This is a genomic window from Ruegeria sp. CK1, from assembly GCF_056536545.1.
On the sequence record NZ_JBQFPX010000002.1, the window covers coordinates 509,278 to 565,276 of the forward strand.

At 57.2% G+C, this 55,999-nt stretch carries 58 protein-coding genes (2 of these 58 running past the window's edge); 39 read left to right on the forward strand and 19 right to left on the reverse strand.

Annotation, left to right across the window (positions count from 1 at the left end):
* The 5 genes in view from cobN to cobJ are tightly spaced (each overlapping or abutting the next) and all read left to right on the forward strand, a layout consistent with a single transcriptional unit that may run on beyond the window.
* A protein-coding gene (cobN, locus tag ACR0L3_RS09080; protein ID WP_480745380.1) for a cobaltochelatase subunit CobN crosses the window boundary here: on the forward strand, window positions 1–626 show its 3' end. 2,668 nt of this gene lie to the left of the window's left edge; 626 of the gene's 3,294 nt are visible here — the last part of the coding sequence; the start codon falls outside the window, past its left edge; its stop codon occupies window positions 624–626.
* Window positions 623–1,750, forward strand: coding sequence for a cobalamin biosynthesis protein CobG (locus ACR0L3_RS09085; protein WP_480745381.1), 1,128 nt, complete (start codon window positions 623–625; stop codon window positions 1,748–1,750). Before cobN ends, ACR0L3_RS09085 begins: the two co-directional genes overlap by 4 nt.
* Window positions 1,750–2,379 carry a precorrin-8X methylmutase gene (locus tag ACR0L3_RS09090; protein ID WP_480745382.1) on the forward strand — a complete coding sequence of 210 codons (630 nt, stop codon included), beginning with the start codon at window positions 1,750–1,752 and terminating at the stop codon, window positions 2,377–2,379. Before ACR0L3_RS09085 ends, ACR0L3_RS09090 begins: the two co-directional genes overlap by 1 nt.
* Window positions 2,376–3,104: a precorrin-2 C(20)-methyltransferase gene (locus ACR0L3_RS09095; RefSeq protein ID WP_480745383.1), complete on the forward strand. Its 729-nt coding sequence runs from the start codon at window positions 2,376–2,378 to the stop codon at window positions 3,102–3,104. The genes ACR0L3_RS09090 and ACR0L3_RS09095 overlap by 4 nt, the downstream gene beginning before the upstream one ends.
* Window positions 3,101–3,853, forward strand: coding sequence for a precorrin-3B C(17)-methyltransferase (gene cobJ, locus ACR0L3_RS09100; protein WP_480745384.1), 753 nt, complete (start codon window positions 3,101–3,103; stop codon window positions 3,851–3,853). The genes ACR0L3_RS09095 and cobJ overlap by 4 nt, the downstream gene beginning before the upstream one ends.
* Here the strand turns inward: cobJ and ACR0L3_RS09105 are convergent.
* Entirely contained in the window at window positions 3,826–4,575 is a 750-nt protein-coding gene (locus ACR0L3_RS09105; RefSeq protein ID WP_480745385.1) for a cobalt-precorrin-6A reductase, read from the reverse strand. The two genes, cobJ and ACR0L3_RS09105, sit on opposite strands and share 28 nt — an antisense overlap.
* On the opposite strand from ACR0L3_RS09105, the gene cbiE reads away from it, so the two are divergent.
* From cbiE to mdoH, 13 genes are all read left to right on the forward strand, one after another.
* On the forward strand, window positions 4,574–5,773 hold the full coding sequence (gene cbiE / locus ACR0L3_RS09110) for a precorrin-6y C5,15-methyltransferase (decarboxylating) subunit CbiE (protein ID WP_480745386.1): 1,200 nt from the start codon (window positions 4,574–4,576) through the stop codon (window positions 5,771–5,773). The two genes, ACR0L3_RS09105 and cbiE, sit on opposite strands and share 2 nt — an antisense overlap.
* Window positions 5,770–6,138, forward strand: coding sequence for a cobalamin biosynthesis protein (locus ACR0L3_RS09115; protein ID WP_480745387.1), 369 nt, complete (start codon window positions 5,770–5,772; stop codon window positions 6,136–6,138). Before cbiE ends, ACR0L3_RS09115 begins: the two co-directional genes overlap by 4 nt.
* Complete coding sequence (gene cobM / locus ACR0L3_RS09120; protein ID WP_480745388.1) at window positions 6,135–6,929, forward strand: precorrin-4 C(11)-methyltransferase; 795 nt, start codon at window positions 6,135–6,137, stop codon at window positions 6,927–6,929. The genes ACR0L3_RS09115 and cobM overlap by 4 nt, the downstream gene beginning before the upstream one ends.
* Complete coding sequence (locus ACR0L3_RS09125) at window positions 6,922–8,238, forward strand: cobyrinic acid a,c-diamide synthase CobB (protein WP_480745389.1); 1,317 nt, start codon at window positions 6,922–6,924, stop codon at window positions 8,236–8,238. The genes cobM and ACR0L3_RS09125 overlap by 8 nt, the downstream gene beginning before the upstream one ends.
* On the forward strand, window positions 8,235–8,963 hold the full coding sequence (gene cobA / locus ACR0L3_RS09130) for a uroporphyrinogen-III C-methyltransferase (RefSeq protein ID WP_480745390.1): 729 nt from the start codon (window positions 8,235–8,237) through the stop codon (window positions 8,961–8,963). Before ACR0L3_RS09125 ends, cobA begins: the two co-directional genes overlap by 4 nt.
* Window positions 8,956–9,699 (forward strand): precorrin-6A synthase (deacetylating), encoded by a 744-nt coding sequence (cobF, locus tag ACR0L3_RS09135; protein ID WP_480745391.1) that lies wholly within the window; start codon window positions 8,956–8,958, stop codon window positions 9,697–9,699. Before cobA ends, cobF begins: the two co-directional genes overlap by 8 nt.
* 170 nt (window positions 9,700–9,869) lie before the next feature.
* Window positions 9,870–10,328, forward strand: a complete 459-nt coding sequence (locus tag ACR0L3_RS09140) for a DUF302 domain-containing protein (protein WP_480745392.1) — start codon at window positions 9,870–9,872, stop codon at window positions 10,326–10,328.
* A gap of 78 nt (window positions 10,329–10,406) precedes the next feature.
* Window positions 10,407–12,026 carry a thiamine pyrophosphate-binding protein gene (locus ACR0L3_RS09145; RefSeq protein WP_480745393.1) on the forward strand — a complete coding sequence of 540 codons (1,620 nt, stop codon included), beginning with the start codon at window positions 10,407–10,409 and terminating at the stop codon, window positions 12,024–12,026.
* Entirely contained in the window at window positions 12,013–13,197 is a 1,185-nt protein-coding gene (locus tag ACR0L3_RS09150) for a CaiB/BaiF CoA transferase family protein (RefSeq protein ID WP_480745394.1), read from the forward strand. Before ACR0L3_RS09145 ends, ACR0L3_RS09150 begins: the two co-directional genes overlap by 14 nt.
* 181 nt (window positions 13,198–13,378) lie before the next feature.
* Entirely contained in the window at window positions 13,379–14,749 is a 1,371-nt protein-coding gene (locus ACR0L3_RS09155) for a tetratricopeptide repeat protein (RefSeq protein ID WP_480745395.1), read from the forward strand.
* Window positions 14,750–14,785: 36 nt separating this feature from the next.
* Window positions 14,786–16,003 carry an OpgC family protein gene (locus ACR0L3_RS09160; protein WP_480745396.1) on the forward strand — a complete coding sequence of 406 codons (1,218 nt, stop codon included), beginning with the start codon at window positions 14,786–14,788 and terminating at the stop codon, window positions 16,001–16,003.
* On the forward strand, window positions 16,000–17,499 hold the full coding sequence (locus ACR0L3_RS09165; protein WP_480745397.1) for an OpgD/OpgG family glucan biosynthesis protein: 1,500 nt from the start codon (window positions 16,000–16,002) through the stop codon (window positions 17,497–17,499). The genes ACR0L3_RS09160 and ACR0L3_RS09165 overlap by 4 nt, the downstream gene beginning before the upstream one ends.
* On the forward strand, window positions 17,496–19,364 hold the full coding sequence (gene mdoH / locus ACR0L3_RS09170) for a glucans biosynthesis glucosyltransferase MdoH (protein WP_480745398.1): 1,869 nt from the start codon (window positions 17,496–17,498) through the stop codon (window positions 19,362–19,364). Before ACR0L3_RS09165 ends, mdoH begins: the two co-directional genes overlap by 4 nt.
* Here mdoH and ACR0L3_RS09175 read toward each other — a convergent pair whose 3' ends face one another.
* Both ACR0L3_RS09175 and ACR0L3_RS09180 read right to left on the reverse strand, forming a co-directional pair.
* A complete protein-coding gene (locus ACR0L3_RS09175; protein ID WP_480745399.1) occupies window positions 19,365–20,189 on the reverse strand; it encodes a CE1 family esterase in 825 nt (274 codons plus the stop codon).
* The gene (locus ACR0L3_RS09180; RefSeq protein ID WP_480745400.1) at window positions 20,186–20,659 is read right to left on the reverse strand and encodes a rhodanese-like domain-containing protein; all 474 of its coding nucleotides are present in this window, start codon (window positions 20,657–20,659) and stop codon (window positions 20,186–20,188) included. Before ACR0L3_RS09180 ends, ACR0L3_RS09175 begins: the two co-directional genes overlap by 4 nt.
* Before the next feature lie 224 nt (window positions 20,660–20,883).
* On the opposite strand from ACR0L3_RS09180, the gene ACR0L3_RS09185 reads away from it, so the two are divergent.
* From ACR0L3_RS09185 to selD, 7 genes are read left to right on the forward strand one after another with little or no spacing between them, the layout of a single operon-like run.
* A complete protein-coding gene (locus ACR0L3_RS09185; protein WP_480745401.1) occupies window positions 20,884–23,754 on the forward strand; it encodes a monovalent cation/H+ antiporter subunit A in 2,871 nt (956 codons plus the stop codon).
* Entirely contained in the window at window positions 23,754–24,113 is a 360-nt protein-coding gene (locus ACR0L3_RS09190) for a Na+/H+ antiporter subunit C (RefSeq protein WP_480745402.1), read from the forward strand. Before ACR0L3_RS09185 ends, ACR0L3_RS09190 begins: the two co-directional genes overlap by 1 nt.
* Window positions 24,110–25,651 (forward strand): monovalent cation/H+ antiporter subunit D, encoded by a 1,542-nt coding sequence (locus tag ACR0L3_RS09195; RefSeq protein ID WP_480745403.1) that lies wholly within the window; start codon window positions 24,110–24,112, stop codon window positions 25,649–25,651. The genes ACR0L3_RS09190 and ACR0L3_RS09195 overlap by 4 nt, the downstream gene beginning before the upstream one ends.
* Window positions 25,651–26,148 (forward strand): Na+/H+ antiporter subunit E, encoded by a 498-nt coding sequence (locus ACR0L3_RS09200; RefSeq protein ID WP_480745453.1) that lies wholly within the window; start codon window positions 25,651–25,653, stop codon window positions 26,146–26,148. The genes ACR0L3_RS09195 and ACR0L3_RS09200 overlap by 1 nt, the downstream gene beginning before the upstream one ends.
* On the forward strand, window positions 26,145–26,414 hold the full coding sequence (locus ACR0L3_RS09205) for a K+/H+ antiporter subunit F (protein WP_480745404.1): 270 nt from the start codon (window positions 26,145–26,147) through the stop codon (window positions 26,412–26,414). The genes ACR0L3_RS09200 and ACR0L3_RS09205 overlap by 4 nt, the downstream gene beginning before the upstream one ends.
* 7 nt (window positions 26,415–26,421) lie before the next feature.
* Window positions 26,422–26,808, forward strand: coding sequence for a Na+/H+ antiporter subunit G (locus tag ACR0L3_RS09210; protein ID WP_480745405.1), 387 nt, complete (start codon window positions 26,422–26,424; stop codon window positions 26,806–26,808).
* Window positions 26,809–26,813: 5 nt separating this feature from the next.
* Entirely contained in the window at window positions 26,814–28,970 is a 2,157-nt protein-coding gene (selD, locus tag ACR0L3_RS09215) for a selenide, water dikinase SelD (RefSeq protein WP_480745406.1), read from the forward strand.
* On the opposite strand, the gene mnmH is transcribed toward selD, so the two are convergent.
* Window positions 28,961–30,013: a tRNA 2-selenouridine(34) synthase MnmH gene (gene mnmH / locus ACR0L3_RS09220; protein ID WP_480745407.1), complete on the reverse strand. Its 1,053-nt coding sequence runs from the start codon at window positions 30,011–30,013 to the stop codon at window positions 28,961–28,963. The genes selD and mnmH overlap by 10 nt on opposite strands.
* A gap of 43 nt (window positions 30,014–30,056) precedes the next feature.
* Entirely contained in the window at window positions 30,057–30,722 is a 666-nt protein-coding gene (locus ACR0L3_RS09225; RefSeq protein ID WP_480745408.1) for an SOS response-associated peptidase, read from the reverse strand.
* 55 nt (window positions 30,723–30,777) lie between these two features.
* Between ACR0L3_RS09225 and ACR0L3_RS09230 the strand changes: the two genes are divergently transcribed.
* Entirely contained in the window at window positions 30,778–32,430 is a 1,653-nt protein-coding gene (locus ACR0L3_RS09230; RefSeq protein ID WP_480745409.1) for a tetratricopeptide repeat-containing sulfotransferase family protein, read from the forward strand.
* Window positions 32,431–32,489: 59 nt separating this feature from the next.
* On the opposite strand, the gene ACR0L3_RS09235 is transcribed toward ACR0L3_RS09230, so the two are convergent.
* Entirely contained in the window at window positions 32,490–34,073 is a 1,584-nt protein-coding gene (locus ACR0L3_RS09235) for a bifunctional metallophosphatase/5'-nucleotidase (protein WP_480745410.1), read from the reverse strand.
* Between the two features lie 108 nt (window positions 34,074–34,181).
* Between ACR0L3_RS09235 and ACR0L3_RS09240 the strand changes: the two genes are divergently transcribed.
* Genes ACR0L3_RS09240 through arsC form a run of 4 tightly spaced genes read left to right on the forward strand, consistent with a single transcriptional unit; the run spans window position 34,182 to window position 36,341 of the window.
* Window positions 34,182–34,520, forward strand: a complete 339-nt coding sequence (locus tag ACR0L3_RS09240; protein WP_480745411.1) for a DUF952 domain-containing protein — start codon at window positions 34,182–34,184, stop codon at window positions 34,518–34,520.
* Complete coding sequence (locus tag ACR0L3_RS09245; RefSeq protein WP_480745412.1) at window positions 34,517–34,948, forward strand: DUF1330 domain-containing protein; 432 nt, start codon at window positions 34,517–34,519, stop codon at window positions 34,946–34,948. The genes ACR0L3_RS09240 and ACR0L3_RS09245 overlap by 4 nt, the downstream gene beginning before the upstream one ends.
* A complete protein-coding gene (locus ACR0L3_RS09250) occupies window positions 34,945–36,003 on the forward strand; it encodes a quinone-dependent dihydroorotate dehydrogenase (RefSeq protein ID WP_480745413.1) in 1,059 nt (352 codons plus the stop codon). The genes ACR0L3_RS09245 and ACR0L3_RS09250 overlap by 4 nt, the downstream gene beginning before the upstream one ends.
* The gene (arsC, locus tag ACR0L3_RS09255) at window positions 36,000–36,341 is read left to right on the forward strand and encodes an arsenate reductase (glutaredoxin) (protein ID WP_480745414.1); all 342 of its coding nucleotides are present in this window, start codon (window positions 36,000–36,002) and stop codon (window positions 36,339–36,341) included. The genes ACR0L3_RS09250 and arsC overlap by 4 nt, the downstream gene beginning before the upstream one ends.
* On the opposite strand, the gene ACR0L3_RS09260 is transcribed toward arsC, so the two are convergent.
* Genes ACR0L3_RS09260 through ACR0L3_RS09270 form a run of 3 tightly spaced genes read right to left on the reverse strand, consistent with a single transcriptional unit; the run spans window position 36,338 to window position 38,598 of the window.
* Window positions 36,338–37,654, reverse strand: coding sequence for an MATE family efflux transporter (locus ACR0L3_RS09260; protein ID WP_480745415.1), 1,317 nt, complete (start codon window positions 37,652–37,654; stop codon window positions 36,338–36,340). The genes arsC and ACR0L3_RS09260 overlap by 4 nt on opposite strands.
* 6 nt (window positions 37,655–37,660) lie before the next feature.
* Window positions 37,661–38,179: a PaaI family thioesterase gene (locus tag ACR0L3_RS09265; RefSeq protein WP_480745416.1), complete on the reverse strand. Its 519-nt coding sequence runs from the start codon at window positions 38,177–38,179 to the stop codon at window positions 37,661–37,663.
* Window positions 38,179–38,598 carry a PaaI family thioesterase gene (locus ACR0L3_RS09270; RefSeq protein WP_480745417.1) on the reverse strand — a complete coding sequence of 140 codons (420 nt, stop codon included), beginning with the start codon at window positions 38,596–38,598 and terminating at the stop codon, window positions 38,179–38,181. The genes ACR0L3_RS09265 and ACR0L3_RS09270 overlap by 1 nt, the downstream gene beginning before the upstream one ends.
* Before the next feature lie 112 nt (window positions 38,599–38,710).
* Between ACR0L3_RS09270 and ACR0L3_RS09275 the strand changes: the two genes are divergently transcribed.
* From ACR0L3_RS09275 to ACR0L3_RS09310, 8 genes are all read left to right on the forward strand, one after another.
* Window positions 38,711–39,079 (forward strand): MerR family transcriptional regulator, encoded by a 369-nt coding sequence (locus ACR0L3_RS09275; RefSeq protein ID WP_480745418.1) that lies wholly within the window; start codon window positions 38,711–38,713, stop codon window positions 39,077–39,079.
* Window positions 39,080–39,366: 287 nt separating this feature from the next.
* Window positions 39,367–39,768 (forward strand): MerR family transcriptional regulator, encoded by a 402-nt coding sequence (locus tag ACR0L3_RS09280; RefSeq protein WP_068332361.1) that lies wholly within the window; start codon window positions 39,367–39,369, stop codon window positions 39,766–39,768.
* A 45-nt stretch (window positions 39,769–39,813) separates the two neighbouring features.
* Window positions 39,814–41,595, forward strand: a complete 1,782-nt coding sequence (locus ACR0L3_RS09285) for an acyl-CoA dehydrogenase C-terminal domain-containing protein (RefSeq protein WP_480745419.1) — start codon at window positions 39,814–39,816, stop codon at window positions 41,593–41,595.
* A 54-nt stretch (window positions 41,596–41,649) separates the two neighbouring features.
* On the forward strand, window positions 41,650–41,862 hold the full coding sequence (locus ACR0L3_RS09290) for a hypothetical protein (RefSeq protein WP_480745420.1): 213 nt from the start codon (window positions 41,650–41,652) through the stop codon (window positions 41,860–41,862).
* 132 nt (window positions 41,863–41,994) lie between these two features.
* Complete coding sequence (locus ACR0L3_RS09295) at window positions 41,995–42,633, forward strand: glutathione S-transferase family protein (protein WP_480745421.1); 639 nt, start codon at window positions 41,995–41,997, stop codon at window positions 42,631–42,633.
* Between the two features lie 11 nt (window positions 42,634–42,644).
* Complete coding sequence (locus ACR0L3_RS09300) at window positions 42,645–43,856, forward strand: acetyl-CoA C-acetyltransferase (protein ID WP_480745422.1); 1,212 nt, start codon at window positions 42,645–42,647, stop codon at window positions 43,854–43,856.
* On the forward strand, window positions 43,856–44,344 hold the full coding sequence (locus tag ACR0L3_RS09305; RefSeq protein ID WP_480745423.1) for a cupin domain-containing protein: 489 nt from the start codon (window positions 43,856–43,858) through the stop codon (window positions 44,342–44,344). The genes ACR0L3_RS09300 and ACR0L3_RS09305 overlap by 1 nt, the downstream gene beginning before the upstream one ends.
* On the forward strand, window positions 44,337–46,538 hold the full coding sequence (locus ACR0L3_RS09310; RefSeq protein ID WP_480745424.1) for a 3-hydroxyacyl-CoA dehydrogenase NAD-binding domain-containing protein: 2,202 nt from the start codon (window positions 44,337–44,339) through the stop codon (window positions 46,536–46,538). Before ACR0L3_RS09305 ends, ACR0L3_RS09310 begins: the two co-directional genes overlap by 8 nt.
* A gap of 63 nt (window positions 46,539–46,601) precedes the next feature.
* Here the strand turns inward: ACR0L3_RS09310 and ACR0L3_RS09315 are convergent, their stop codons facing one another.
* The 3 genes from ACR0L3_RS09315 to ACR0L3_RS09325 form a co-directional block, all read right to left on the reverse strand.
* Window positions 46,602–47,279 (reverse strand): Hint domain-containing protein, encoded by a 678-nt coding sequence (locus tag ACR0L3_RS09315; protein WP_480745425.1) that lies wholly within the window; start codon window positions 47,277–47,279, stop codon window positions 46,602–46,604.
* 243 nt (window positions 47,280–47,522) lie between these two features.
* On the reverse strand, window positions 47,523–48,182 hold the full coding sequence (locus ACR0L3_RS09320; RefSeq protein WP_480745426.1) for a sulfotransferase family 2 domain-containing protein: 660 nt from the start codon (window positions 48,180–48,182) through the stop codon (window positions 47,523–47,525).
* Window positions 48,179–49,105: a DMT family transporter gene (locus tag ACR0L3_RS09325; protein WP_480745427.1), complete on the reverse strand. Its 927-nt coding sequence runs from the start codon at window positions 49,103–49,105 to the stop codon at window positions 48,179–48,181. Before ACR0L3_RS09325 ends, ACR0L3_RS09320 begins: the two co-directional genes overlap by 4 nt.
* A gap of 148 nt (window positions 49,106–49,253) precedes the next feature.
* Here ACR0L3_RS09325 and ACR0L3_RS09330 point away from each other — a divergent pair, with 148 nt between their 5' ends.
* Window positions 49,254–50,270: a hypothetical protein gene (locus tag ACR0L3_RS09330; RefSeq protein ID WP_480745428.1), complete on the forward strand. Its 1,017-nt coding sequence runs from the start codon at window positions 49,254–49,256 to the stop codon at window positions 50,268–50,270.
* A gap of 1 nt (window position 50,271) precedes the next feature.
* Here ACR0L3_RS09330 and upp read toward each other — a convergent pair whose 3' ends face one another.
* The 7 genes from upp to ACR0L3_RS09365 form a co-directional block, all read right to left on the reverse strand.
* Window positions 50,272–50,904 carry a uracil phosphoribosyltransferase gene (gene upp / locus ACR0L3_RS09335; protein WP_480745429.1) on the reverse strand — a complete coding sequence of 211 codons (633 nt, stop codon included), beginning with the start codon at window positions 50,902–50,904 and terminating at the stop codon, window positions 50,272–50,274.
* Window positions 50,901–51,887 carry an adenosine deaminase gene (locus ACR0L3_RS09340; RefSeq protein WP_480745430.1) on the reverse strand — a complete coding sequence of 329 codons (987 nt, stop codon included), beginning with the start codon at window positions 51,885–51,887 and terminating at the stop codon, window positions 50,901–50,903. The genes upp and ACR0L3_RS09340 overlap by 4 nt, the downstream gene beginning before the upstream one ends.
* A complete protein-coding gene (locus tag ACR0L3_RS09345) occupies window positions 51,884–53,095 on the reverse strand; it encodes a phosphopentomutase (RefSeq protein ID WP_480745431.1) in 1,212 nt (403 codons plus the stop codon). Before ACR0L3_RS09345 ends, ACR0L3_RS09340 begins: the two co-directional genes overlap by 4 nt.
* A complete protein-coding gene (locus ACR0L3_RS09350; protein ID WP_480745454.1) occupies window positions 53,092–54,399 on the reverse strand; it encodes a thymidine phosphorylase in 1,308 nt (435 codons plus the stop codon). The genes ACR0L3_RS09345 and ACR0L3_RS09350 overlap by 4 nt, the downstream gene beginning before the upstream one ends.
* Before the next feature lie 4 nt (window positions 54,400–54,403).
* Entirely contained in the window at window positions 54,404–54,796 is a 393-nt protein-coding gene (locus ACR0L3_RS09355) for a cytidine deaminase (RefSeq protein WP_480745432.1), read from the reverse strand.
* Between the two features lie 90 nt (window positions 54,797–54,886).
* A complete protein-coding gene (locus tag ACR0L3_RS09360; RefSeq protein ID WP_480745433.1) occupies window positions 54,887–55,984 on the reverse strand; it encodes a cupin domain-containing protein in 1,098 nt (365 codons plus the stop codon).
* Window positions 55,953–55,999, reverse strand: the final stretch of a protein-coding gene (locus ACR0L3_RS09365) for a hypothetical protein (RefSeq protein WP_480745434.1). 652 nt of this gene lie beyond the right edge of the window; 47 of the gene's 699 nt are visible here — the last part of the coding sequence; the start codon falls outside the window, past its right edge — the gene reads right to left on this strand; its stop codon occupies window positions 55,953–55,955. Before ACR0L3_RS09365 ends, ACR0L3_RS09360 begins: the two co-directional genes overlap by 32 nt.

A 55,999-nucleotide genomic window follows, 5' to 3' on the forward strand; every position in this document is an offset into this window, starting at 1 on the left:
AAACATATACTGATGAGGCGCGTGCACAGGCCGGGGAAGCATGGCTACAAGCCAGTTCATTTGCGTTGGAAGGCGAGCATATCGCGCAAGATGTCGACGGAATCACCGAGCGCGTCGCCAATGCGGACAGTTTTGTTCACCTACAGGACTTGACCGAGACCGATCTGCTGCTGGCCAACGACTACGCCACACATGAAGCCGGGTTTGCCGCTGCGAAAAAGCTTACCGGCGGCAACGCGCAGCTTTATCATTTGGACAACACCAACCCTGAAAATCCGCGCGCCCGCACCCTGCCCGAAGAAATCAGCCGCGTCGTGCATGCCCGCGCCGCCAATCCCGGCTGGATCGCGGGAATGCAGCGGCACGGTTTCCGTGGCGCCGCCGAGATCGCGGCGACGTTGGATCACATGGCGTCATTTGCCCATCTGTCGGGTACGGTTGCGCCGCATTTATTCGACCTCTATCACGATGCGACCCTAGGCGACGCCGAGGTGGATGCCTTCTTGCAAGAGGCGAACCCACAGGCGCATCAGGCCATGCAGGACAGGTTTCGCGCGTTGCTGGAAGCCGGGTTGTGGAACACACGCAGAAACTCGATCCTTGCCGATTTGGAGGGCTTGGGATGAGCGCCCCATTCGTTCAGGGTTGGTGTCCGGGTGCTCATCGACCCATGATGTCAGGAGACGGCTTAGTTGTGCGCGTTCGCCCCAGACTGGCCCGGCTGAATGCTTCTCAGGTGATGGGGCTGTGTGAATTAGCCGAGCGCTTCGGCAATGGCACTATTGATCTGACCAACCGTGCCAATTTGCAGCTGCGTGGCGTAAAAGAAGCAGACCATCATTCACTGCTTTCTGAGCTTGCGGAGCTAGACCTATTGGATGCCGAGCCCGGCATTGAGGTGCGGCGCAACATCCTTGTCACACCGCTTTACCAAACGGGCGACCTAACAGCGCGTTTGACGCAAGCGTTGATCAATCGGCTGTCGGAACTCCCGACCCTGCCTGCAAAATTCGGATTTGCCATCGACACCGGCCCTGCCCGTCTTTTAGCAGAGGATTCTGCAGACATACGGCTGGAAACCGGCGCGGATGGCCTGATACTGCGGGCCGATGGGTGCGAAAACGGTCGGCGAGTGACCGAAGCAGATGCTATTGACCGACTAATCGAATTGTCAGATTGGTTCGCTGAGCATCAGACACCCGAAAACCGCCGTATGGCCCGCGTTGTAAGCACGCAAGGTCTGCCGAAGCAGTGGCAAGACAGCCAACCTGGGGATTTAGGTGCCCCACTGACTCCTGGTCTTTGCGACTTGGGAGCTTTCTATGGCGCGGTTTTCGGACAACTACCTGCCCGTCGCCTATTTGGTTTGATGGAAGACACTGGTGCATCCGCCCTGCGTGTCACGCCTTGGAGGCTGTTTCTGTTGGAAGGCGGAGCGTCGATACCTGCAGCAGCCTTTGTTACTGCGGCCGCCGATCCCCTGATGACCACTGACGCCTGCCCCGGCGCGCCATATTGCCCTCAGGCACATGTGGAAACCCGTGAAATAGCACGCGTGTTGGCACCACGGGTTTCTGGCAACCTGCATGTCTCGGGCTGCGCCAAAGGCTGTGCGCGAATGGGGGCTGCGGACGTTACTCTGGTCGGTCGCGAAGGGCGATTTGACCTTGTCAAAAATGGTCGCGCAGGGGATGAACCCTGCCAGCGCGGCCTGACACTCGAAACACTCAAGACCATGGACCTGACCTGATGCCCTATGAATACGAAACCGATGGCGCCGCGATCTACAAGGAGAGCTTTGCCACGATCCGGTCCGAGGCCGATCTGGCTCGGTTCGACGCCGACGAGGAACAGGTCGCTGTACGTATGATTCATGCCGCCGGGATGGTCGGATTGGAAGAATTCGTGCATTTCTCGCCGGGCTTCGTGACAGCGGCCCGGACCGCGCTGGAAGGCGGTGCCCCGATCCTGTGCGATGCACGCATGGTCAGCGAGGGCGTCACTCGTTTTCGTCTGCCAGCCGATAACGAGGTGATTTGCACCCTGCATGACGAGCGCGTGCGCCCCTTGGCCGCCGAGATGCGCAATACCCGGTCGGCCGCCGCGTTGGAGCTGTGGCGTCCGCATCTGGAGGGTGCGCTGGTTGCAATCGGCAATGCCCCGACAGCCCTGTTCCACCTTCTGAATATGTTGGAAGACCCCGACTGCCCACGCCCTGCTGCAATCATTGGCTGTCCAGTGGGTTTCGTCGGCGCAGTCGAATCCAAGGACGCACTGTGGGAGGCACAGCCTGTACCCTCGTGCATCGTCAAGGGCCGGCTGGGCGGCAGTGCCATCACTGTCGCCGCCATCAACGCAATCGCGAGCCGCGCGGAATGAGTACTGGCAAAATATACGGCGTGGGCCTTGGACCCGGCGACCCCGACCTGATGAGCGTTCGGGCAGACCATCTGCTGCGTAATGCGCGCCATGTTGCGTTTTTTCGCAAACCAGGTCGCGACGGTCAGGCGCGCAAGATCGTAAACGGGATGATCCCTGAAGGTGCGGTTGAATTCCCGATGGAATACCCGGTTACCACTGAAATCCCGCTGGATGATCCGCGGTATAACGAGATGCTGTCAGCCTTTTACAAAGATTGCGCAGCACACCTAAAGGCTCTGTCCGACCAGGGTGAGGACGTGGTTGTTCTGTGCGAGGGGGACCCATTTTTCTACGGATCTTTCATGCATCTTTATAGCCGCTTAAGAGACGAAGCTAATGTAGAAGTTGTCCCTGCAATTACCGGCATGTCTGGCGCGTGGACCGCGACAGGCAACCCGATCACATGGGGCGACGACGTGCTGACCGTGCTGGTCGGTACCCTGCCCGAAGACGTTTTGGCGCGCCGCATGGCTGAGACCGACGCTTTGGTCGTGATGAAGATCGGGCGCAATATCGACAAGGTGAAACGAGCGCTTAAGACGGCGGGGCTCTATGACCGTGCGTGGATCGTGGAATTCGCGCAGATGCCCAACCAAACGGTGACAAAACTGTCCGAGGCTTCTGAAAAAACGACCCCGTATTTTTCGATCATCATCGTTCATGGTCAAGGTCGGCGGCCATGAGCGGCTGGGTTAAAATCGCGGGCCTTGGGCCGGGTAACGAAGACCTTGTGACGCCCGAAGTGACCGCCGCGCTGGCCGAGGCCACGGATGTGGTCGGCTATATTCCCTATGTCGCGCGAATTGCGGAACGCCCCGGTCTAACACTGCACGCCAGTGACAACCGAGTAGAGATCGACCGATCCCAACACGCGTTGCAGATGGCGGCTGAAGGTAAGCGTGTGGTTGTTGTATCCTCGGGCGATCCGGGCGTGTTTGCCATGGCGGCAGCAGTGTTCGAAGCGCTGGAAAACGGCCCCGCCGAATGGCGCGACACTCCCATCGACGTGCTGCCAGGGATCACGGCGATGCTGGCCGCGTCGGCACGTGCGGGGGCTCCGCTGGGGCATGATTTTTGCACAATTAACCTAAGCGATAACATGAAACCATGGTCCCTGATCGAAAAGCGCCTGCGTTTGGCCGCGCAGGCGGATTTCGCGATGGCGTTTTACAACCCTCGATCAAAATCCCGCCCCGAAGGCTTTGTGAAAACGCTGGAAATCCTGCGCGGAGAATGCGAGCCCGAGCGTCTGATCCTCTTCGCGCGCGCCGTCTCACGCCCAGACGAGGCGATCCGGGTTTCGACACTGGCCGAGGCGACACCCGACATGGCCGACATGCAGACTGTTGTGATCGTCGGTTCCTCGTTGACTCGTGTAATCAAGCGGGACGGCGCTCCGATCGTCTATACTCCGAGGTTCACGCCGGAATGATCCAGCCAGTCCAGAACCTCTGTCACGTTCGACAATTCGGTCCGCTGCGGCAGGGTCGGTCGGTCGATCATAAGCACCGGCACGCCCAGCGCCCGCGCCGCGTCCAGCTTGGCCCGCGCTCCGGTACCGCCAGCGTTCTTGGAAACCACCAGCTCAGTCCCGTGGCGCTGCATAAGTGCCCGGTCACCAGCCTCAGTAAAAGGCCCAAGCGAGACTACCACCTCGGAATTCGGCAAGGGGATCGCATCGGGTTCATCCACAAGCCGCAACAGGTAATGATGCTGGGGCTGGGCGGCAAAGTCCTTAAGGTGCAAACGACCAACGGCCAGAAAGACGCGCTGCGGCGGGCCGGACAACGCGGCCACCGCGCCCTCAAAATCCGGGACATGATGCCAGCGGTCACCGTTTTGCTCCTGCCATTTCGGACGGGTCAGCGCGGCCATTGGCACGGCGGTTTCTTGGCTCGCTTCGACGGCGTTTCTGCTCATCTGCGCAGCAAAGGGATGGGTGGCATCGACCACATGTGTAATCGCGTTTTCACGCAGATAACGCACAAGCCCGTCTGTCCCACCAAACCCACCGACACGCACCGGCAAGGGCTGTGGGCGCGGGTTGTCGACCCGTCCTGCGTAAGAATAGATCGCAGGAATGCCTTCTTGTGCGACAGCTTTAGCCAGCGCGTTGGCCTCAGTCGTGCCGCCAAGTATCAGGAGGTGCGTCATGTCTGAATCTCCGTGGCTGACTGTTCTGGGCTTGGGCGAAGATGGACTGGATGGACTGCCCCCTGCAAGCCGTCAAGTGCTTGAACGCGCGGAAATCATCATGGGGCCGCCACGGCACCTGTCGCTGATCCTCCAAACCGATGCCCAGATGGTAGAGTGGCCAGTGCCTTTCGCCGACGGATTGCCGATCCTGACGGGTTTTCGTGGACGACCGACCATCGTTCTGGCCTCGGGCGATCCGTTCTGGTTCGGCGCCGGCTCGGTCATAGCGCGTAGTTTCGAAGCCGGGGAATGGACAGCTCTACCAGGGCAGTCGACCTTTTCTCTGGCCGCCGCGCGGCTGGGTTGGCCGCTGGAAAGCACGCTGACATTTGGCTTACACGCGGCACCCCTAACCAGGCTGAGGCCACATCTCGCCCCTGGTTTGCATGCCATCCTGTTACTGCGCAATGGCGCTGCAGTCGCGGAACTGGCAACCTACTTGACCGAAACCGGTTTCGAGGGCACACGCCTGCACGTAATGGAGGCCTTGGGCGGCCCCCGCGAACGCGCGCGCAGCGTCTCATTGACCGAGGCGCTTCTGGGTGGATTTGACCACCCGGTTTGTGTGGGGCTTGAGGTCGCTGGTGATGGACAGGCTTTCCCCAAATCCTCTGGCAAGCCTGATGAGATTTTTGAAACCGACGGTCAGATCACCAAACGACCGGTTCGAGCATTGACGCTGTCCGCCCTCGCCCCACAGCGGGGGGAGCACCTTTGGGATATTGGTGGCGGTACCGGATCGGTCAGTATCGAATGGCTGATGTGTGACCAATCGCTGACGGCGACTACAATCGAACCCCGTGAGGATCGCGCTGATCGTATACGTCGCAACGCTGACACTTTGGGGCAAGATCGCCTGAAAGTAATTCACGGCACCGCACCGGACGCTTTGTCTGGCCTACGCTTGCCCGATGCCGTGTTCATTGGGGGCGGGTTGAGCGCCAACTTGTTGGCATGGCTGCGCGACGCGCTGCCAGCAGGGACGCGAATTGTCGCCAATGCCGTGACACTAGAAAGCGAAGCGTTGCTGGCACAGTGGCAAGACAAACTGGGGGGCGAACTTCTGCGCATCGAACTAGCCCAGGCGTCGGCGCTAGGCCCTAGGCGCGGCTGGAAATCAGCCTACCCTGTGGTGCAGTGGAGTGTCACCCTATGATCGTGGCGGGTTTGGGATTTTCGTCAACGGCTACTCTGGAAAGCCTGCGCACGGCTTTTGACCGGGCCAGCGCGGGTCAAACCGTGGATGCCTTGGCCACAGTGGCAGACAAAGAGGGTCATGCTGCGCTTGCCGAATTCGCTGCAACCGCCGCCCTGCCCCTGCATTTCATCGCGCCCACCGACTTGGCCGGGCAACGCACCCTTACATGCTCGACTCGTAGTCGCGCCACCTATGGAACCGGCAGCGTGGCCGAAGCTTCCGCCTTAGCCGCCGCCGGACAGGGCGCGCGGCTGACATCCCCTAGACAAATTTCGGACGACCGGCTTGCCACCTGCGCCGTCGCCATCGGAGGAAAGACATGACCGTTCACTTCATCGGCGCCGGACCGGGTGCCGCAGACCTGCTGACACTGCGTGGGCGCGATATCATCGCGTCCTGCCCGGTTTGTCTTTATGCCGGGTCTTTGGTGCCCGAGGAAATCCTCAGCCACTGCCCCGAAGGTGCAAAGATCATCAATACCGCACCAATGGATCTGGATCGGATCATGGCCGAGATCGAGGCGGCACATGAGGCTGGACACGACGTGGCACGGCTGCATTCGGGCGATCTGTCCATTTGGTCGGCTATGGGAGAGCAAATCCGCCGCCTGAAAGAGATGGGTATCCCAGTGAGCGTAACACCCGGCGTGCCTTCTTTTGCCGCCGCAGCCGCGGCGCTGGGAACCGAGTTAACACTACCCGGTCTTGCGCAATCGGTTGTGCTGACCCGCACTCCGGGCCGAGCGTCGTCGATGCCCGAAGGTGAAACACTGGAGAACTTCGCGCGCACCGGTGCAACGCTGGCTATTCACCTTTCGATTGGCAATCTGGACAAAGTGATCGCCGACCTGACCCCGGCCTATGGCGCAGACTGCCCGGTCGCAGTTGTCTATCGCGCCAGTTGGCCAGATGAGCGGATCATCCGAGCGACATTGGCGACATTGAAAGACGCACTGGACGAGAGCATCTCACGCACCGCCCTTATCATGGTGGGTCCGGCGCTGGCGGGCGAAGGGTTCAACAAAAGCTGCTTGTATTCTAAGGATTACGACCGCCGCTATCGCCCGCAAAGCGCCGATAGCCCGTGGTCCAGCTGGAGCCACGGTGATGACTAACCCTCCGGGCCTTTTAATCTCTGCTCCGTCCTCGGGGACCGGTAAGACCACTGTTATGTTGGGGCTTCTTCGGGCTTTGGCCGAAGATGGTTTGAATGTTCAACCGTTCAAGAGCGGTCCAGACTACATCGACCCGGCCTTTCACCAAGCTGCGGCGAGACGCGCTTCGTTCAACCTGGACAGTTGGGCGATGGCTGATCCGCTTCTTAGCGCCATCTCAGCCCAAGCCGAGGGTGCGGATATCGTAGTGGCAGAAGGCTCGATGGGTCTGTTCGATGGCGTCGCCAAGCCGGGCGAACTCGGGCATGGGTCCAGCGCCGAGACTGCTTTGCGGATGGGCTGGCCAGTGGTGTTGGTGCTGGATGTGGGTGGTCAGGCGCAATCGGCGGCAGCGACGGCATTGGGGTTCAAGATGTATAACCCTGATTTGCCCTTTGCCGGCGTGATCCTGAATCGATGCGCAAGCCCAAGGCACGAACGCCTGACTCGGCTAGGCATGGAGCGCGCAGGGCTGCCAGTTTTGGGCGTCCTGCCTCGGCGCGGCGACCTAACATTGCCCGAACGCCACTTGGGCTTGATACAGGCGGTTGAACACCCTGATCTGGAAAGCGCAATTGTCGGCTATGCTGCGTTCCTGCGTGAGCATGTAGATCTTGAGGCAATCAAGCGGGCAGCTTCCTCAGGCCCAGCAGGGCCATCGTCAGCCGCGCTGCCGCGTCCCCCGGCCCAGCGGATCGCGTTGGCTCGAGATGCTGCGTTTTCCTTCACCTATCCGCATTTGCTGGAAGGCTGGCGAGCGGCAGGTGCAGAGATTCTGCCGTTTTCACCCTTGGCAAATGAGGCCCCGGCTGTGGATGCTGATCTGGTTTGGTTGCCGGGCGGGTATCCTGAGTTGCATGCTGGGACCCTGGCTTCTGCCGACAACTTTCTGACCGGGCTGCGCAAACATGCCGAAACAAAGCCAGTGCATGGTGAGTGTGGTGGATACATGGCGCTGGGTCAGGCCCTGATCGACAAAGAGGGCGTGCAACACCAGATGGCTGGCCTGTTGGGGCTGGTGACCTCGTATGAAAAACGCAAGTTCAATTTGGGTTATCGCCGGGCGGAATTGCTGGCCCCAATGCCAGGATATGCAGCGGAAACCGCATTGCGCGGGCATGAATTCCACTATTCCTCGATTGTCGAACAGCCCGACGCTCCGTTGGCTCGCGTGTTTGACGCCGAAGGCGCGGAAGGACCACAGACCGGGTCAGTGCGCGGCAATGTCACTGGCACGTTCTTTCACCTGATCGCGGAGGCCTCGGCATGAGCGGGTTTGTCTCTTTTATCGGGTCCGGCCCTGGTGATCCGGAATTACTGACGCTTAAAGCTGTCGACCGGATGCAAAAGGCTGATGCGGTGCTTTTTGACGACCTCAGCAGCGGCCCGATTTTGAGCCACGCGCGCGAAGACGCCGATCTGGTTGGCGTCGGAAAACGTGCAGGCCGCCCATCGCCCAAGCAGGATCATGTCAGCCGATTGCTGGTGGAATATGCGCAGACCGGCCAACATGTCGTGCGGCTAAAATCTGGTGATGGCGGGATGTTTGGGCGGCTTGAAGAGGAGCTTGTAGCCTTGCGCGCAGCCGGAATTGAATACGAGATCATCCCTGGCATTCCTTCGGCAGTCGCGGCGGCAGCAGCGGCAGGCATACCGCTAACTCGACGCTTGACTGCACGACGGGTGCAATTCATCACGGGCCACGACGTCAGCGGCAAACTGCCCGAAGACCTGAACTTGCCCGCCCTGGCAGATCCTGATGCAACGACTGTGGTTTTCATGGGCAAGCGGACATTTCCTTTGTTGGTCGATACCCTGCACAAGCACGGGCTCCCTTTAGACACCCCCGCGCTGATGGCTGAATCCGTTTCCACGCCAGACCAAAAGCTGTGCCGTTCGACTGTCGGCGCGCTATCCGAACAACTGAGCGCCGAGATCGGAACGGCCCCGGCCCTGATCCTCTATGGACCGCTGGCAGAGCTTGACGATGTTTGACCTAACGCTGATCGGAATCGGAACCGGCAATCCGGATCACGTAACGTTTCAGGGCGCGCAAGCCATTCGTGACGCGGACCTGATCCTTATCCCTCGTAAGGGTGAGAACAAGGCCGACCTGACCGGGCTGCGTGAAGAGATTATTTCAACCGTCACCGATACCCCGCCACAAATTGCCTATTTCGACATCCCCACACGCCGCTCCGACGATGGCTACTTGCGCGGTGTCGATGAGTGGCACGACGCAATCGCGCTGCGTTGGCAAGAGGCAATTAATGCCCTCCCTAAAGCGCGCCATGTGGCTTTGCTGATCTGGGGAGACCCGTCACTATATGACAGTTCTCTGCGGATCGCTGACAGACTGACCCCGCAGCCTAAAACACGGGTGATCCCAGGCATAACTGCATTGCAGGCGCTTACTGCGGCCCATGCCATTCCAATCAACGATTTAGGCGCGCCATATGTGGTTACGACTGGGCGTCGCATTCGGGATGAAGGCTGGCCTGTAAATGCCTCGAAAGTGGCCGTTATGTTGGATGGCGAGTGTTCGTTTCAAACGCTGGATATGGCCGACTATGACATCTGGTGGGGCGCGTATGTCGGTATGAAGGAAGAGATATTGATTAAGGGGCCGCTGACAGAGGTGTGTCAAAAAATACTCGACACTCGCGCCAAAGCCCGAGCCGATCATGGCTGGATCATGGATATCTATTTGCTGAAGAAAAACGTGATCTGAAAAAGGCGTCTGGATGCCAAAAGGAACGCGGTGCAGCTGTCCGTGCCGTCAAAATTCCAAGCGCACGAGGCCCTTAGCCTATTGGTTCAACCCTGAACACGCGGGTTTGTGAATGCAGAGCATCGTGTTTTCTGCCATCATCCAATCAACTGACCTCAGGAGACACCATAATGCGCATGCTTTGGTCCCTGCTCTGCTTTCTGGCGCTGCCAGTTTGGGCCGACGAACCACTGTCCGGCTGGGCGGTGTATCCGACCGTCAAAAGCTTTGACTCGCTGGTCGTAGACACCAAGACAGCCGTGAAGGAAAACGGGCTTATCGTGGTCACTCAGGCCGGGCCGACCAAAGCAGCGGCTGCGCGAGGCATAATTATTCCCGGAAACCTGGTCATCGGTGTATTCAACAACGACTACGCTGTGCGCGTTCTGGAAACGTCCGTCAGCGCTATGATCGAGGCGCCGATCCGATTCTATGTAACCGAGAACGAGGACGGCACCGCCACTCTTTCCTACAAAACGCCCAGCTTCGTCTTTGCGCCATATGTTTATGAGGGCGGAGAGCCCCTGCGAGATATCGCCATCGAACTTGACACAAAGTTTCAGGCCATCGCGGATTCTGCAGTCAAATAGTCACACTGGCGTGAACCGGCTTGCTTCCGGGCGCGTCCTCCGCAATCTCCTTTAAAACGAAATTTCGGAGCATAACTGATGCAGGACCTCCCCCCCCGCGCGGCTGATTTACTCGCCCAAAGACTATTCGAGGCCGGGTGCCGCCACGCTTTTGGTATGCCGGGTGGCGAAGTTCTGACGCTTGTGGATGCGCTTGAACAAGCCGGGATCAAATTTCACCTGACCAAACACGAAAACGCTGCCGGGTTCATGGCCGAAGCTATACATCACCGTGATGGCGCGCCTGCCATATTGGTCGCGACCCTTGGTCCCGGTGCGATGAACGGGATCAACGTCGTTGCCAACGCGTTGCAGGATCGAGTTCCAATGATCGTGCTAACCGGCTGCGTCGATGCAGACGAGGCGCTGACTTATACGCATCAGGTGATGGATCATGCGCAAGTTTACCGCTCTATCACCAAGGGGACATTTACCCTGACCGCTCAGGGGGCCGACGTCATCGCCGACAAGGCCGTGACGCTGGCCAACCGCCCTCGTCCCGGTCCTGTGCATATCGACGTGCCTATTTCGGTCGCAGATACCCGCGTCTCGGGTATCAAACGCCGCCGCCTGTCAAAGGTCGCTGCCGTTGCACCCGAAGGCAATTGTGTTGAAAAAGCACGTCGTTGGGTGGCCGAGGCAGAACGGCCCATAGCCATTGTTGGCCTGGATGTTCTCTATGATGACTCGCGTAATGTGGTGCAGGCGTTTCTAGAGCATTTCAGCATCCCCTTCGTCACCACCTACAAAGCCAAGGGCGTTGTACCCGAGGATCATCCGCTATGCTTGGGCGGTGCCGGACTGTCGCCGCTTGCTGACAAACATCTGGTGCCATTGGTTGAACAATCCGATCTGGTTCTGTGCTTGGGCTATGACCCGATCGAAATGCGCCCCGGCTGGCGCGAAATCTGGGACCCCGAGGAAACGCGAGTCATCGACATTTCGGCTGTGGTCAACGATCATTACATGCATCAGGCCGGGTTGAATCTGGTGGCTCACACAGGCGCGACGCTTGAAGCCATCGCCAAGGGTAACCCCGCCCGCGCAACATGGCCCGGTGGCGCACCTGCCCAAGTCCGGGCTGCTTTAGCGCAGGCATTCCCGAGCGATGAAAACTGGGGACCAGCGGCCATCATCGCTGAAACCCGCGCCGCCATGCCCGCTGAAACGCTGGCAACCGCCGACAGTGGCGCGCATCGCATCTTGTTGAGCCAGATGTGGAACTGCCACGAAGAACGTGGGCTTATCCAGTCCTCGGCGCTCTGCACCATGGGCTGCGCGGTTCCAATGGCCATCGGCCTAAAACTCGCCGAACCCGACCGTCCCGTCATTAGTTTTTCGGGCGATGCAGGGTTCCTGATGGTTGCCGGAGAGCTTTCAACCGCTGCCGAGATGGGCGGTAACCCGATCTTTCTGGTCTTTGTCGACGCCAGTCTTGCTCTGATCGAGTTGAAACAGCGGCAACGCCAGATGGGTAACATGGGCGTCGATTTCGACCGTCACGATTTTTCAGCCATGGGCCGCGCATTCGGGGGTAACGGCCACACCGTTCGCAACCGGGAAGAGTTGCGCATAGCGTTAAACGAGGCCATGAAGGCCACCACGTTTACCGTGATCGCTGCCGAGATTGACCGTGGAGAATATGATGGCCGGATCTGAAGGACCGTTGAAGGGGATCAAGGTCCTGGACCTAAGCCGCATTCTGGCGGGGCCGACCTGCACTCAGTTGCTGGGTGATTTGGGTGCCAGTGTTATCAAGATCGAAAACCCGGCAACGGGTGGTGATGACACGCGGCAATGGGGTCCTCCGTACGTCACAGACGCAGACGGAAACCAATCAGACCTCAGCGCCTATTTTATGTCGGCCAACCGCAACAAAAAGTCGGTGGCTATCGATATAGCCTCAGCAGAAGGACAGGCGCAGATCAAACGGCTTGCTGCGCATGCCGATATCCTGATTGAGAATTTCAAACCCGGCGGGTTGGCGAAATACGGGCTTGATTACGCGACCCTGTCCCAAGAATTCCCCAACCTCGTCTATTGCTCGATCTCAGGCTACGGCCAAACTGGGCCAAATTCCTCAAAACCCGGCTATGACCTTATGGCGCAGGGATATGGCGGGATCATGTCGCTGACCGGCGACGCCGAAGGCCAACCAATGAAGGTTGCCGTAGGGATTTCTGACGTGATGTGCGGGATGTATGCGTCTGTCGGCATTCTGGCGGCCTTGCGCCATCGGGATCAGACCGGTGAGGGCCAGCATATCGACGTGGCTTTGGTTGATACACAAGTATCCTGGCTGATTAATGAGGGCGTGAATTACCTGACCTCGGGCCAAGTGCCGCAACGGCGCGGCAACGCCCACCCTAACATCGTACCCTACGAGGTCTACGATACCGCAGATGGTCACGTCATTCTGGCGGTCGGGAACGACGGTCAGTTCCGCCGCTTTTGCGAATTCATCGGCCACCCGGCCCTTGCAGACGATCCGCGATTTGCAACAAATCCAGCCCGGCTGGAACACCGCGAGGCCCTGAACGCGATACTGCGCCCAGCGCTGCAATCTTATGACACCGCGACCGTGATTGCCGAGCTTGAAGCCCGCAAAGTCCCGGTTGGCCCGGTACGGACATTGGATCAGGTTTTCGCCTCGGATCAGGTTGCGGCTCGACAAATGCAGATCACCATGCAGGCCGGTCCGGGCGAGGTAAATCTGATCGGGAACCCGCTAAAATTGTCGCGCACGCCCGTCACCTACCGCTGCGCTCCGCCGGAATTCGGAGCGGACACTCAGACAGTCCTGAACGCGGAAAACCCGTTCGAAGATTGAAACACAACGCCTAATTCGGCAGCATGTTGCTGAAACATGCTGTTGAATCGGCGGTTTTTTTCAAGTTTTCCACACACGGCCTTTCACCAATTCGAGAGCAGCGGCGATACTGTTACGACGCCGTTAAAGTTCCTGCTACATCGATAATTGTGGAAATTTACAACTGGATCGGACCAAACGCATGAAACAAGATGTTTTCGGACAGATGAACACCCTCAGCCACCCGGCGAGTGTCGAGGCGTGGGATGGTGTCCTGCTTGGGTTCATGGCGCATTCGGCAAGTACCCCTCAACATCTGGGCAAAGTACTGGAACTTGAGCCCGACTTTGCGCTGGGTCATGCGATCAAAGGTCTGTTCATGGTATTGCTGGGTCGTCGCGAAATGACAGCGGTCGCGGTCGAAGCATTGGCCGCAGCAAATGCAGCGATGGAAAGACAGCCCGTATCCGCGCGTGAAAAACTCTATATTCAAGCGCTGGAGATGTATCTGTCCGACCTGCCCTCGCAAGCGATACAGAAATTCGAAGAGATACTTCGCTCGCATCCTGAAGATAGTTTGGCTATGAAGCTCAGCCATGCCACCCGGTTTGTGCTGGGTGATGCGGCAGGTATGCGCCGGTCCATTGAACGTGTGTTGCCCGCCTACGCGCCTGATCATGCCGGGCGCGGATATCTGCTGGGTTGCCACTCATTCGCATTAGAGGAAACCGGCGCTTATGAGAAAGCCGAGATTGCCGGACGCCAGGCGCTTTGGATGGTTTCGGATGATGCTTGGGGCCTGCACGCTGTAGCGCACGTGCATGAGATGACAGGAAATGCACAGTTGGGTCTGGATTGGCTGGCCGGGCGAGAGGATGCTTGGACCCACTGCAACAATTTTCGCTATCACGTCTGGTGGCACAAGGCACTGATGCATCTGGATCTGGGCCAGGTCGATCAGGTGATGGATCTGTATGACAACTACATTCGTCAGGACAAAACGGACGATTACCGCGATATCTCGAACGCGACCTCGCTGTTGTCTCGGCTTGAGCTGGAAGGTGTCGAAGTTGGCAACCGCTGGGAAGAGCTGGCTGATCTCAGCGCTGCCCGGACCGAAGATGGCTGCCTGATTTTTGCCGATCTTCATTATCTTTTGGCGCTGACCAGTGACAATCGTAGCGACGCGACCAGTAAGATACTAAAGCGTATCCAGAAGGACGCGCAGCGCAATCAGGGCGACACCCCGATCCGCATGTCCGATCCTGGTGTCGCGGCAGCCAAAGGCCTTGAGGCCTTTGGCGACGGTCTCTACGGTGCCGCATTCGACTTTTTGTCGAGCGCGCGCTACGGCATGCAACTGGCGGGTGGCAGCCACGCGCAACGTGATGTTTTCGAGCGCATCACAATTGATTCCGGCCTGCGCGCAGGCCGTTTGGATGCCGTCGAGCGCATCTTGGACGACCGTCGCGCCAAACGCGCCGGTGGCGAAGACAATTATGCCTTAGCGCGCCGCGCATTAATCGAAGCGGCACGCGACGACGGAGACGCACAAAGCGTTCCGGCGGAATAACAAAACAAAAAAAGACCAAAGAAGGACAGAACTCGTATGGCGACTGCATCGCCCGCTTCTGATTTTGCGCCTGTGGCGGCCTCGGCGGCCGCCCCTGTCAGCGTGCGCGACCCGCGACTGGATTTCTATCGTGGTATCGCAATGTTTATCATCTTAATCGCGCATATTCCAAACGACCCATGGGCCAAATGGATTCCCGCTCGGTTCGGATTTTCTGACGCCACCGAGATTTTCGTGTTCTGTTCGGGTATGGCCTCGGCCATAGCGTTCGGCGGAGCCTTTGCCCGTAAGGGCTGGTGGATGGGCACAGCTCGGGTCGCCTTCCGCATCTGGCAGGTTTATTGGGCCCATATCGCGCTGTTCTTCTTTGTGGCCATGTCCATGGCGGCGCTGAACCAAAGCGGGCTGTTCGAGAAAGACTATATCTCTGCACTGAACCTGCAGCATTTTTTCAATGACCCTGCCCCGCAGATCATTGGTTTGTTCACGCTGACCTATGTACCGAACTACTTTGACATCCTCCCGATGTATCTGGTGGTTCTGGCGATGATGCCCCTGTTCATGGGTCTGTCACGTATAGGGTTCTGGGCGGTCGCCACGGCATCCATCGGGATCTGGTTGATTGCCCAGACCGGCGCCTTGGCTTTACCGGCCGAGCCATGGTCGGACCGACAGTGGTTTTTTAACCCATTTGGCTGGCAGCTGCTGTTTTTCACCGGCTTCGCCTTCATGCGCGGCTGGATTCCCGCCCCTCCTGTGTCGAAAACCCTGATCTGGGCAGCGGTGCTGTTCCTGATCTTCTCGATGCCATTTGGGTCTTGGAAAGTGTTTTCCTGGATTAACGCAGCTGCACCTGATCTGGCTGACGAAATTCGCAAGGTCTGGCCACTCACCAAAGAGTTCCGCGACAAAACCGATTTTGGCCTGCTCCGGTACCTGCACTTCCTGTCTCTGGCCTATTTGGGCTGGGTTATCGCCGGAGAGCACGGACATCGCTTGATCGCTACTGGCCAAAGCGCGCTAGCCAAAATCTGGCAATTCCTGCTGACCTTGATCACTAAGGTCGGCCAACAATCGCTGGCGGTTTTCGTATTTTCCATGGCAGCGGCACGACTTATCGGCGTCGGATTGGACCTGAGTGGGCGGGATGTTGCCAGTGTATTCATCGCCAACATGATTGGCTTTGCGATGATCATCGGCGTGGCATACATGGCCGCTTGGTTTAAGTCACAACCTTGGAAGTCAAAGAAATGAATTTTACACGTCGCGCATTTTTGGCCTCGACTTCGGCACTTGCCTTCGCTCCGGCCACGTTTGCCACTGGCGGGGAAACCCCGTTTGATCGCAACGATGTCATCGCTTTGGCCCGCGATCTCGCCAGCCGCCCCTACGCCGAACGCGAGATGGTGCCGCAAGAATGGCAGGACCTTACCTATCAGCAGTATCGCTCAATCCGCTTCCGTTTGGATCGCGCACTTTGGTATGAGACCGAAACACCCTTCAACGTCGATTTCTTTACTCCCGGCCTGTATTTCCCACGCACGGTGAAGGTGTCGACGGTCGAGGACGGCATGGCAACGCCTGTGGCATTCGATCTCAGCATGTTCGACAAATCCGAGGACGTGCCGCAGCTGCCGATTGATGACACGCTGGGCTTCTCAGGTCTAAGACTGCGTACCGAGATGCATCGCCCCGGCGAAACCGACGAGTTTTGCGTCTGGCAGGGTGCCAGCTACTTCCGCGCCATTGGTCTGCACGAGGTTTACGGCCTGTCCGCCCGCGGTCTTGCTCTTAAAACTGGCGACCCAGATGGCGAGGAATTCCCTGAGTTCATCCGCTTTTGGCTGGAGCGCCCCAAGCCTGGTCAGCGAAACATGGTCGTACATGCGCTGATGGACAGCCCCAGCGTCACCGGTGCCTATCGGTTCGACGTCACTGCTGGCGCTGATTGTGTCATGGACATCGAAGCCACCCTGTTCCCCCGCGAAGAGCTACCTCACGTAGGCATTGCGCCCGGCACCTCGATGTTCCTTTTCGACGACACCAACCACAGCCGGTTCGACGATTTCCGCCCCGCCGTGCATGACAGCGACGGGCTTCTGATCCGCAATGGAGCGGGAGAAGTTCTATGGCGCCCGCTTGCAAATCCGACACGCCTACAGATTTCCTCGTTCGTCGATACAAACCCGCGCGGGTTTGGTCTGATGCAGCGCAAGCGCGAGTTCTCGGACTATGCGGATCTTGAGGCGAACTATCACAAGCGCCCGGGCCTCTGGGTTGAACCCAGTGGCGATTGGGGTAAGGGCACTGTCACTCTGGTCGAAATCCCCGCCGATCAGGAAATCTACGACAATATCGTCGCCTATTGGCGTCCAATGGAACCCTATACGGCAGGTAGCCAGGTCGACTTGTCCTATCGCCTGATCTGGGGTGAAGAACCCCAGCGAACCCCGATGCCGCGCGTGATCAACACAGCTATGGGTGAAAACACATTTGGCGAAGGGCGCTTGGCCGTCATCGACTTTGAGGAAAGCGAGCTGCTTGACGACCCCGAGGCGATGACCGTGTTTGTAAACTCACCCCATGCCGAAACATCCGAGGGCGTGCTGCAACGCAACCCTGACACCGGTGGTCTGCGGCTGGCGTTTTCCTTCGAACCGGGCGATCGCGACCACGTAGAACTTCGCGCGCAGTTGCTTAAAGACAAAAAGCCAGCCTCTGAAGTTTGGCTATACCGTTGGACCGCATGACCCAAGATCTGCATATCATGCCGCCCGAGGCTCCTTTGGCGATGCCCGCGCAGAATTTCGGCGCGGATTTCCGCGATGCGCAGGTGCCGCATGGCAAGCGCCCCTCGGCGGGGTTCTGGCGCGCTTTGGCGTTTTCGCCCGCAATGGCAGCAACGCTGGGTTTGCTTTGGGTTACGACCGACTGGTTCGGGTCCGAAGGGATTAACCTAATCGAGGCCATCCTGTTAGCACTGATCTCGTTCAATTTCTTTTGGATATCTTTCACAGTTTGCACCGTGCTTTTGGGCATGGTGTCCCTGTCGCGTCAGGAACAGCCCAATATAGGGGGCTGGGCGCAGCCCCTGCGTGTCGCTTTGTTGATGCCGGTGTACAACGAAGTGCCGTGGAACGTGCTGGGCAACGCCCGGACGATGCTGGAGGATCTGCGCGCGCGCGGCGGTCAGCACCACTATGCCATGTTCATCCTATCCGACACTCGCGATCCTGAAATTGCGGCGCAGGAACAGGCCAGTATCGAGGCGCTGCGCACCTCACTGGCCCCTGGGCTGGAGCTGTATTACCGCCGCCGCGAGGAAAACACTGATCGTAAGGTAGGCAACATCGCTGACTGGGTCAGCCGTTGGGGGGCCGACTGGGATGCAATGCTGGTGTTGGACGCAGATAGTTTGATGACCGGTCGCGCAATCCTGCGCCTGACGGATTCGCTGGCGCGCGATCCCGGCGCGGGGCTGATCCAAAGCTACCCGCAACTGATCGGCGCGCAGTCAGTTTTTGCCCGGATGCAGCAGTTCGCCAACGGCGTATATGGCATCGCCTTTGCCGAAGGTCTGGCCCGTTGGTGCGGTCAAGAAGGCAACTACTGGGGCCATAACGCGATCATTCGAACCAAGGCCTTTGCCTCGAGTGCGGGTCTGCCGAAGCTGCGCGCTTTGAATGGTCAGGAAAAACTGATCATGAGCCACGATTTCGTCGAGGCCGGTCTAATGCGCCGCGCTGGATGGGGCGTGCGTTTCCTGCCGCGCATTCGTGGTTCTTACGAAGAAACCCCGCCTACGCTGATCGACCACGCACTGCGTGACCGTCGTTGGTGTCAGGGCAACCTGCAGCACCTGAAACTACTGGGCTCGGCAGGGTTCCGTGCCGTGTCGCGGTTTCACATGTTCCACGGAGCGGTCGGGTATCTGATGTCGCCGCTGTGGTTTGCCTTGCTGGTGATGTGGGCGCTGATCGGTCAGGGCGAGGATGCCTCGGTCCTGCATTACTTCAGCCCCGACAACCCAATGTTCCCGCAATGGCCCGAGATGACCGAAACCCGTCACGTGCTGATTATTCTCGTGATGTACGCGATGCTGCTGGCCCCCAAGGTATTGGGCGTACTGGCCCTGCCACTCAGCGGTGTACGCTATGCGGATTTCGGGGGCGGGTCCAAGTTCCTGACCTCGTTTCTTGCCGAGGTGGTCTTGTCGATCCTCTACGCTCCGATCCTGATGGTGCAGCAGATGATAGCGGTGTTCCGCACTGCCCTGGGTATTCAAAGGGGCTGGTCTCCTCAGGCACGGGATGGTGGTAGTTATGGCCTGAAGACATTGGTGATGTGCCACACGCTGGAAACCCTCAGCGGCATTGCGCTGAGCGTTGGAATCTTATCCGGCCTCGTATCGATATGGCTCGCCCCGATTGCTATCAGCCTAGCGCTGGCAATCCCCCTGTCCGCACTCAGCGGTGTGTCTGCGGGCGCTGCGCGCCGCATGGTCGGGATGAAAGAGGATATCCGCGAACCTGCAATTACCCGCGCTGCCCGGCGTCACCGGAACGAACTTAAGCGTTTGATCGAGGGCAAAGGCGTCATGACCCCTGCCGAGTGATCAACCACCCGGCAGGCCTTCGTACCAATCCACCATCATGTCTGCCCAACCCGAGGGCACAGTGTGCCCCCCCGGAAACAGCGCGAACTCCAGCGCGCTGCCTTCGGCGCAGGTCGTCCAGCGGCGGCGCATGAACTGGTCTGTTGTACTGAAGCCAGTGGGTTTGGTGTCGACACACCCGTTGGCAACCCGCCAGATTTCAAGCCCAGCAAAGATATCGCCCTGGTGATAACGTCCACCGCCCAACAAACGACCTTCCAACGGCACGACGTTGTCAGTCCAGCCATGGGTGTGGAACATGCGCACCGGTCCATCGCAAGATTCAGGATGAGGACGCCAAAACCCACCGGAAACTGGCACATAAGCCGAAAATGTATCCGGCGCGGCGCAAGCAAGATAGTAAACCATGAAAGCACCTGCAGAAAATCCACCTAATACGGTCCTCTCGGGATCGATTCCAAACCGGTTCGCTGCGTCCTGAACCACTTCGGTTAGAAATGCAGCCTCATCCCGTTCGCCAAAACCTGGATAAAAATTCCAGCTTTTGGTGCCATCCCGGTTTGGCCGCTCTAACCCTTCGGGTGCCATCACGGCGTAACCACGCGCCAGTAGCGGTTCGACCATGCTGCGGTTCTTCATGGTCCCAGTGCCGCTGCCCCCATAGCCGTGAAGGAAAACGACCAGTGGCGGGTTTTCTGCGTCTGGCAATTCGATGTGGTAGCCGCCAGATGCGGTTTCGCACATCGCCTCTTGATCGTCGCAAGCGGCCAACCCGGCCTGCCCCGCCATCGCCAGCCCGGTTGCCAAGGTGAAAGCCCGGATCATCCTGTCTCTCCTAAATCGTGTTGCACCGGCAAACCAGTGCGCACCCAACCCGGTCCCGCAGCAGAACCCAGCATACCCTCGGGCACGTCGATGATGTTTGTGAACCCCGCCTTGGTCAACTGATTACTAAGACGGGCAGAACGTACACCGCGCGCGCAAATCAGCGCAATCGGAGTGTCGCGATCACCCTCGGTCAGTTGTGCCAGCGCGTGCTCGAAATCCTCGCGGCGCATATCCAGCGGATGCGCCCCTTCTCCAACTCCGGTGGCCTCCCACTCGCGTGGCGTGCGGATATCCACCAGGACAATTTCACCGGACAGTGCCCGTTGATGCGCGTTTGCAACGCTCAGCTTACCGCCTGCATAAGCCTGAGGGACCAAGCGGTATTCCCGAATGGCAAAGCCAGCGACGATGGCTGCACCTCCGCCCCACAAAACCCATCGCCGTGTTCGGTTCGCGCTTCTGGCCACGCGGTGCACTCCTATCCTGACAGTGTGTTTTTAACACAGCCTTGATTTTGAATCCGCGTCGAAATTCAGGCTTTGGATCAAGTTAGCGTCATTTTTTCGCACCTGAAAATATCTCTTCCGCGCAGGCATAGAACTGAGTGAAAAACTTGCAATAGCTGGACAGTTAGAAAATTATCCTTACAAAATCAGGACTACTTTTGACCGCTCAGACCGGAGTATCGCACTTGTCCCTATTCCTCATCGCGGCCCTTCCCTTCCTCGGAGCTGTTTTCCCAGCCCTCCTGATCCGGGCAGGACGAAACGCAGCAGCTTCAGCCGCCGGGCTGACAACCTTTCTGGCGCTTATGGGGCTGTTGATCCACATCCCATCGGTCATGCGCGGGGATGTTGTGACTGCACGGTTCGAATGGATACCAGCACTGGGATTGAACGCGAACTTCATGTTGGACGGTCTAGGGTTTCTGTTTGCCCTGTTGATCCTTGGGATCGGATTGCTGATCATCCTCTATGCGCGGTTTTATCTGTCGCGCGAGGACCCGATGGGGCAGTTCTATACTTACCTGCTGCTATTTCAGGGCGCGATGGTCGGAATCGTTCTGTCGGACAACATTCTACTTTTGCTTATTTTCTGGGAGCTTACGTCGCTAAGCTCATTTTTGTTGATCGGTTATTGGAAACATTTACCCGAGGGCCGTCAGGGCGCGCGAATGGCGCTGGCAGTAACCGGCGGCGGCGGTCTGGCGATGATTGCCGGGATGCTGATCCTCGGCAATATCGTGGGTTCTTATGATCTAAGTGTCATTCTACAGAACAAAGAGCTTATCCAGACCTCGCCTTACTACATGCCCGCGCTGATCCTGATCCTCTTGGGTGCTTTCACCAAATCGGCACAGTTCCCGTTCCATTTCTGGTTGCCGCACGCGATGGCGGCACCGACACCGGTTTCGGCTTATCTGCACTCCGCAACTATGGTGAAGGCTGGGTTGTTTCTGATGGCGCGGATGTGGCCGGTGCTGGCTGGAACTGAAGCATGGTTCTATATCGTTGCGACGACCGGTCTTGTGACCATGCTGATCGGCGCTTGCATTGCCCTGTTCAAGGATGATCTAAAGGCGCTTCTGGCATTTTCGACCGTGTCCCATCTGGGTCTGGTTACGATGTTGTTGGGTTTTGGCACCAAATTCGCCGCAGTTGCAGCAGTGTTCCACATCATTAACCATGCGACTTTCAAGGCCGCCTTGTTTATGTCTGCCGGTATTGTCGATCACGAAACTGGAACGCGCGATATCAAGCGTTTGGGCGGTCTGCGTCACTTGATGCCGATCACCTTTACCATCGGTACGATTGCAGCGCTGTCCATGGCTGGCCTGCCCCCGCTGAACGGCTTCTTGTCCAAGGAAATGATGCTAGAGGAAACAGTCCACACCACGTGGCTGAACTCGCATTATCTGGTGCCGGGACTGGCATTGCTGGCCGCAGTGTTCTCGGCCGCCTATTCGTTCCGCTTTATCAGCCACGTTTTCCTTGGCCCGGAACGCCACGACTATCCGCACCATCCGCATGATCCGCCAGTTGGACTGTGGCTGGCCCCAGCCTTCCTTGTCGTACTTGTGGTTCTGATCGGATTGTATTCGGCGGCAATCGTCGGGCCACTGGTCGCCGTGGTGTCCAGCGCTGTGATTGGCGGAGAGAAACTGCCCTACTACTCGCTTAAACTGTGGCACGGCTTGACGCCGGCACTTTATATGTCGGTAGTTGCCACGTTGGGCGGCCTGTTCCTGCTGGCATTGCACCGTCGTGGAGAGCAGCTTTGGCACGCTCTCCCCCGCCCCGAAGCAAAGGTTATCTTCGAGGCCACAATCGGCGCGTTTACCACTTTCAGCCGTTGGATTACCGATACGCTGCATAATGGAGTGATCAGCCGGTATGCGATCATCCTTGTCGCCTTTACGGCAGGGCTTGGCTATTACGCCTTTACCACCGGCACCATTGGCCCGGAAACGCGCGACCCACTGCCCATCCAGGTCATTCCCTTCATCGGCTGGATCTGTTTGGTGGGCGCAACGCTGGCGATCATGTGGTTCCACCGCAACCGCTTGCTGTCTCTGGTTCTGATTGGTGTGGTTGGGCTGATTGTATCGATGGCGTTCAACTACCTCTCGGCCCCGGACCTGGCACTGACCCAAATCTCGGTCGAAGTGGTGACAATGATCCTTCTGTTGTTGTCGCTGAACTTCCTGCCCACGGATACACCTTGGGACAGCAGTGCAGCACGTCGATGGCGCGATGCGGCAATCTCGGTCGTGGCTGGCCTTGGCACCGGCGGGTTGATCTATGCGCTGATGCTCCGGGACTTTGCCTTCCCGACGATCTCGGAATTCCATTTGGCAAACTCGTACAAGGGCGGCGGCGGAACCAACGTCGTAAACGTTATTCTGGTCGACTTCCGGGGATTTGATACCTTCGGCGAGATCATCGTTCTGGGTATTGCGGCGCTAATCATCTTTGCCCTGACCGAGGCCGTTCTGGGCACCAATGTCCGCGCCTATTTGCTGAACCGCAAACCGCATTGGCCGCAATCGGGGGATTCGCATCCGCTCATGATGGTGGTGGCAACCCGCGTGATGATGCCGATTGCACTTATGGTGGGCGCTTACATTTTCTTCCGGGGGCACAACCAGCCAGGCGGTGGATTCATTGCAGGCCTTGTCGTCGCGATTGCTTTCCTGATGCAGTACATGGCCAGCGGTTACACCTGGGCCATCGAACGACAAAGGTTCTACTACCACGGCACGATCGGATGGGGCGTGCTGATCGCAGCCGCGACTGGCATCGGCGCTTGGTTTAACGAGCGCCCGTTCCTGACCAGCGATTTCGGTTACATCAACTGGCCACCTCTGGAAGAGTTTGAATGGGCCACCGCCATCCTGTTCGACACAGGCGTGTTCCTTGCCGTTTTGGGCGCAGTAATGCTGGCGCTGGACAGCCTGTCACGCTTTGCTTGGCAGCCGGGTATGGCACAAGAGTTCCCGATGGACATCAATCCATTGCGAGACAACCCATCGGATGAAGAACAAAAGAAGGAGCAGGCCTGATGGAAGCGCTCGTAGCCTCAGCCGTAGGCATTCTGACCGCCGCCGGGATTTTCCTGATCCTGCGCCGTCGCACATTCCCGGTCATTCTGGGCCTTTCGTTGATTACATATGCGGTGAACGTGTTCCTGTTCGCGACTGGACGGCTGGCGCTGAACGCGCCTGCTGTTTTAAACAAATACGAAGATGTACCCTATACCGACCCTCTGCCGCAGGCTTTGGTTCTGACGGCAATCGTGATCTCGTTCGGCATGACGGCGGTCATCGTTATGGTTGCGCTTTCCGCCTATCTGTCCTCGAAAGATGACCATATAGACATGACTGCACAGGACAGCGTGGACGCGCAGGGAGAAGACGCATGAACCACTGGATCGTTGCGCCGATCGTCCTGCCCGCGATTCTGGCTCCGTTCATCATCATGGTCTTGCGGTACCATCTAGACCTTCAGCGGATATTCTCGGTCGCCGGAGTAGTCGGCCTTTTGGGCATCGCCCTGACCATAACCGCACAGGCAGCGGGTGGAGATATTCAGGTCTATGAGCTGGGCAATTGGCCCGCACCGTTTGGTATCGTCATGGTTTTGGACCGTTTGTCAGCCATGATGGTGTTGCTAACGGCGTTGATCGCGTTGCCCGTTGTGCTTTATGCCATCGCGTCAGGCTGGGATGACCGAGGTAAACATTTCCACGCGCTTTTTCACTTTCAGCTCATGGGTGTCTGCGGAGCCTTCCTGACTGGCGACGCCTTTAACTTGTTCGTGTTCTTCGAAGTGCTGTTGATCGCCTCCTATGGTTTGATGACGCATGGGGGCGGATCAGTTCGGCTCAAGGCCGGGGTGCAGTATGTGGCCTATAACCTGATTGGCTCGACGCTATTTCTGTTTGCACTGGGTACGCTTTATGCCGTGACCGGAACGCTGAACATGGCGGATATGGCGGTGCGCGTGGCTGAATTGCCCGCTGACGATACGGCCCTGCTGCGCGTCGGCGCAGTACTGCTGCTACTGGTATTCTGCATCAAGGCGGCCGTTCTGCCGTTGCATTTCTGGCTGCCCGCCAGCTATGCGAATGCGCCTCTGCCCGTGGCTGCTCTGTTTGCGATTATGACCAAAGTCGGGGCCTATTCGATCATACGGATGTACACATTGGGCTTTGGCCCAGAGGTCGAAGCAACGCAAGGTCTTGTTGGCGCATGGCTACAACCCGCTGCGCTGCTGACACTGGCCATTGGTGCCATCGGCACATTGGGTGCGCAACATATCGCACGTATGGCGGCGTTCTGCGCCATCGCTTCTACAGGTACTTTGCTGATTGCGATTTCGCTTTTCACAGAAACCGCTACCGCCGCCGCACTTTACTACATCTTCCACTCGACCCTTGCGACAGCGCTTATTTTCCTTGTGGCCGACTTGGTTATGGAGCGCCGAGGCGGAGCTATCGCGCCCACCGCTCCGATGCCGCAAAGTGGGTTGGTGTCAGCTCTTTTCTTTGTCGCAGCGATCGCTCTGGCCGGCATGCCGCCACTGTCCGGTTTTATTGGCAAACTGCTGGTGCTTGACGCGGCACGCGACGCGCCGGATTCCACTGCAATCTGGGCCGTGATCCTAATCGGTTCATTTGTGACGATCGTCGGCCTTGCGCGTGCAGGTACTCTCATTTTTTGGAAAAGCCACGCCGCTGAATACAACCCGGCACCGAAGGACGGAGATGAGGAGGCAAGCGCCCTACCCGCGCCCGAGCCAAACCCCGGCCTTGCGTTTACAGCGGTTTTCGGCGCGGTACTCGGCCTTGTCATGCTAACCTTGTTTGCCGGTCCTGCCCTAAACTACGCTGGCAAAACGGCTGAGCAATTGTTTACACCAGAAGACTACATTTCTGCCGTACTGGGAGGAGAAGAATGATGAGGATTCTGCACCGGATTTTTCCGCACCCTCAGCTGACGTTCCTGCTGACCGTAGTTTGGGTATTACTAGCCAATAACGGATCCCTGAACTCGGTTGTGTTTGGTCTTATTCTGGGGATCATCATTCCCTTTATCACTCAACCCTACTGGCCAGATCGCCCCAAGCTACGCAATTGGCCGATGGTAGTTGAGTATATGCTGGTGGTTTTGTGGGATATCGTAATCGCCAACATTACGGTTGCCCGTATCATTCTTTTCAAACGCGACGCAGACCGGCAGCCCAACTGGGTTTGCATACCGTTGGAACTGCGCACACCCGAAGCGATCACAGTGCTGGCCGGTACCATCACCATGACACCAGGAACCGTAAGCTGTGACCTATCGGCGCAAGGGCACAACCTGCTAGTCCATTGCCTTGATGCACCCGACACCGATGTCGTACGCGAACAGATCAAGCAACGCTATGAACGCCGCCTGAGGGAGATTTTCGAATGATCGATGTAGCGATCTGGTTTGCCTTCGCCTGTTTCGGGGCGGCCATCATGTTGTGCCTGTATCGGATCATCTCGGCCGAGGGCGTGGGCACCCGCGTACTGGCGCTGGATACTATGGTGATCAACACTATTGCCCTAATGATCCTCTACGGCTTGTATCTGGGAACCGAGATTTTCTTCGAAGCCGCAATGATAATCGCCATGCTGGGCTTTGTCTCAACCGTGGCCTATGCGCGCTTTATGCTGCGCGGCAACATTATCGAGTGAGGGCGACATGACATTCCTCATAGAACTGCTGATCGCCTTTTTTCTGATCGTGTCGGGCATTTTCGGCTTTGTCGGCTCTTACGGGATGATAAAGTTGAAGGATCCGATGTCCCGTCTTCATGCGCCAACCAAGGCGACCACTTTGGGCGTGGGGGGCGTATTGCTGGCATCGATCTGCCACTCGGTCTTGCTAGAGGGCTCACTGTCCCTGCATGAATTGCTGATCACGCTCTTCCTGTTTCTGACAGCCCCGATCACAGCCCTGTTCATTGCCAAATGGCATATTCATCGCCATGAAAAGCCTAGCGACCTGCCGGACGCGGGCGAGGATGAGCTTTGGGCCACCCACGCGGTCGAACAGGTCGAAGACGTTCCAGACCACAGCAAAACCTGAGATCAATGTACCAACCTCCGCTTCCTTTGACCCGTGATCTGGTTTTGATTGGCGGCGGACATACCCATGCGCTGGTGTTGCGGAAATGGGGAATGAACCCGCTACCCGGTGCACGGGTGACGGTGATCAATCCAGGTCCCAGCGCACCCTATTCGGGCATGCTTCCGGGCTTTGTCGCCGGGCATTACAGCCGCAGTGAACTGGACATTGATCTCGTGCGGCTGGCACGGTTCGCTGGCGCTCGCGTAATCCTCGGCCCTGTTGAAGGCATCGATATAGACAGGCATCAGGTTCATGTGCCTGGTCGTCCTCCGGTGGCTTTTGACGTGGCTTCGATCAATGTTGGCATTACCTCGGACATGCCCGCTCTGCCGGGTTTCGCCCAACACGCTGTTCCGGCAAAGCCGTTAGGGCCGTTTGCAAAGCGATGGGCTGAGTATCTGGTTGGTACCGGCCCAGCTTCGGTCGTTGTTATCGGAGGCGGCGTCGCCGGAGCAGAACTGGTGATGGCCATGGCTTATGCCCTGCGCATAAAGGGCCGCAGCGCGAAAATTACATTGATCGACAATGCCACGATCCTGTCCTCAACCGTGAACAATGCCGCCGCTACAATTCGCAGAGCAATGGCTGAACTTGGAGTTGAATTAATCGAAGGGGTTAGTATTTCGCGCATCGACAAAGATCACGTCGTTCTTGACGACGGCCGCGAAATTTCAGCCGACTTTGTGACCGGTGCTGCCGGGGCCCGCCCCTATGATTGGATTGCCCAGACAGGGCTGGATTTGCATGATGGTTACATCCGCGTGAACAGCCACTTACAGTCCAGCGTCCCGACGATCTTCGCTGCCGGTGATTGTGTACACTTGTCTGAGAACCCACGCCCCAAGGCCGGAGTATACGCGGTACGAGAAGCTCCCATATTGTTCGGCAACTTGCGGGCTGCTTTGGGTACGGGGCAGATGCGGCGTTATCAACCGCAGAAGGATTACCTGAAGCTTATCTCGCTCGGTGGAAAATCCGCGCTGGCCGAACGATTTGGGACTTCATTCAGCAGCTCATTGATGTGGAAATGGAAGAACCACATCGATCAGGCGTTCATGAACAAGTTCCGCGACCTGCCCGCAATGAAACACGCTCTGCCGCCCCAACACGCTGCTGGATTGCACGAAGCACTGGGTGCAAAGCCCATGTGCGGCGGTTGCGGTGCTAAAATCGGGCGTGGTGCGTTGCAAACTGCACTGAACGACCTGCCCCAGCCAAAACGCACCGATGTCACGCCCTTGCCCGGGGACGACGCCGCGTTGTTGCAAACTGGCGGAGCGCGGCAGGTTATGACCTCGGACCATCTACGCGGTTTTACCAACGACCCGGTTCTGATGGCCCGTGTCGCTGCCGTTCATGCGTTGGGGGACATTTGGGCCATGGGCGCAAGCCCCCAGGCGGCAACAGCCACCATCATTCTGCCCCGCATGTCCCCTGAACTGCAGCACCGAACCATGTCCGAGGTCATGGCCGTAGCCTCCGAAGTCATACGTGAAGCCGGCGCTGAAATCGTCGGCGGCCACAGCTCTATGGGCGATGAGTTGACCATCGGCTTCACACTGACCGGTCTGTGCGAAAGCGACCCTATTACACTGTCAGGCGCGCGTGCTGGGGATGCGCTAATATTGACCAAACCGCTGGGCAGCGGCGTGCTTATGGCCGCTGAAATGGCTGGACGGGCTGACGGGCATTGGGTCGCAGAAGCTTACCTCCAGATGGCTCACCCACAAGGTGAAGCATCCCGCATTCTGGCCACGGCCCATGCAATGACCGACGTGACCGGCTTTGGCCTAGCTGAGCACTTGCTTGGGATGTGTGAGGCATCAGACTGCGGCGCGACACTCGAATTGAACGCAATCCCCCTAATGGCTGGCGCGCTGGAGCTGAGCGCACTTGGTATACGGTCAACGATTTTCGATGAAAACCGGAGCCTCGTCCGTGACTTGCCGTCCGGCGACAAGGTCGACCTTTTGTTCGATCCGCAGACGGCTGGAGGGTTGTTGGCCGCTGTACCAGCGGAACATGCGCAAAGACTATGCGAAAAGCTACGGCACGCGGGTTATCCTGCGGTCATCATTGGGAACATGACGGATACCCCAGGGATACGCCTTCAGGATTGACCCAGAATGTTTTCAATACGCGCAGCTGCGTCCTTCAAACCAGCCTCATCTAGCGAAGACATACTGACCTGAGCGACGACCTCCGCCGCGCGTACCCGGCGGGACTTCGTGTAGGCTGGGTCGTAATGTTGTTCCATCAACGCCCTTGTCAGCGCTTTTTTCTCGTTAGCATCGATGAGAGCAAACCAGCTATCCACCACCTCATGCCCTCTATGGGCTCGTAGCGGACTCAGGCGCTCCCGCAACCGATCTGCATCTGACAGGATGTCGTCGTAGGCTTGGACCAGATAGGCAGTGCGAGTATCCAACGGCGCGTCGATTTGGATACGCGGCGCACTACACAACGCGGTCCAGAGGCTGGGCGGCACGATCAACGAACCAATTTTGGACGATTCCGCCTCAACCACTACTGGGTGCGCCGTGTCCAGTTTGCACAAAGCTGATGCCAGGGCAGATTCGAAGGCTTTCTGACTCGGCTGCCCGCCCGGCATTTCACCTAACAAGGAACCGCGATGGTTAGCCAAGCCTTCAAGGTCCAAAACCTGCACGCCGCGCGCGTTAAGACGCTTCAGCAAGTCTGTCTTGGCCGTTCCTGTATACCCGTCCAAAGCCACCAACGGGTGCGGCAGAGGATCATCATAAAGGTATCTGTTTACGAGGCGGCGATATGTACGGTACCCGCCATCCACCACCTCGGCCCTCCAACCGATCTGTTGCAACATCCACGCAAACGAACCCGATCTCTGGCCACCGCGCCAGCAATAAACCAAAGGGCTCCACCCGCCTTCATGATGCGACAGGCTTTGCTCAATATGATTTGCTGCGTTGCGAAACACCAGTGCAGCACCCAGTTTTCGGGCCAGAAAAGGGCTTTGCTGGACGTAGATGGTGCCGACCTTTGCACGCTCGTCATTGTCCAGAACGGGTAAGTTAATGGCCCCGGGTAGGTGATCCTCGGCAAACTCCGCAGGACTGCGCACATCAATCACCGTATCAAACTTATGCGCAAATATGCTGGGGAGATCGTTGAAACTCAAAGCCATATCCTAGGTCTATCTTGCGATTCTGAGAATGAAAAGGAACGCCTCAGGCCGGTATCGGTTCGATCAGCTCCGACCCACTTGCTCTGTTCGAGTTCACGGCAGGATCGACACGGTAAAACTCCAACACGTCTTCAGCGCCGGGCCGCATCGATCGAGCGGCCCCCTTTCCCGCCTCACCCAACCACAGTGGCCAGTCATCTGGTTCTAATATTAGCGGCATTCGATGGTGAATGGTGCTGAGGTACTGGTTGGCTTGCGTCGTCACGATGGCACATGTGCCCTGCCGGTTTTCGTCAGTGCCCCAGTACTGCCAGACCCCGGCAAACGCGATTGGTGCGTTGTCTCTGCGATGGATGTACCAAGGCAAACGGTCTCCCTGTTCGGACTTGGTCCATTCGTAGAATCCAGTGGCAACGAGGAGGCAACGCCGCTCGCGGCAGGCTTCGCGAAATGCAGGTTTTTCGGCCAGAGTCTCGGCCCGCGCATTGATCAACAGTGGCCCTGCGGTCTCGGTCTTGTACCAATGCGGTAGAAACCCCCATCGAAGCGGATCCAGCCTTCGCCCGGTCTCGCTCGCCCGCACCACATGCACTTGATTGGTCGGGCATACGTTGAAATTCGGAACGGCTGGCAGCGTGTTTGCTGGTCGTGCAGAAAACAGCTGTGCCATCGCGTCATTTGGAAGGGTTATTGCAAACCGTCCGCACATAGGTAATGAACCATCATTAATCGTTTCATACAGGCACAGGGTGTCACGGGGTCACATGCAAAATCAAACAGCGAAAACCCTTAAAGGCAAGGCTGTGGCGGCTTTGGAAGCCGGCAAGCTGCAACAAGCGCTGAAGAAAGCTCAGCTGGGTGCAAAAAAATTCCCCAAAGATTCAGATTTTCACGCAATCTCGGGCTTTGTTCTGACCGAGCTGAAGCAGTACAAAAAATCCATTCCGCATTTCATTGAAGCGTCACGGATGAAACCCGACGATCCGCAATTCGTGGAGAATCTGGCAAACGCTCTTATGCAGACCGGGCAAATCCCCAAGGCATTGGAATATACAGAGCAAAAGCTGGAACAATTCCCAAATAACCAGGAATTGAACCGCGTTTTGGATGAGATCCACCTCAAGGGCACCAACTGGCGCATGATCATCGATTATGCGAGCAAAAAGCTGGAAAACGAACCCGAAGATGTGAATCTTCTGTCTAAGCGGGCACAAGCTTATTCGAAGATCGGGTTTGTCGACGACCACTCACGCGATCTGTCTCGCGCTTATGAATTAGACCCAGACAATCTAAAAATCGCCTTCCAGAAATCCGTGAATTTACACCAGAGCGGAGACAAGAAAGCATCGCAAGACATCCTGCGGCGTATTCTTGACGAAAAGCCGGAACATTCACAGGCCTTGCTGCAAATGTCGACAATGATTTCAAAAGAAGACTCTCCACAGCTAATGGCGGCCGTGGAATCTGCCATTTCCAACAACGACAACGAATTATTGGAGTTGGAGTTCGCCAAGGCTCATTTGATCTCAAAAATGGATGGGTTGAGTGCCGCCATGCCGCAATTTCTGCGAGCAAACAAAATTCAGCATAGCGGCAATCCATATGACGCCGCCAAAGAAGAGGTCAGACTGAAACGGATCGTTGGTCTGTTCCCTGTTGGGGTCGAATTACCAACGTCCGGTATCAATGAAACTCCGGTTCCGATCTTCGTTCTGGGTCAACCCCGTTCAGGGACCACGTTGATGGAAATGATGCTAAGTTCCGCCTCGGAAATCGCCGGGTGCGGAGAGCTGACATTGGGCGGCGATCTTTCCCGACAGTTCGAACGCGAAGGCTGTAGCTTCGGCGGCGCTGAAGCTCAGGAAATTGCAAAGCAATTCCGCGAGTTAATGCCGCCGCTTCCAGAAGGTTCTGCCGCCTTTGTCGATAAGATGCCACATAACTACCAGCGTGCCGGTTTCCTGTTGGCCGCGTTCCCCAATGCTAAGATCATCAATATGCTGCGTGATCCCCGCGACGTTGGTCTTTCGAAGTGGATAAGACGCTTCCCAGCAGGCGGCATGCGTTACGCGTCAAACCTCGAGGCAATTGCCCATTCGGCGAATTTGTACCGTCGATATATGGCCCATTGGAATGAAGTATTCGGAGATCGGATTCTAACCGTTCCTTATGAACAACTGGTGGCTGACCCGAAATCCTACAGCCAAAAGGTTGCCGCGTTTTGTGACATCAAATGGAGCGAGACGATGATGCGCCCCGAGGAGAATACCAAACACGTCAGAACAGCAAGTGTTGATCAGGTCCGAAACAAGATTTCAACCAAGTCGGTCGGGGGATGGCAGAGCGTATCCGAGCACTTGCGCCCTATGCTGGACGGCTTTGATCCGGCGTTATGGCCAGAGTACGACTTGGGGTAGCAGCAACGATCAAAGGCCGCATCACATGATGCGGCCTTTTTCTTTGGTGTCACGCCGGATTATTTCTGCTTTATGCGACCGTCCAGATAGGGTTGATACGGTGCGTTTTCAGCCAAGTATTCAGCCGTTACATCGGCCAAGTCAGGTCCATAATCATAGGCATTCTTGTCGTCGCCTGCGAACATTGAGTAGCCATCACCGCCGTTGCGGACATAGTTGTTTGTAACTACCAAATAGGTGGCAGCCGGATCAATCGGAACAAACCCGTCCCCTTCGGCGACCATGACTTCGGTAATGCGACCCTCATTCGGCGCAACAGAAGGGTCCCAAGTGAACGTCAAACCCGCGACCTGCGGAAAGCGGCCTTTGACCTCTTCAACCTGGCTTACACCGTTTTCCAGTGCGTCTATGACAGTCTGACCACTGATTTCAAAGGTCGATAGCGTGTTCTGGAAGGGCAGCACTGTCAGCACCTCACCCATTGTCACCTCGCCCGGATCAATCGAAGCCCGCAGCCCGCCCGAGTTTGCAATCGCGATCTGAGCGCCCTGATCCGCAACCCGCGCCAACATTGCGTCAGCCACCAGATTGCCCATTTCACATTCCTGCACACGGCAAACAGAACGATCTCCTTCAATAGCGGCTGCCGAACTAGCGACTACGCGCTTTTTCATTTCTTCAATTGGGGCGCCCATTTCTGCCACGCGCGCGGCGATATCGGCATCCGGTTCAACCGAAGCGTCCAGAAGAATAGGTTCCCCTTCCGCAGAGATCAGATTGCCATCATCATCGAAGGTCAGCGTTACTTCCCCCAGATATTTGGAATAGGCATAAGCCTGAACGACCGGCACATCACCGACCATCAACGGGTACGAACCGGCTGCGCCTTCCTGCGTGTTGGACAACAGGGTGTGGGAATGCCCACCAATCACAAGATCAAGACCGGACACCTTTTCCGCGATCTCAATATCCTTAGCCAACCCGACGTGGTTCAGTGCAATGATGATATTGACGCCTTCAGCCTGCAGCGCCTCAACATCTGCTGTCAGGCTTTCAATTTCATCCTGAAACACCACATCCTTGCCGGGGCTGGACGTGTCGACCGTATCGGTGGCCAGTGCGGAGACTATGCCAATTTTTTGCCCGTCAACCTCAAGCACGAGGTGATTGTCGACCTTGTCTTTCAGTTCAGTTGAAGAAGACAGATCAAGATTGCCCGAGAGCACCGGAAAACTCACCGCATCAATGAACGTCGCCAGGCCTTCGGGGCCATCGTCGAATTCGTGGTTCCCAACTGCCATGGCGTCATAGCCAATCGCCTCCATGAATTCGGCCTCGGCAGCGCCCTTGTACGTTGTATAAAACAGCGATCCTTGAAACGGATCGCCAGCATCCAACAACAAGACGTTCTGATCCGCCAACTCATCCCGCTTGGTGTCAACCATGGTTTTCAGTCGCGCGACCCCGCCGAAACATTTGCCTTCGGCTTCATCCTCGGCGTCACAGGTCGAGTCGTATTTGTTAATGGACTCGATGCGACTGTGAATGTCGTTCGTATGCAAAATTGTAAGCTTGAATTCGGCAGCGGCCACACCTGCGGTCAGGCCCAGAACCGCAACTGAAGCCAGAAAACGAGTGAACATCTTCATACTCCTTGTATTTGTTTGGCGCGATGGTGCGCTCGCCGACAGGAAGAGTCAAAGGGGGAAATCCAGCTTGATTCTACCCGTCGCGCAAGGCATCAGAGCCATATGCTGATTTACAAGATCTTCCGCGCCGACGAATGGGCCACGTTGCAAGAACAAGGGGCCTCGGACGGTGCGCCGATTGATGTTTCCGACGGCTACATCCATTTCTCCACCGCTGAACAAGCGGCTGAAACTGCGGCCAAGCATTTTGCCGGGGTGGAAGGGCTGACTTTGCTTGCCTGCGAAGCGGACGCCCTGGGAAGCGATCTAAAATGGGAAGTGTCGCGCGGTGGGGCTCTGTTTCCCCATCTCTATCGGCAAATCCGTATGACCGATGTGCTCTGGTCGCGCCCCCTGCCCTTTGATGGACAGTCGCACCAATTCCCCGAGGAAATGGCATGACTACTTTCATCGATCCGGACCGCGCCCAATTCGAGGCGTTCAAGGCGCTGGACCGCGACCATCCGATCGAGATGCTGAATCTGGTGAAATTTCGCGCCCAGGCCGAGTATCCAGTGGGTCATGACCTGGTAAATGCTGGACTGACCGGCGCACAAGCCTATCGAAACTACGGCACAGAAACCGCACCGATCATCGCTCGATTGGGGGCTTCGATCTTGTGGCGGGGCGAATACCAGACCACATTAATCGGTCCGCAGGATGAGAACTGGGATGAGGTTTTTATAGCCCGCTATCCCACCGCCCATGCGTTTTTGGAAATGGTGACGGACCCGGTCTATAAGACCGCCGTTATTCACCGGCAGGCGGCGGTTGAGACCTCGCGCCTGATCCGCTGCGCCCCGGCCCAAGGTGGAGAGACTTTCGGATGAAGCTGACCGAGAAACTTGGGCTTAGCGTCCTACACAAAATGGACCCCGAAGTCGCCCATGGCATGTCGATAAAGATTTTAAAGGCTGGGCTCGCCCCAATGCCAGGGCCTGTCACGTCACCTCGCCTGAAAACTCAGGTGGCCGGTTTGAACTTGCTGAACCCGGTTGGTCTGGCAGCAGGCTTCGACAAGAACGGAGAAGTTCTGAAGCCTCTGTCGCGCGCAGGTTTCGGTTTCATAGAAGTAGGGGCCGTTACACCCCGCCCCCAGCCTGGCAACCCAAAGCCCCGATTGTTCCGCTTGACTGAACACAAGGCTGCCATCAACCGATTTGGCTTTAACAATGAAGGCATGGAGGTCATGGCCCGCCGCTTGGCCGACCGCCCGAAAGACGCCGTGATCGGCTTGAACCTAGGGGCAAACAAGGACAGCGACGACCGGCCCGGCGACTTTGCCAAGGTTCTGGCACATTGCGCCGAACATTTGGATTTCGCAACCGTCAACGTGTCGTCGCCCAATACCGAAAAACTGCGCGATTTGCAGGGCAAGGCTGCTCTTAGTGCTCTATTGGCAGGTGTAGTCGATACGCGTAACCAACTGGCGCGACCAATACCAATCTTCCTTAAGATCGCGCCCGACCTGACCGAGGCCGAGTTGCAGGACATCGCCGAAGTTGCCTCGGAGACCGGCATTGACGCGATAATCGCCACCAACACCACTCTGTCACGTGATGGGTTGCGCGGCGCCCATAAGGACGAAACAGGAGGTCTCTCCGGCGCGCCTCTTTTCCAGAAATCAACGCGTGTTTTGGCAAAGCTCAGCCATCTCACAGAGGGAAAAATCCCACTGATTGGTGTCGGTGGCATTAGCAACGCGGAACAGGCTTACGCCAAGATTTGTGCCGGGGCTTCAGCCGTGCAGTTTTACACAGCGCTGGTCTACGGCGGGATTTCTTTGGCAGCAGAAATTGCCCGAGGGTTAGATGACCTGTTGGCGCAAGATGGGTTTAACAACGTCGCGCAAGCTGTTGGAACTAAACGAGAGGATTGGCTGTGATCGCATACTGGCACAACCCACGCTGTTCAAAGTCCCGCACAGGACTGGCGCTGCTACAGGAGAAAGGCGCGCTAATCGAACTGCGCAAATACCTGGAAGAAGCTCCTTCGGCCGAAGAAATCCGTGCCGTTCTTGGCAAACTGGGTATCGAGCCTGTCGCTATGATGCGCACCGGAGAAAAGCGGTTCAAAGAACTGGGCCTGACCAAGACCTCGACCTCAGAAGAACTGATCACTGCGATGGCAGAAAACCCCATCTTGATCGAGCGCCCGCTTGCCATTGCAGGCGACAAGGCCGCTATTGGGCGTCCGCCTGAAAACCTGTTGACGCTACTCTAAACCACCTGCGCTTCCAGTCTCGGATAGCGCCATCCCAACGTGATAGCGCGCGTGATGTTCAGCACCATAAGCGCGGCCCACAAACCGTGGTTGCCAAATGTCGGCACCAAAACGAACAGTGCAATCACATATATCACCACCGATTGCACCATTGCGTTGCGCATGGCGCGGGTCCATGTTGCACCGATATAGATGCCGTCGAACATCCAACTGGCGACTCCGATAGCTGGCGCCAATGCAGCCCAGATCAGGTATTCCCGCGCGGCAAGCCGAACCTCGGGCGAGGTCGACATCAGGTCGATCAGGGCGGGTCCGGCGAGATAGAATACCGCCCCCAAGGCCAGCGCACCGCCCACGCCCCATTGTGACGCCATGATCGAAGCCCGCCGGACCTGATATCTGTTTTTGGCCCCAACGGCACTGCCGACCAAAGCCTCGGCTGAAAAGGCGAAGCCGTCCAGAGCGAAGGCCGTGATTTCAAGAAATTGCAGCAGCACCTGATTGGCGGCGAGGTTTACGTCCCCCAAGTCGGAACCCACAAACAAAAACGTTGTGAATGCTCCGGTCAGCAACACCGAACGGACCATGATATCGCCGTTCACTTGCATCATCCGACGCAGTCTGGCCGCGTCGAAAATTCGCGGCCAATCGCGCCACTGGTTCCCCCCAAAAGCATCACGGCATAGCCATAGACCCAACGCCAAACCGGTCCATTCCGCGATCAAGGTGGCAATAGCGACGCCCTCGACGCCCCAACCGAGGCCCAATACGAACCACAAATCCAGCACGATGTTTAGCCCGTTCATCCAGACCTGAAGAACAAACACGCCACGAGTTCGCTCAACCGCGATCAGCCATCCTGTTACGGCATAAAGCGCAATCGTCGCTGGCGCTCCCCAAATGCGGATTTGTAGGTAATCGCGCGTCAGCGCTTCGACCTCGGGGCTTGCAGGTGAGAGTGCAAAGGCGCCCCAGAACACCCAAAATTGTGTAAGGATAAAGAACAGGCCCGCTGTTCCGCCCAGTAGCAGCCCACGCATCAATAGTGCGCCGGTCTCTGCCGTGTCACCTGCCCCGCGCGCTTGTGCCGCCAGACCTGTGGTGCCCATGCGCAGGAAACCGAAGGTCCAGTATATGCTGGCCAGAATAACTGCGCCCATTCCCACGGCCCCGATAGGTGCCGCTTGCCCCAACTGGCCGACCACGCCGGTATCAACCGCCCCGAGGATAGGAACAGTCGCGTTAGACAAAACGATCGGAATCGCGATCTTTAACACCCGTTTATGCGTGAGGGGTGCCGTGGCGTCTTGCATGATGGTCTACCCGGCGTCCGGCTTTTTTTGAGGCATCAGGAAATGCCCTGTGGCCTGTGCGATCGGACGGGCATGATTGTCTTGCCACGCCTCGACCCGGACCGAAGCGTAGCGCCGACCGGACCTGCTGACGAACGCACGGGCATACGCATCACGCGGCAGTCCCGAGCGTAAATAATCGACTGTGAAATCAACGGTCTTTGGAAATCTGACCGCGTCAGCGTTTATAAGCTCTTCCGCATCGATCTCACCACTCTCGATGCGTGGAAAGAAGTATTCCCAGCTCAGAGTAATCACGGCTGTAACTTCGAGGAATGCTGCCGTCACACCGCCGTGCAGCGCGGGCAGCAGAGGGTTCCCGATCAGCTTGTCATCAAAGTTCAACACGCCGGTCAGTTCATCCCCTCGCCTGTCAAACGTGATGTTGAGGAAGCGGATATAAGGCACCCCTTCGACAATCGCGTTAAGGGCAGCGTCACGGCGTTGCTTGACAATCTGCATGGGCTCTGGGCGGGCGCGCGCCATCACAAACCCTCCACCGTAAAGGCGCCAGAAGCGGTCGCGACCGGATGGTCCGGATCCTCGTCCATTGCCGTTGCGCGGACAAAAGCCACGTTACGCGTGATGTGATAGCAAGTTGCGTGGGCAGTAATGGTCTGCCCCGGCGTTGCGGCCCGCATGTAGTCGATCCTCAGGTCAATGGTGGCAGTGCCGCCTGGCGCGGATGGATGGCTCATGACGGCGGCGCCGCAGCAGGTGTCCAATGCAGTGAACACTGCGCCGCCATGAATAACACCCGTTCTGGGATCACCGACCAGATCTGTGTTGTAGGGCATTGTGATAGCGGCCTCACCATCACCGATTGTGGTCAGCTCCAGACCCAGCGCCCCGGCATGTGGGATCGCCTCGATAAATCGACGCGCGATCGCTACTTTGTCGACCATGTTGATGTGTCCTTTTGATTTGGTCCTTTATGAGTCTGGGTTTTGCAAAAGAGCAAGACCACCTGTTGCGCTTGTCGCCACGACGCCCTAGTTTGCTGGCGAGGAGACCCAGATGACCGACAACCGTTTGTCATTAAACGAGATGTGCGAAGAGTTCGACGTAACCAAGCGCACCTTGCGTTATTACGAATACATCGAGTTATTGCAGCCGGAACGCGAAGGCCGCACTCGATACTATGGCCCGCGCGAATGTGCACGAATGAAATTGATCATGCGCGGTCGTCTGTTTGGCTTCTCATTGGAAGAGATTCGCCAGTGGCTGTTGATCTACGAGGACCAGGGCGACAAAGCCCAGATGGCCGAATTCATTAAACTGGCTGACCGTCAGATGCCTGAACTTTTAAAGCAGCGTCAGCAACTGGATGAAGCGATGGAAGAACTCCAGCGCTTGCGTGACCAGACAGCAAAGTCTTTGGGCTGACCCCTTAAAGGGTCACACCTTCTTTTTCACAGTATTTGGTTTAGGGGGCCTCCAGTCCCTGACGAAAATTTGTTGTTTGGTCGCAAGGTCTCGGCCCTTTCGCCACGTAATTCCGTTACGTCACACTCAAAATTGCAGGCAATCCGTATCTTGACGCAAGAGGATGTTACGTCACCTTTCAAAGTGACGTAGCGTTTACATTACGTGAACGTCATCTACGTGTTGTAACGTGCGCATCGACTGCGCAACTGACTTTCATAGACGCCAGTGACGAGAGTACTGAAACCATGACCGAAGATCTGATGACCATCCGTGAAATGTGCGAGACATATGATGTCACGCCGCGCACATTGCGATTTTACGAGGCCAAGGAACTTTTGTTCCCGATCCGTGAAGGCCAGAAACGCCTGTTCACCAAACGTGACCGGGCGCGCCTGAAACTTATCCTGCGTGGCAAGCGTTTCGGTTTTAGCCTGGAAGAAATCCGGCAACTTCTGGACCTGTACCACGTTGGCGACCAACAAATGACCCAGATGACTCGTACGTTTGAAATCGCGCGCGAGCGTTTGGCGGATATGGAAGCTCGACGAGAAGAACTGACTCAGGCCATTGACGATTTGAAAGAACAGCTGCGCTGGGGCGAGAAAGTCATCGCCTCGATGAAAAACGAAAAAAAGGCCGCCGAATAGCCCCGTCGGCCCCACCCCGGACATCTGAATTTAAGGGAGCTTCAAATGCCCGTTTACAACGCGCCTACCAAAGACACACAGTTCATCCTGCATGACGTTTTGAAAATCTCGGAATCCGATATTCCGGGATACAGCGAACTGGAAGCCGAATTTACCGGTGCCGTGCTGGAAGAAGCCGGCAAGGTCGCTACGAATGTTCTACATCCTCTGAACGTGGTGGGCGACACAGAAGGCTGCCGTCTGGAAAATGGCATCGTTTACACACCCACAGGCTTCAATGACGCCTTCGAGCAGATGAAAGAAGGCGGTTGGACTGGCCTCGACATGCCGGAAGAGTATGGCGGCCAGAACATGCCCTACGTCATCGGCACTGCTGTGGGCGAGATGTTCTCGGGCGCGAACCAAGCCTTTACTATGTATCAGGGCCTGACCCATGGTGCGGCCTCGGCCATTCTGGCGCATGGTTCTGACGAGCAGAAAAACAAATATCTGCCGAACATGGTCAGCTGCGAATGGACCGGCACCATGAACTTGACGGAACCGCATTGTGGCACCGATCTGGGACTGATGCGCACCAAGGCGGAACCACAGGGTGACGGCAGCTATAAGATTTCCGGCCAGAAAATTTTTATCTCGGCCGGTGATCACGACATGGCCGACAACATCATCCACCTTGTGCTGGCCAAAATCCCCGGCGGCCCCGAAGGCATCAAAGGCGTTTCGCTGTTCATCGTCCCCAAGTTCATCGTGAACGAAGACGGTTCACTGGGTGAGCGTAACGGTGTCTCGGTCGGCAAGATCGAAGAGAAGATGGGCATCCACGGCAATTCGACCTGCGTCATGAACTATGACGAAGCGACCGGCTGGTTGCTGGGTGATGAGCACAAAGGCATGCGCGCCATGTTCACCATGATGAACGAAGCGCGGCTGGGTGTAGGCATGCAGGGTCTGTCTCAGGCCGAAGCCGCGTTCCAGAACGCTCTGGAATATGCAAAAGACCGCTTGCAAGGCCGCGATGTGACCGGGGTGAAAAACCCGGAAGGCCCCGCTGATCCGTTGATCGTGCACCCTGACATTCGCCGCAGCCTGATGGATCAGAAAAGCTTCACCGAGGGCGCTCGCGCGTTCATCCTCTGGGGTGCCACCATGATTGATAAGGCGCATCGCTCGGGTGACAAAGACGCGGACGGGCTGATCTCACTGCTGACCCCGGTTATCAAAGGCTTCCTGACGGATGAAGGCTATGACATGACCGTGCAGGCGCAGCAGGTCTATGGCGGTCACGGCTACATCGAAGAATGGGGCATGTCGCAATACACCCGCGACGCCCGCATCGCGATGATCTACGAAGGGGCCAACGGCGTTCAGGCGTTGGACCTTGTGGGCCGTAAGCTGGCACAGGATGGCGGCAAACACGTCATGGCGTTCTTCGATATGGTCAAAACCTTCTGCAAGGAAAACGGCGGCAAGGACGAAGCCTACGACAAGGCATTCATCGAACCGCTGAAAGCCGCGTCCAAAGACCTGCAGGCAGCCGGAATGTACTTCATGCAGGAAGGCATGAAGAACCCGAATAACGCTCTGTCCGGGTCCTATGACTTTATGCACATGTTCGGCCATGTCTGCCTGGGCCTGATGTGGGCCCAAATGGCCAAAGCCGCGCAAGAGGCTCTGGATGACGGTGCCTCGGACAAAGAGTTCTATGAGACCAAAATCAACACCGGCCGCTTCTACATGGCCCGCCGTCTGCCTGCCACGGGCATGCATCTGGCGCGCATCCAGACTGGCGCGGATACGGTTATGGCTCTGAAAGCCGCCAACTTCTGATCACACCACGGCTTCGGGGCCCTGCCCCGAGGCCGGATTATTGAAGGAGAGACAATGCCAAAACGCTTTCGCCTGACCCGCCGATTTCCGGTCGCAATGACCGAGGACGGTTATCGAAAGCTCCGCAGTTTTGCCCATGAGGCCGGTCTGGACGAAGGTGAGGCGCTTTCTTTTCTGTTCGAAAACTTCAACAGCGTCATAGATGAGGAGAAACTGACCCGCCGGATGCGCACCTTCAATTCCGAGTTGGAGGCACGCAAGCGATAACCGTTTCATTCACGCCCGCTTTGGGTGTGCGTGTTTTCAGCAAGACGAACTTTGTACCAACCCAACGGGTTCGACTTTCTCGAAATACGCAGATTGCGGCACTGCACCATGCGCCTTGGGAGGGGCAATCGCATGACCATCAAACTTCACTGCTTTGGAGAGAGTGGCAACTCTTACAAAGCCGCGTTGGCTCTCGAGATGTCCGGCCTGGACTGGGAACCGGTCTTTGTCGATTTCTTCAATGGTGAAACCCGCACGCCCGAATACCGCGCCGAAGTCAATGAGATGGGTGAAGCGCCCGTCATGATCGATGGCGATTTCCGCACCACGCAATCTGGCGCCATTCAGGCTTACGTTACTGAAAAGTCAGGAAAGTTCGGAGGCAACAATCGCGAAGAAAACTACGAAATCTTCCGGTGGGTTCTGTGGGACAATCACAAGCTCAGTTCAATGGCCGGGATGACACGGTTCCTGGCGAACTTTCTGCCCGAGAAGCACCGCAACGCGGACGTGATTGCCTTTAACCAAGGACGGCTCAAAGCAGCCTACCAAATATTGGAAAGCCACTTGGACGGTCGGGATTGGATCGTTGGCGATGGCGTCACCAACGCCGATATCAGCTGCTGTAGCTATCTGTATTACCCCGAACCTTTCGGCTTTGACCGCGCCGACTGGCCCAAAATCGACGCTTGGCTGACACGCATGTCGGAACAGCCGGGCTGGAAACACCCCTATGACCTGATGCCCGGCAACCCGTCGGATCGAGCTTGAGGAGAAGACCTATGACCGAAGCTTATATTTATGACGCCCTGCGCACGCCGCGCGGCAAGGGCCGCAAGGATGGCAGCCTGCACGAGGTAACCTCGGTGCGCCTGTCCGCCCTGACCCTGAACGCAATAAAAGAGCGGAACAATCTTGAGGGCCACGCCGTGGAGGACGTTATTTGGGGTAACGTCACACAAGTGATGGAACAAGGCGGCTGTCTGGCACGTTCGGCAGTCCTGGCCTCTGACCTCGACCAGTCAATCCCTGGGCTGGCGATCAACCGCTTCTGCGCCTCAGGCATGGAGGCCGTGAACCTGGCGGCGAACCAGGTCAAAGGCGGCGCAGGTGAGGCGTATATCGCAGGTGGTGTCGAGATGATGGGCCGCGTGGCCATGGGCAGCGACGGTGCTGCGATTGCTGTCGATCCCACGCTTGCTATGGACACCTATTTCGTGCCTCAGGGTATCTCGGCTGACATCATCGCGACTGAATACGGTTTCGACCGCGACCAGGCCGATGAGCTGGCCGTTGAATCGCAAAAACGCGCTGCGAAAGCGTGGGAAGAGAACCGGTTCGAAAAGTCGGTCATCACCATCAAAGACCAGAATGGCCTGACCATTCTGGATCGTGACGAATACATGCGCCCCGGTACCGATATGCAGAGCCTTGGCGCGCTGAACCCCTCATTCCAGATGATGGGTGAACAGATGCCCGGCTTCGACAAGGTGGCGATGATCAAATACCCGCATCTTGAACGGATCAACCACATCCACCACGCGGGTAACAGCTCGGGCATTGTGGATGGTTCTGCCGCTGTTCTGATTGGGAACAAAGAATTCGGTGAAAAGTACGGCCTGAAGCCGCGCGCGCGCATCAAAGCTACTGCCAAGATCGGCACCGACCCGACCATCATGCTAACCGGCCCGGTTCCTGTGACCGAGAAAATCCTTTCCGACAACGGCATGCAGATCGGCGATCTGGACCTGTTTGAAGTGAACGAAGCCTTCGCCTCGGTCGTGCTGCGTTTCCAGCAGGCGTTTGATGTCGACCCGGCGCTGGTCAACGTGAACGGCGGCTCGATCGCGATGGGTCACCCGCTGGGCGCAACCGGTGCAATGATCATTGGCACGCTGTTGGATGAGCTTGAGCGCCAGGACAAGGAAACCGGTCTAGCCACGCTCTGCATTGCGTCGGGCATGGGTGCCGCAACCATTATCGAGCGGGTCTGATGCCCAAGCTGGATCTCTCTCAGATCCCGTTCAAGGGCGGCTCGTCCTATCCGGGCAAGCTGGCCGAGGCGACCGCTGGTCGTTTCGTGCAGCGCATCGGTGATGCAGGCGGGCTAACCCAGTACGGGGTCAACATTGTGCGGCTTGAACCGCAGGGCCTCTCCTCGCTGCGCCACTACCACATGGAGCAGGACGAGTTCGCCATCATGCTCAGCGGCAAATGCGTGCTGATCGATGACGATGGTGAGCATGAGATGCTGCCCGGCGACTGCGCGGCTTGGCCTGCAGGTGAGGCCAACGGCCATCACCTTGTAAACAAGACCGATGCGCCTGCGACCTTTCTGGTTGTGGGCACACGGACCCCGACCGAGACCGGCTATTACAGCGATATAGACATGATGGTGAAGGATGATGAGAACGGATTCTCTTTCACCCGGAAAGACGGCAGCCCGCTGACGGCTGACCAGATTGGAGATGACGATGACTGATTTCACTCTGAGCAAAGACGCAGACGGCGTCGCCTTCGTAACCTGGGATACCCAGGGCAAGTCCATGAACGTCCTGAGCCGTGAAGCGTTTCAGGAGGTCAGCCAACTGATCGATCAGGCGCTGGGCGACGACGAGATCAAAGGGATCGTCATCACTTCGGGCAAAGAAGGCTCTTTCGCCGGTGGCATGGACCTGAACACGCTGGCCACCATCCGTCAGGAGGCCGGTGATGAACCGGCGCAGGCGTTGTTCGATTTCGTCATGGGCGGCCACCACATCCTGCGCAAGATGGAATTGGCTGGCATGGACCCCAAGACCAAGAAGGGCGGCAAGCCGATCGCCTGTGCCATCAACGGCACCTGCGCTGGGATCGGGACTGAGATCGCTCTGGCCTGCCACCACCGCGTCATGACCAGTAACCCAAAGTCCAAGATCGGCCTGCCCGAGATTCTTCTGGGCATATTCCCCGGTGGCGGCGGCACAATGCGTTTCAGCCGTATGGTGGGCGCAATGGCGGCAGCCCCTGTCCTGCTGGAAGGCAAGATGATGGACCCGAAGAAAGCTAAAGGCGCACAGTTGATCGACGCGGTTGCGGACGACCCGGTCGCAGCGGCTAAGGAATGGGTTCTGAACGCCAAGGACGCCGATCTGGTCAAGCCTTGGGACGCCAAGGGCTACAAGATGCCCGGTGGAGCGCCCTACCACCCTGCCGGCTTCATGACCTTCGTTGGCGCCAACGCGATGGTGAACGGAAAGACCCAAGGCGCCTTCCCGGCGGCAAAGGCACTGCTGAGCTCGATCTATGAAGGTGCACTGGTCGACTTCGACACCGCCCTGAAAATCGAGGCGCGTTGGTTCACCAACGTCCTGATGAACCCGTCCTCTTCGGCGATGATCCGTTCGCTGTTTCTAAACAAAGAAGCACTGGAGAAAGGAGCGGTCCGTCCAAAGGATGTCCCGGATCAGCGTGTTCAGAAGGTCGGCGTGCTGGGTGCTGGCATGATGGGGGCTGGTATCGCTCTTGTCTCGGCTCAGGCGGGGATGGAGGTTGTTCTGATCGACCGTGATCAGGAAGCCGCTGACAAGGGCAAGGCCTATAGCGAAAGCTACATGGACAAAGGCATCAAGCGCGGCAAAGCCACGGCTGAGAAGAAAGAGGCCTTGCTGGCCCGCATCACCGCGACCCCTGATCTGGAGCATCTTAAAGGGTGTGACCTGATCATCGAAGCAGTATTCGAAGATCCCGGCGTCAAGGCCGAGATGACCAAACGCGTTGAAGCGATCATCCCCGAGGATTGCATCTTTGCCTCGAACACTTCGACCCTGCCGATCTCCGATCTGGCGAAAGCTTCTGTGCGGCCCGAGCAGTTCATCGGGATCCATTTCTTCTCACCCGTTGAGAAGATGTTCCTGGTCGAGATCATCAAGGGCAAGCAAACCGGGGATCGTGCTGTTGCCAAGGCTCTGGACTACGTTCGCGAGATCCGGAAAACACCGATCGTGGTCAACGATGCGCGTTTCTTCTACGCCAACCGCTGCATCATCCCCTACATCAACGAAGGTGCGCGCATGATCACCGAGGGCGTCAACCCCGTTCTGATCGACAACGCCGCGCGTCAGCTGGGTTTCCCAGTTGGTCCGGTTCAACTGACCGATGAGACTTCGATTGATCTGGGTGCCAAGATTGCGCGAGCAACTAAGGCGGCGATGGGTGATGCCTATCCGGATAGCCCCTCGGACGATCTGATCTTCTGGATGGAGGAACAGGGCCGTTTGGGTCGCAAGGCCAACGCAGGCTTCTTCGACTATGATGAGAAGGGCAAGCGCGTCGAATATTGGAAAGGTCTGCAAGACAAGTATCCGCTGGCCGCCGAGCAGCCTGATCTGATCGAAGTGCAGGAACGTCTGATGTTCGCTCAGGTTCTGGAAGCGGTCCGTGCGCTGGAAGAAGGCGTTCTGGAAGACATCCGCGAAGGTGACGTGGGCGCGATCCTGGGCTGGGGCTTTGCGCCATGGTCGGGTGGCCCTCTCAGCTGGCTGGACATCATTGGCACGCCCTACGCGGCCGAGCGGTGCGATCAGTTGGCCGAGGCCTATGGCGAGCGTTTCTCTTGCCCGCCGCTGCTACGTGAGATGGCCGAAAAGGGCCAAAGCTTCTACGGGCGCTTCAGCACGGAAGCAAAAGCCGCCTAAATAGAAACGCTGGCGCATGCCCCCATGCGCCAGCGTCAAGCTGTCTCAGATACAGCTTCCCATTCAGATCATCATAACCGGACGTCCTGGCCGCCCCGGCCGACGCGCCCCTCTTACTGGCCTCATTGGCACAATGGGGTGATCAAATACAGGCGCAGGTAGCGATCCCAATGAATTCGCTAACACTCCGATGTCGGCGCAACGCGCCGTAAGGTTGACCAGATTCGCTGCGGTCTCGGGCTCGACCACCTCGTAAGATGAGCTGCCCGACCCAAAGCGACCTGCGGGGCAAAAGGCACGAAAACCACCTTCGATATAGATAATTTCATCCTGATCAAAGAACAGGGTGCTGATGTCGAAACAAGAAGCTGGCACATCCGAAATGATGCGGAACGCACCGCACAGAAACCTCGCCGACACGATAGGCAAACTAACCGGCAGTTTAACCGGATCATGGATCAATTTGGTGTTGTCCAACGCCATGCCTTGCTCGGGCATCAACCATACAGGTCTTGCGTTAAACGCTTCATGCGCTGGCACGCGAACAGGCATGTATTCTGCCTTGGTTTCGCCCGGCTGAACTGTAATCGTATCCGTCGCAACGCGGCTTACCGGTTTGAACCCGTTATCCAACGTCCGCACGGACTCCCCCGGCTGAAGTTCTTCTACCGGCTTCCAACCGCCCCTTGTGGACACCTTGGTCCCATGAACCAGACCACCTCGGCGAGCGTTCAATGCCATCTGCTGCTGTCGGCTGTCCCTAAATTCAGGATGCTCATTAAACTCAAAAACACTGTCAACTTTCAACAAGAACCAAACCCACTATTAACACTAGACAACTGGAGCAAACGTTAACACAAGTTGAACAGGGTCGACTTATTTTTGACACATTAAGGTCAGTTTTTCGGCTTTTTCAGCCCAAAAATGCATTAAATGGCAACATAATGCCTTCTAAATCTTACATTGTTTATTATTTGGAAACTATTAGATGTCAGCACGATCAAAGGCATATCCGAATCTCGAGATGTCCTCACTGCAAGACTTTGCGACCGCAAGGGCGGCTTTTTCCGAATAGTACCATCGATAATCTTTGCGGTGATTGGACCTGTTTAGATGAGGCAGAGCCACACGAAAGCCAAGTTGGTCAAATAATGGTGCCGCTTCCTGCTCGAAGCACTCGAGCCGAATGTAAAATTGACACTGCTCTGCCCCATCAGCGCGGGTCATATATCGTTGTGCCGGGTTTTTTCGAAATGACTGCGCCACCGTAGGGTGCAAGACAAAACCTTCGAAGGGTAAGTTTCTGGCCAAGGAAACTACCGGATGCTGAAAGCTTTGCCCCTTCAGCCAGTGGTAATAGCTGACAACTCGGTCCCAAGGATTGCGAACCAAGGTAAAGGCAGTCAGGGCCTGCAATTCCTCAATTGACAGAACCCCGTCAATATCCGCCAGCGTAGAATGTTTCCACAGCCGCCCCCTGCTAGTCAGGGTCTTGGCTCGTTTGCGGCGTTTCAAGGCTTTGGGTGTGTCTCCGATCAGAATGTCATCTTTCATTGCTCGTTCTTCCAACGCGTGCGCCAATGAGGTGCCACCCGTCTTTGGGATATGGACGAACACATATCGCCGTCCACGTGAAATGATCATGCTTTCTGCTCCAACGCAGCATTGCGCCGTGACCGCCAGCCCAGCAATGCCCCTGCCGCGGCGATCAGCCCGATCCCAGCGATCTGCATGACACCTATCGTTTGCCCTAGCGCCACCCAGGCAAACAGAGGGCCAAAAACCATCACCGAATACTCAAAAACTGCCACGTATGAGGTCTCGCCTATCTGATAGGATTTGATCAGCATGAAAACTGCGATAGTGGAACCAACCGCCTGCACAACAACCCATTTCAGGGCGGGTTGCATTTCCCAGACCATACCGCGTGTGACAAAGCCGTCAGGCATGGAATGCAGTACAAACGAAAACACGGCCAATCCGATTGCCCCTGCCAATCCTAGTGTAGCGATATTTGCCGCAAGCAGTGCCACCGTACTTTCTTGCGCGCAATGACTTCGTGTTATGATGGCACTCAGGGCATAAAAGAACCCTCCGGCCACAGGAAGCAGCGAGAGTGCATCAAAATCGTAAGGGTTGGGTTGCAATACGCACAGAATACCGGCGAACCCGATCAGCACCGCCAAAATGCGCCACGGTCCAATCTTTTGCCCCATTGCGAGTGCTGAAATCAGCAAGACAAAAATCGGTGACGTAAACAGCCCCGCCAAAGCTTGCGCGATTGGCATAAGCGCAAGTGAGGCAAAGTAGAACAGCATTGCCAGCGTGATCAGCACACTGCGCAGGATGACTGGCAAAATCCGCTGAGGTCGCAATGTGCCCATACCCAATAGCGATAGACCGGCGATCAGCGGCAGCATCAGTAGGGCGCGACTAAAGTGAAACTGCCAAAGACCAATCGTCTCGGCCAGCAGGATCACCACATTGTCTATTACACCGATGATCGCCATTGCGCTCACCATCAGGACCGCGGCCAATATCGGTGAGGTCTGTGTCTCCGCCTGCATTCTGCGCCTCGGTCGCTAAGTGGCGCGCCGGACTAATTTGCAGCGCGTCATGATATCCAGCACATTTTTGAAACGGCACGCAACAGGTTTGCGCCTTTAGAAATTACCATGCTAAGCTGAAACAAAATAATTACGAGCAACCCTCACCTTGAAGACGGCATTTAAACAGTACGAACGGATCGAAGCCACCGGTCTGTGGCGCCCTTCGCCGGATGTTCAACGGCGGGAGGTTGTGGTCTCGATTGGCGAGGCAACGTTGACGATTTCGGATTTCAACGAACAAGCTTTGACTCATTGGTCTCTGGCCGCGCTGGAACGTCAGAATCCGGGCAGTTTTCCAGCCATTTTCAACCCGGATGGCGACCCGGACGAAACGCTGGAACTGGAAGAATCCGAAACCACAATGATCGAGGCCATCGACCGCCTTCAGCGCGCCATTGACCGGGCGCGCCCTCATCCCGGTCGATTGCGTTGGTTCAGCGTCGCAGGAGTTGTGGCCGCCGTGGCCGCATTGTTGCTTCTGTGGTTACCAGTCGCGTTACAGAGTCACGTCGTGTCCGTCGTTCCTGACATCAAACGCAAGGATATTGGCAACACGATCCTACAGCGGATCGAGCGGGTCTCGGGCAGGGCATGTACGACCGAAGGGGCGCAAGCTGCATTGGATCAACTGGCCGCACGCACCGGCGTTCAAAAAATCGTCGTTCTGCCCGCAGGTGTTCAAACCAGCCTCAGCCTGCCGGGTGGGATTATTCTGCTAAATCGCGCAATGGTCGAAGATCACGAAGATCCTTCGGTCGCCGCTGGATACATCATCGCCGAACGCGCACGGGTCGAGGCGCAGGACCCGTTGGACGATTTACTGGACCGAACCGGCCCGACCACCGCTTTCCGATTGCTAACGACCGGAGAGCTAACACCTGAAAACATTGACTCCTACACCGAGCAGGTTCTGTCGGAACCACGCCCGACCCTTCCTGACGATGATTTGCTGGAAGTCTTTGCGCAAGCCGCGCTGCCCTCGACGCCCTACGCCTACGCGGTGGATGTCACGGGCGAGACCGTGCTGGGCCTGATCGAGGCCGACCCGATGGCGGGCCGCCCTCTTCAGCAGGTTCTTCCGGACCGCGATTGGGTCCAGTTGCAAAGCATTTGCGGTGAATAGCCTACTTGGTGCCAAACATACGGTCGCCCGCGTCGCCTAAGCCCGGCATGATGTAGCCTTTGGAATTCAGCTGTCGATCAAGTGCCGCGGTGACAATTTTAACATCAGGATGCGCCTCTTTCATGCGTTCCACGCCCTCAGGTGCGGCCAGCAAGCAGAGAAAGCGGATATCGGTGGCGCCAGCCTCTTTCAGCAAATCAATTGCAGCCGCCGAGCTATTGCCAGTTGCCAACATCGGATCGACGGCAATGACCAGACGGTCCTTCAGCCCTTCAGGTGCCTTGAAATAGTACTGGACCGGTTTCAGCGTTTCCTCATCCCGGTAAAGACCGACAAAGCCGACACGCGCTGATGGAATCAATTCAAGCACGCCATCCAGCATCCCGTTCCCGGCCCGCAGGATCGAGACCAACGCAAGTTTCTTACCTGCCAGAATGGGGGCGTCCATCTCCTCCATCGGGGTTTCGATGTGCCGAGTGGTCAGCTTCAACTCACGCGTGACCTCATAGGCCAGAAGCAATGTGATCTCACGCAGCAATTGACGGAACACAGCAGTCGAAGTGCCCTTATCCCGCATGAGCGTCAGTTTGTGTTGGACCAACGGGTGGTCAACGACGGTCAGGTGTTCGCTCATGTTCTCTCCAGTCTTTTCTTGACCCGCGCACGGGTGTCTTCATCACAAAAAGCAGCCGCAAGGGCCGTGTCGTTCAGTGCGGCAAAATCCTCGGCCTGCCAGCCGAAGGCTTGGCTCAGCATCTCATATTCGCGCCGCATAGTGGTATGGAAAAACGGCGGATCGTCGGTGGAAACGGTGACTTTAACGCCTGCGTCACGCAAGTTCGCGATCGGATGGGCATCGAATCCCGGAAACAGACCCAGTACCACATTTGAACCGGGACAAACCTCAAGCGTGACCTCGCGGTCGATCAATTCGTGGACAAGGTCCGGGTCTTCGATAGCGCGGACACCGTGGCCGATCCGTTCAACCCCAAGACTACGGATTGCATCGCGCACACTTTCTGCGCCACCAAACTCACCCGCATGGGTGGTCAGCCGCAGCCCAGCCTCACGCGCGCAATCAAATGCCCATTGAAAATCACCCTGCGTTCCCATGGATTCATTGCCGCCCATGCCAAAGCCAGTGATCCAATCCCCAGCGGTTTCAGCTGCGCAACGGGCGCTGATCTTTGCTTGTTCGGGCCCGAAATGGCGCACGCAAGTGACAACACCACGCAGAGTTATGTCGAACTTGCGCTCGGCTTCCTCGGCGGCATCCTGAATGGCGTTCAGGTAATCGCGCCACGCACTAAGGTCTCCACCTCCGCAAAAATCGGGACTAAGGAATGTTTCCGAATAAACCACCCCATTCTCCGCGCTTTCCTCGAGGATGGCTAAAGTCAGACGTCGAAAGTCTTCCGGCGTTTTCAGCACTTCGCAAGCGGCCTCATAGACGCTTAGGAAATGGGCAAAGTCGCGGAAGTCATAGCTGCCGTCGGGCTTGAAAATCCCGCTCAGGTCGATCCGCTTTTCATGGGCAAGCTGTCGGATGAACGCGGGAGGTGCTGCGCCTTCGTGATGTAGGTGCAACTCAATCTTGGGCAGGTCTGCGACGGTCATAAAAAACTCTTTCCCGGTCCTTGCGCCGGAATGTTGAGGTGGTGCGCAATACTGGCGGCTACGTCTGCGAAATTCACGGCACCAATTTCCCCAGTGCCCTGCCCGGCGATCAGCACGGGCACTTGTTCGCGCGTGTGGTCAGTACCGATCCAACTGGGGTCATTGCCGTGATCTGCAGTCAGCAACAGCAAGTCTCCGGGTCGCAAACGCGACAGGATCGCGCCGATTTCACGGTCAAACCATTCCAATGCACGCGCGTATCCACTTATGTCACGACGATGACCATAGAGGCTGTCAAACTCGACGAAATTGGCGAAGGTCAAGCTACCCTCTTCGGCCTCATCGATCAGATCGGACAGATGCTTCATCAGTTGTGCATCCGACCCTTTTCGCAGTGTATCGATCCCTTGCATCGAGAAGATGTCGCCAATCTTGCCCACGGCATGCACCCGCCGCCCCGCATCTTGCGCCCAATTGGTCAGCACTGGCGCGGGCGGTAGGATCGCGAAGTCCTTGCGATTGGTCGTACGCGTGAAGCCCTCTTCCACGAAGCCAACGAACGGGCGGGCAATGACCCGCCCCACCTTCATTTCATGCAAACGCGGTGCCAGTTTCTGGCACATGTCGAGCAGGCGCTCGAGGCCGAAGCTCTCTTCATGCGCGGCGATTTGAAAAACGCTGTCTGCCGAGGTGTAGCAGATCGGCCAGCCAGTTCTTAAATGCTCGGCCCCCAGTTCGGCAATGATGGTGGTGCCCGAGGCGTGGCAATCGCCCAGAATACCCTCTGTTCCGGCGGCTTCGGCGGCGGCGCGGCTCAGTTCAGTCGGAAAGGCCGGCGTGGTATCCGGGAAATAGTGCCAATCCCACGGCACTGGTAGCCCGGCCAATTCCCAATGGCCCGAAGGCGTATCCTTGCCTGGCGAATACTCGCGCGCGCAACCCCAAAGCCCGATGGGGTCTGCGTCCAATCCCGGCGTGAGTGCGTCCGAGGCCAACCGAGTAGCCGCCCCCAGCCCGTGCGCATCCAGATTTGGCAAGTACAGCGGGCCCGACCGCCCATTTTCCGCCCGACCTTCGGCACAGGCTTGCGCGATGTGGGCCAGCGTGTTTGCCCCGACATCGGGTGTCTCTCCATTGAAAAAACGGTCTGCATCTGGCGCACCACCGATACCAACCGAGTCCATGACCACAAGAAACGCACGGGTCACGGCGTTATCCTTTCGTGGACAAGTGTGGGCTCCAAGGGTGCGTCAGGTCCAATCGTGATCGCGTTCAATACCGCATCTGCAGCCCTACGTGCGGCATCTTCACGGGCCGCATGAACAACCGCCAAGGGCATACCTTTGGCCATCTTGTCACCAAGCCGGACAATATCCGACAAACCTACCGCCGGGTCGATCACGTCATCTTCGACCTGCCGCCCACCGCCCAGCGCCACCACGGCCAAGCCCAACGCTTCGCCATCTATTGCGGTGACATAGCCGCCTTCAGGGGCAGACACCTCAAGAATAACGCTGGCTTCGGGCAAATAGCGCGCCCAATTGTCAACAAATTGCAGTGGCCCGCCCATTGCAGCCAACATACGCCCGAAACGCTCGGCTGCGCGCCCATCGCGGATTACGTCCGTGATCTTGTCGCGCCCCTCGTCAGCCGTCGCAAACATACCGGCATCGGCCAACAAAACCCCACCCAATTCCGCAGATATCTCGGCCAGCGGAGCGTAATGCGCCTTGGTCAGAACATTCATCACTTCGGCTATTTCCAACGCATTTCCCAACGCAGGTGCCAAAGGCTGGTGCATATCGGTGATTACCGCCGAAGTCCGGCAACCTGCTGCATTCGCAGTTTCCGTCAGTGCCTTGGCCAGTTTGCGTGCATCCTCCAGAGTTTTCATGAAGGCACCGCTGCCGACTTTGACGTCCAGCACCAGCGCCTCGGGGCTGGCGGCCAGCTTCTTCGACAAGATTGACGCTGTGATCAGGTCCAGGCTTTCCACTGTCGCAGTGACATCCCGGATCGCGTAGAGCCGCTTGTCCGCAGGTGCAATCTGCCCGGTCGCGCCAACGATAGCAGCACCAGTATCGCGCAGGATCTGGGTCAGTCTCTCTTGCCCGATCTGTGTACTAACGCCCGGAATAGATTCCAGTTTATCCAGCGTGCCACCGGTATGCCCCAGTCCACGGCCCGAAATCATCGGGACATAGGCCCCCAGTTCTGCCAGCGCGGGCGCCAGTACCAGACTAACGCAGTCGCCCACCCCCCCGGTCGAATGTTTGTCGACCACGGGACCATCGAAATTCCAGCTCAGCACTTCCCCACTGTCTCGCATCGCGACAGTTAGGTCGGCACGGCCTTGCGCCCCAAGCCCGCCCATACAAACAGCCATGGCAAACGCCCCGGCCTGCGCATCGCTTACACCCCCATCAGCAAGTCCCTGCGCAAACCATGTCAGTTCGTCTGCGCTCGGCACCTGTTCCCGGCGCAGCTTGGCAATGATCGAACGGGCGTCCATGGGTTCAGACATCCTCCATATGCGAGGCGTCGAACGCTCCGGGCAGCAAGTCTCCGATGGTGGTTTGAAATTCGGCCCCATCCACAGTGGCCAAGATCACTTTGACGTCGCTCTTGCCGAATTCAGCCAGCTTCTGACGGCACCCACCGCAAGGCGGCACGGGTTGCGGCGAGGACGCGACCACGTAAACTTCGGTCAGGCTCTGTTCGCCCGCGGCAACCATTGCGGCGATCGCTCCGGCCTCGGCGCACGTACCTTCGGGGTAAGCCACGTTTTCGACATTACAACCCGAGAAAATCTGACCCGACGCAGACCGTATCGCCGCTCCGACTTTGAAATTGGAATAAGGCGCGTAGGCTTTTTCCCGTACAGACAAAGCTGCGTTTTTCAAAGTCATAGCGATTCCCCAATTTTTTGATCATCTGGTCAGAAGGACATACCCTAAATGAAACCGACTGGGGAGTTGAAGCCCCGGGCGAAAAATTCCTTAACCCAACGTCGTATTGAATGTGCCCGGCAAGGTGACTTCGAGCAACTCAATGTCCTCTGAGGGATCAGCCAGTCGGGTACGCATCCCTGGCGGGATAACAAAGGCGTCGCCCTGTTCTAGCCGATAGGAATCTCGGTCTTCGCCCTCCAGCGTAACCTCTCCGTTCATGACAAAGGTAAAGTGGATATCGGTATCGTGGGCTGCCCAGACCGGATCACCTTGCCCTTTGCGTACCACCTGCACTCCGGCGACACTGTTCGTGTTCTCGGCAATGGTAGTATCCCGGCAAATATAGCCCGGCAGTCGGAACGGGCCCCATTCAGCCCCCTCTGCCTGATTGAAGACGAACCGTTGGCCTTGCCATTCCCTGTCTGGGCGATAATGCGGTGTTGGCAGCTTCATCTCGTGATCAATCTCGGTGACGTGTTCAGCTGGAACACCGATTTCGATCACTTGGACATTGTCCGAGGCCTCAAGCACGCGATGACGGATTTCCGGTGGCTGAATAAAGCAATCACCCGCCGTTAAACGCATTTTGTCGCCTTGATCTTCATAGATCACATCAACCCAGCCGTTGATGCAAAAGATCAATTGGAACCCGACCTTGTGGAAATGCACCATATCCGGAACCGGACCACCGTCAGGAATTCGGATGTGGCTGGCGATGATTGAGCCGCCTAACCGATCCGGTACTAAATCGCGATAGTGCATCCCAGCGCGGCCAATGATCCACGGCGCTTGATCCTTGAGCCTGCGCACCACAAACGAGTGCACCGTGTCGGGCATCACCAATGGAGGGTTCAGTTCGTCGATTTCCACCCGAGTGCCATTGGGGGCCACCAAAACGCGTTGACCGTCTGCGAAGTCACTTGGGTTGTCCGTCAAGATGCGGAGAGTTCCGGGAGCTTCGGGTGCGTTTTTTTCAATCCTTATGCGCAAACCATGGCCGGAAAAAACAGCGACGCGCGGATCATCTGCGGGATAAATCATATCCATCCGCATACCCAGAACTTTGGTGTAAAACGGGATATCGTTGCGCAGTTCCTGCGTTGGCAGGCGGATTTCAGCGCATGTTTGGTTTTGCGGTTTGTTCATCTGATGTCTCAACGA

Bases quoted from the DNA above. Each gene is read 5' to 3' on its own strand.
- ACR0L3_RS09085 (WP_480745381.1), top strand. From the start codon at position 623: ATGAGCGCCCCATTCGTTCAGGGTTGGTGTCCGGGTGCTCATCGACCC.
- ACR0L3_RS09090 (WP_480745382.1), top strand. From the start codon at position 1,750: ATGCCCTATGAATACGAAACCGATGGCGCCGCGATCTACAAGGAGAGC.
- ACR0L3_RS09095 (WP_480745383.1), top strand. From the start codon at position 2,376: ATGAGTACTGGCAAAATATACGGCGTGGGCCTTGGACCCGGCGACCCC.
- cobJ (WP_480745384.1), top strand. From the start codon at position 3,101: ATGAGCGGCTGGGTTAAAATCGCGGGCCTTGGGCCGGGTAACGAAGAC.
- cbiE (WP_480745386.1), top strand. From the start codon at position 4,574: ATGTCTGAATCTCCGTGGCTGACTGTTCTGGGCTTGGGCGAAGATGGA.
- ACR0L3_RS09105 (WP_480745385.1), bottom strand. From the start codon at position 4,575: ATGACGCACCTCCTGATACTTGGCGGCACGACTGAGGCCAACGCGCTG.
- ACR0L3_RS09115 (WP_480745387.1), top strand. From the start codon at position 5,770: ATGATCGTGGCGGGTTTGGGATTTTCGTCAACGGCTACTCTGGAAAGC.
- cobM (WP_480745388.1), top strand. From the start codon at position 6,135: ATGACCGTTCACTTCATCGGCGCCGGACCGGGTGCCGCAGACCTGCTG.
- ACR0L3_RS09125 (WP_480745389.1), top strand. From the start codon at position 6,922: ATGACTAACCCTCCGGGCCTTTTAATCTCTGCTCCGTCCTCGGGGACC.
- cobA (WP_480745390.1), top strand. From the start codon at position 8,235: ATGAGCGGGTTTGTCTCTTTTATCGGGTCCGGCCCTGGTGATCCGGAA.
- cobF (WP_480745391.1), top strand. From the start codon at position 8,956: ATGTTTGACCTAACGCTGATCGGAATCGGAACCGGCAATCCGGATCAC.
- ACR0L3_RS09140 (WP_480745392.1), top strand. From the start codon at position 9,870: ATGCGCATGCTTTGGTCCCTGCTCTGCTTTCTGGCGCTGCCAGTTTGG.
- ACR0L3_RS09145 (WP_480745393.1), top strand. From the start codon at position 10,407: ATGCAGGACCTCCCCCCCCGCGCGGCTGATTTACTCGCCCAAAGACTA.
- ACR0L3_RS09150 (WP_480745394.1), top strand. From the start codon at position 12,013: ATGGCCGGATCTGAAGGACCGTTGAAGGGGATCAAGGTCCTGGACCTA.
- ACR0L3_RS09155 (WP_480745395.1), top strand. From the start codon at position 13,379: ATGAAACAAGATGTTTTCGGACAGATGAACACCCTCAGCCACCCGGCG.
- ACR0L3_RS09160 (WP_480745396.1), top strand. From the start codon at position 14,786: ATGGCGACTGCATCGCCCGCTTCTGATTTTGCGCCTGTGGCGGCCTCG.
- ACR0L3_RS09165 (WP_480745397.1), top strand. From the start codon at position 16,000: ATGAATTTTACACGTCGCGCATTTTTGGCCTCGACTTCGGCACTTGCC.
- mdoH (WP_480745398.1), top strand. From the start codon at position 17,496: ATGACCCAAGATCTGCATATCATGCCGCCCGAGGCTCCTTTGGCGATG.
- ACR0L3_RS09175 (WP_480745399.1), bottom strand. From the start codon at position 20,189: ATGATCCGGGCTTTCACCTTGGCAACCGGGCTGGCGATGGCGGGGCAG.
- ACR0L3_RS09190 (WP_480745402.1), top strand. From the start codon at position 23,754: ATGGAAGCGCTCGTAGCCTCAGCCGTAGGCATTCTGACCGCCGCCGGG.
- ACR0L3_RS09195 (WP_480745403.1), top strand. From the start codon at position 24,110: ATGAACCACTGGATCGTTGCGCCGATCGTCCTGCCCGCGATTCTGGCT.
- ACR0L3_RS09200 (WP_480745453.1), top strand. From the start codon at position 25,651: ATGAGGATTCTGCACCGGATTTTTCCGCACCCTCAGCTGACGTTCCTG.
- ACR0L3_RS09205 (WP_480745404.1), top strand. From the start codon at position 26,145: ATGATCGATGTAGCGATCTGGTTTGCCTTCGCCTGTTTCGGGGCGGCC.
- ACR0L3_RS09210 (WP_480745405.1), top strand. From the start codon at position 26,422: ATGACATTCCTCATAGAACTGCTGATCGCCTTTTTTCTGATCGTGTCG.
- selD (WP_480745406.1), top strand. From the start codon at position 26,814: ATGTACCAACCTCCGCTTCCTTTGACCCGTGATCTGGTTTTGATTGGC.
- mnmH (WP_480745407.1), bottom strand. From the start codon at position 30,013: ATGGCTTTGAGTTTCAACGATCTCCCCAGCATATTTGCGCATAAGTTT.
- ACR0L3_RS09225 (WP_480745408.1), bottom strand. From the start codon at position 30,722: ATGTGCGGACGGTTTGCAATAACCCTTCCAAATGACGCGATGGCACAG.
- ACR0L3_RS09230 (WP_480745409.1), top strand. From the start codon at position 30,778: ATGCAAAATCAAACAGCGAAAACCCTTAAAGGCAAGGCTGTGGCGGCT.
- ACR0L3_RS09235 (WP_480745410.1), bottom strand. From the start codon at position 34,073: ATGTTCACTCGTTTTCTGGCTTCAGTTGCGGTTCTGGGCCTGACCGCA.
- ACR0L3_RS09240 (WP_480745411.1), top strand. From the start codon at position 34,182: ATGCTGATTTACAAGATCTTCCGCGCCGACGAATGGGCCACGTTGCAA.
- ACR0L3_RS09245 (WP_480745412.1), top strand. From the start codon at position 34,517: ATGACTACTTTCATCGATCCGGACCGCGCCCAATTCGAGGCGTTCAAG.
- ACR0L3_RS09250 (WP_480745413.1), top strand. From the start codon at position 34,945: ATGAAGCTGACCGAGAAACTTGGGCTTAGCGTCCTACACAAAATGGAC.
- ACR0L3_RS09260 (WP_480745415.1), bottom strand. From the start codon at position 37,654: ATGCAAGACGCCACGGCACCCCTCACGCATAAACGGGTGTTAAAGATC.
- ACR0L3_RS09265 (WP_480745416.1), bottom strand. From the start codon at position 38,179: ATGGCGCGCGCCCGCCCAGAGCCCATGCAGATTGTCAAGCAACGCCGT.
- ACR0L3_RS09270 (WP_480745417.1), bottom strand. From the start codon at position 38,598: ATGGTCGACAAAGTAGCGATCGCGCGTCGATTTATCGAGGCGATCCCA.
- ACR0L3_RS09275 (WP_480745418.1), top strand. From the start codon at position 38,711: ATGACCGACAACCGTTTGTCATTAAACGAGATGTGCGAAGAGTTCGAC.
- ACR0L3_RS09280 (WP_068332361.1), top strand. From the start codon at position 39,367: ATGACCGAAGATCTGATGACCATCCGTGAAATGTGCGAGACATATGAT.
- ACR0L3_RS09285 (WP_480745419.1), top strand. From the start codon at position 39,814: ATGCCCGTTTACAACGCGCCTACCAAAGACACACAGTTCATCCTGCAT.
- ACR0L3_RS09290 (WP_480745420.1), top strand. From the start codon at position 41,650: ATGCCAAAACGCTTTCGCCTGACCCGCCGATTTCCGGTCGCAATGACC.
- ACR0L3_RS09295 (WP_480745421.1), top strand. From the start codon at position 41,995: ATGACCATCAAACTTCACTGCTTTGGAGAGAGTGGCAACTCTTACAAA.
- ACR0L3_RS09300 (WP_480745422.1), top strand. From the start codon at position 42,645: ATGACCGAAGCTTATATTTATGACGCCCTGCGCACGCCGCGCGGCAAG.
- ACR0L3_RS09305 (WP_480745423.1), top strand. From the start codon at position 43,856: ATGCCCAAGCTGGATCTCTCTCAGATCCCGTTCAAGGGCGGCTCGTCC.
- ACR0L3_RS09310 (WP_480745424.1), top strand. From the start codon at position 44,337: ATGACTGATTTCACTCTGAGCAAAGACGCAGACGGCGTCGCCTTCGTA.
- ACR0L3_RS09315 (WP_480745425.1), bottom strand. From the start codon at position 47,279: ATGGCATTGAACGCTCGCCGAGGTGGTCTGGTTCATGGGACCAAGGTG.
- ACR0L3_RS09320 (WP_480745426.1), bottom strand. From the start codon at position 48,182: ATGATCATTTCACGTGGACGGCGATATGTGTTCGTCCATATCCCAAAG.
- ACR0L3_RS09325 (WP_480745427.1), bottom strand. From the start codon at position 49,105: ATGCAGGCGGAGACACAGACCTCACCGATATTGGCCGCGGTCCTGATG.
- upp (WP_480745429.1), bottom strand. From the start codon at position 50,904: ATGAGCGAACACCTGACCGTCGTTGACCACCCGTTGGTCCAACACAAA.
- ACR0L3_RS09340 (WP_480745430.1), bottom strand. From the start codon at position 51,887: ATGACCGTCGCAGACCTGCCCAAGATTGAGTTGCACCTACATCACGAA.
- ACR0L3_RS09350 (WP_480745454.1), bottom strand. From the start codon at position 54,399: ATGGACGCCCGTTCGATCATTGCCAAGCTGCGCCGGGAACAGGTGCCG.
- ACR0L3_RS09355 (WP_480745432.1), bottom strand. From the start codon at position 54,796: ATGACTTTGAAAAACGCAGCTTTGTCTGTACGGGAAAAAGCCTACGCG.
- ACR0L3_RS09360 (WP_480745433.1), bottom strand. From the start codon at position 55,984: ATGAACAAACCGCAAAACCAAACATGCGCTGAAATCCGCCTGCCAACG.